The following is a 57671-nucleotide window of genomic DNA, read 5'->3' on the forward strand; positions in this document are numbered from 1 at the left end:
ACGGATTGTCAAGATTTTTTTGTACAGAAAAAGAGCAGGCTATCTTTTCGATAACCTGCTCTTTTGTTGTTTTTTGACTCTGCATCTTAACTTAATGACATTGGTATTTATACACCTCATTCCTGCCCAGAGGCCGCTTTCGGCTGAATCAGGTGTATTTATACACCTCATTCCTGCCCTGCGCTCGCTTTCGGCCCAATCAGGTGTATTTATACACCTCATTCCTGCCCAATGCCAACTTTCGGCCAATTCAGGTGCATTTCTACACCTCATTCCCGCCCTGCGCCCGCTTTTGGTTAGCGGTGCTGGTTAGGCTCCCCGCTTTGTTGCACCTTTTGCAGGATTTCTCTAAATTGGTTACTGGCTGTGGAGGCATTGTTGCAGCTTTTACAGGAATTTCGGCAATCCGGTGCTAGTTAGAGCTGTATTGTTGCCCTTTGTGCATGATTTCCGCCTTGGTTGCTCCTATGAAGCTATATTGTTGCACTTTATGCACAATCTGCCTACGGTCACTGCTACTGAGCTAGAAATGTTACATTTTAAGCACACTCTGCTCAAGCCGCTCCTACTGAGTTAGAATTGTTGCACTTTATTCCCACTCCATTCGAGCCGACCCTATTGAGCCAGCATCCCCCACTACCGCTCCTGATTCCCGCCTTCAGCCAGCTTGCAACTTTATTTATTCCCCTGCCTCCAGACAAAGCCGGAGCAGATCATCCACATGGGCCGTTGCCAGACATTCCACCGTATCCGCTGCACCGTAATAGATCTTGACCTCGCCGTCAGCCTCCAGAATCATTCCGCCGGGGAAAATCACATGATTGCGGAAGCCCCCGCTGATCTCATAATCCGTCTCCGGTGCCAGCAGCGGCTGTCTGCTCATGCCGATCACCTTGCGGGGGTCCTCCAGATCCAGCAGCATAATTCCGGCGGTGTAGCGCTTCTTCCAGGTGTCTTCCCAACCGTGCTTGCCTCTGGCCGGGTCTACATCCACCGCATGGAAGGTGGTCAGCCAGCCCTTGTCCGTCCGGACGGGAGGCGCGGCTGGACCGACCTTGTCATTGGCAAACGGCACCTGCTCGACGGCGAGCAGCAGGCTGGAGTTGCCCCAATGCACAAGGTCCGGCGACTCGGAGATCCAGGCGTCGAAGCGGTCCCGGCCGCCGCGGCTGTACACCGTGAAGGGACGCTCCAGCCGGACATATTTGCCGCCGATGGGCTCGGGAAACAGCACCATATTGCGCAGGTCCGGTGTAGACAGGCTGAGTACCTCGAAGTGTTCCAGATCATCGGTGACGGCAATTCCGCCGCGGATGCCATGGCGTGTATCCACGGCAAAGCACATATAACAGCGGCCGCCGAGCACGGTCAGGCGCGGGTCGTAGGCACGGATAATTTCCTCATCGTGCATTTTGAACACCGGCTTCGGGCCGGCGGTCCAGCTCAGCCCGTCGTCGCTGTAGGCAATGCCGAGATCTGTGGTGTGGTGCGGCTCAAGCGTCTGATCGGCCAGTGAGCCGTAATCATTGCGGAAGATCATCACATATTTGCCGTTAAATTTCGTTACACCGGCATTGAATACCAGTGCGGTGGGGTAAGGAACCTTCGCTGCATCCAGCACCGGATTGCCCGGATACCTCCGGATGAACGGGGCGGATTGCAGAATCGCCGGAATGTGTAGTGTCATGGGGTGTACCTCCTTAAATGTTGAATGTTGAGTGTTTCATGTTGTCTATAGTCTGTGCAGGACCGGACAGCTACCCCTTCAGGGAACCGGCCGTCATCTGCATGAAGGATTTGTTGGCAAACAGATAGGCGACGAGAATCGGCAGAATGGATAAGCAGGCTCCCGCCATCATGTAGTGGGTCTGGGAAGCGGCCGAAATCCCGTATTTCAGGTTCGCCAGCCCGACAGTCAGCGTCTGCAGCTCCGGCTTCGTCATCGTGAACACGAGCGGCAGCAGATATTCATTCCACGCGCCGCGGAAGGTGAACAGGGCACCTACGCCGAGTCCGGGTCCGAGCAGCGGCAGAATAATCCGCCAGAAGGTGCGTCCGGGAGAGCTGCCGTCCATCAGCGCTGCCTCATCCAGCTCACGGGGAATCCCCTTCATGAAGCTGGAGAGAATGAAGAAGATTGAAGCATGGGCGGAGATCAGAATCAGGATAACCCCCCACAGGCTGCTGTGCAGATGAAGCTTGACCATCAGATCGAACTGCGGACGCAGCACGACCGCCCCTACAGCCACGAACATAGTGAAGGACTGAAGTCCGATATACAATTTTTTGCCGGCAAAATCCATCCGGTCCACCACATAAGCCGCCATGGATGATACCAGCAGCGTGCCGACCACCGCCGCCAGGGAGACCAGCAGGCTGTTCAGCGTATATCTGGAGAAATTCGCCTGCGACCAGGCTTCGCCATAGTTCGAGAAGTGCCAGCTCTCCGGCAGGAAGGTCGCTCCCGCGGTCAGCTCAGCATTGGTCTTGAAGGAGCCCAGGATAGTGATCACAACCGGAATCAGGGTGATAAAAGCAAACGCCAGCAAAAAAATCCACAGGATGATATTGCTCAGTATGGTTCTTAGTCTCATAATAGCCTCTCTCCTCAATCGGTCTGATTCATGCGTCTGGATGCGTAGAAATAAATGAGTGATATCATCCCTACAATGACCGCAGACACAAAGGCAACCGCACTGCCGTATCCGAATTCCTGGACCTGAACAGCCGCGCTGCCCCCGCCGACAGGGAAAAATAATTTGTACAAATACAGGAACATGACCTCTGTCTTGCCTACAGGACCGCCTTCAGTCAGTACCATGATGCTCTCGTAGCCCTTCAGGGCTGTAATGATCGCCAGCATAATAACCATCTGCATGACAGGTCCGAGCATTGGCAGAGTGACATAGCGGAACTGCTGAATTTTCCCTGCCCCGTCCAGGGAAGAGGCTTCATACACATCCTCCGGGATATTCTGCAGACCGGCGAGGAAAAGCAGCATGTAATTGCCGACCGCGCCCCAGGCCGCAACCAGAATGACGGTGAGCATGGCATATTTCGGCCCCAGCCAGTCCACGCCGGAATCCGAGAGACCCGAGCGGATCAGGAACTGGTTGAGAATCCCGTTATATGAGTTAAAGATCGTGAAGAACACTACAGCCATTACGGCGGTACTGATGACGGTCGGCATGAAGAAAATCCCCCGCAGCAGCTGTCTGCCCCGCAGTCCCCGGTTCAATATGGCGGCCAGCAGCAGGGCCAGCGGAATGGTGATCAGCAGCTTGCCGCCTGCATAGACAAACGTATTCACCACCGAATCCCAGAACTGGGTGTCCTTCAGGATGCGGCTGAAATTGGCCAAGCCTGTAAACCGGGCCGTTCCGAACCCTTTGTAATCATAGAACATATAGCGGAATGCCCAGGCAATCGGGTAAATTCCGAGGACTAACGTGAGCAAGGCACTTGGAAAAAGAAAGCTATATGAAAATAAAGCATGTTTCGTTTTGTTCATCTGGTTTCTTCCGGCTCCTCTCCCTTGCGGCCAGAGCAGAGGGATGGGGAAGCTGCTTCCCCATCCCCCGCTATCCCGGCCTGTATCTCTATCCCTAACCTTCTATCTACTTGGCGAACTTGCCGCCCAGAGCGGCGGGATCAAAGCCGGCATCCGGCTCGGCCTTCACGCCGTCATTCGCAATCACACTGTCCAGTGCAGCGTTATAGCGTTTGTTCAGATCAGCGATAATTGCCTTCAGGTCGCCGCCGTTCAGCATATATTTGAAGAAGGCGTCATCCGATTTCATTCCTTCCGGTGCTACAGACGGATAGACCGGCCACACCCCATCGTTCTTGTTCGGCAGGAAGCCTTCAATGCCATTCACATCCGGTGTCTTGGCTGCTGCGCTGACGGATGGAACCATGGAGATACCGAAGCCCTTTTCCTGATAATCCGTCAGCACCTGATCGCCGTACATGAACTCCATGAACTTCCAGGCTGCTTCTTTGTGCTCTGATTTCGAGCTCAGCGCCAGCCATTGTCCTCCGAGGAAGCCGGAAGCCCCCTTCACATTACCGTCGATGGTAGGAACCGGAGCTGCCGCCCAGTCGATCTTGGCCGGGAACTGATTCTTATAGACGCCCGGCTCCGAGGAGTAGGACATATACATTCCGATCTTACCTTCCGCAAACTGTGCCCGCAGCGGATCAATATCCAGCGATTCTACACCCGGCAGCATGCTGCCGTCGTCCTTGATCTGCTTAAAGGCATTGATGATCGGCTCGAAGCCGCTGAAGTCGTAGCGGGCCGTCTTGAAATCATACCCGAAGCCGCCATAGCCGCTCATCTCCGCAATCACCCGTGCCGAACGCGCGAACGCACTGCCGGGGCTCTTGAAGTTAAGGGCGAAGCCGTAAGCGCCGTCCGCTTTGCCGGCTTCTGTCAATTTCTTGGCTGTATCCACCAGCTCCTGCAGGGTAGCCGGCGGATGCTCAATGCCCGCTTTGGCGAACAGTTCCTTGTTGTACACCAGACGCATGGTCGTTCCATAGTTCGGCAGACTGTAACGCTTGCCATCGAATTCGTTCAGATCCGGCATAGCCGGGAATTTCGCCTTCAGCTCATCGCTCAGGAACTCGTCAATCGGAGCTAGAAAGCCTTTTTTGTAGAAGGTCTGGACGGTATTCTCCTTCACCCGGATCACATCCGGCGCATCAGAGGTCTGGAAGGACAGATCAAGTGCGGTATCAAAGTCATCTCCCTTGACGACCAGTTCCACTTCAATCCCGCCCTTATTGGATGCATTGAACTCGGCTACCTTCTCCTTCACAAAATCTGCATCATGGCGGTCGCCTGTCCAGTAGCTGATTTTAGTTTTTTCCCCCGAACCAGCTTTCGCCCCGTCTCCCGTGCCTTCAGCTGCATTGCCGCCGCCACTGTTACCGTTGCCGCAGGCTGCTAAGCCAAGTGCCAGAACTAGGCTCAGAGATGTCATTAGCATACGCTTCATCATTGGTTGTGCCCCCTTATATATCCCTTATGTACTCGCTTACAATCTGATTATAGACGGATTGGCGCATCTGGATAAGGCGGGTAAACCCACATTAAGGGCAGATTTCTGCAGGAGTTAGATACAGACAAGGGAGGTCATTTCCGCCCTGCGGAAATCCCTCCCTTGCTGATGCCTATTCTTTTCCAAGATAATGCAATTTGAACTCGGACGGTGTCATGCCGGTATATTTCTTGAACACCTCGCTGAAATAGCGCCTGTGCTCATACCCGAGATCCTGGGCGATCTCCTGAACCTGCCGGCCGCTAATCAGCATCGCCTTCGCCTTCTCCATCTTCTCATGCATCACATACTGCTGGAACGAAATCCCCTGCACCTTCTTGAACAGATTGGAGAAATACCCCTGGCTGAGGTTAATCTGCTTCGCTACCTGCTCCAGCGACAGCCCTGTATCCAGATGACTATGGATATAAGTGACGGCCTGACGGATAATCCGCGTCGATTCCTGAGAACGGGCCTCCACCACCAGAGCACAGGCCTCCCGGCACAGCCAGGACAGCAGGTCCCGGATATCCTGCAGGGAAGGATGCACCTGGTTCTTCATGGCGGCAATTCTGAGTTCCAGCGGCTCCACCTGCCCGTAAGGGAACTGCTCCAGCAGAACGCGGCAGATCCTGAAGCTCAGCTCAAAGCCGACGCTTTCAACATAACGCGGCTCGGGCAAAAGCCCGCTGTCCAGCAGCTCCGCGAACAGCTGGTCCAGCATCTGCAGGCTTTTGGCGGAATTGCCGGAACGCAGGGCGAACAACAGCTCCTGCTCGGCGGCAGCGGAATAGCTGTGGAGCGAGAGTGGTTTATTCTCGATATTACTATAATGATATACACCGTTGCCTCCGGTATAGAAATGATATCCCAGAGCGCTAAGCGCCTGCCTGTAAGCCGTACCCAGCTCCTGAATCGCCGCCGTGCCCAGGCCCACGCCAATAGAAATGGTATGTCGGGAGAAGCGGCTTACATTCATGCAGCAAGCCTCCGTTATCAGCGCGGCGGTGTCCGGGTCCGAGCCGTTCATGATGCAGACGTACCGGTCTGTCGCCTCCCGGATAATAACGCCGCGGGTCAGGGCGGAAATCGTCTCTTCGAGAATATTATGCAGGCTGAACCTTAGCAGCTCGACCTCCTGCACAGGCTGGCCGCTCAGCTTCTCCGCGAAATGATCAATCTCGGCGACAAACACGAAGAAATCATGCTGGTTCAGCGGGATATCGAGATAGGCCCAGCGGGAACGGGCATCCGATTCTGTCGTCTGGTGGTGCAGCAGGAAGGTGAGATATTCCTGGCGGAGAATAGGCAGACTTTCCCTGATTTTGCTCTCCATCACAGCAAGTCTGGCAGTCTCCTGACGCTCCTCCCGGCACAGCTCCCTGGCCTTCAGCACTGCATTCACAATCTCCTCCAGGGAAAAGGGCTTCTTCACGAAATCAAGCGCCCCCAGCCGGATGGCTTCCTGGGCATAAGAGAACTCCGAGTAGGCGCTGAGGATAATAATTTTGCAGTCCGGCAGCACCTCCAGAATTGCCCGGGTCATCTGCAGGCCGTCCATTCTTGGCATCTTGATATCCGTCAGCACAATGTCCGGCCGGGTCTCGCCGATAATCCGTAGCCCCGCTTCCCCGTCAAGCGCCGTACCGGCGACCTCAATACCGTGCTCCTGCCATGGCGGCTTGCGCGAGACCATGTCCACCACACTTTTGATATCGTCAATTACACATAATTTGAACCTTTCCGGCTCCAGCTTCCGGTCCATCCTTCAACTCTCCTCCCTAGGCGGAATCCACAGATCCATCCGTGATCCCTTACATGGTTCGCCGCCAACGTCCATACGGGCTTCAGCCCCGTAATACAAGGCCAGCCGGTGCCTGATGTTGAACAGGGCATAGCCCTTCCTGGACTTCGGTGCCCTGACCATCCCCTGCCTGACCCGTGCAGGATCAAGCCCCCGCCCGTTGTCGGTAATGCTAATATGCAGCAGCCCCTGCTCCCGGCTGACCGCGATGTCTATCCTGCCTCCTATTGTCCGGTCGCTGAATCCATGCTGAATGCTGTTCTCCACCACCGGCTGCAGGATAATCTTCGGCAGCAGGCAGGACAGCAGGGCCTCGTCCTCTACCGTCACCGTGTATTCGAACAGACCTTCATAGCATTTCTGCTGAATAGCGAAATACTGCCGCATGTGGGACAGCTCATCCGCAAGGGTAATCAGATCCTTGCCGCCGCTGAGCCCGATCTGGAACATCTGTGACAACGACAGGATCATCTCGTTCACATCGTCATTCTCGCCCATGACCGATTTGCAATAGATGGTATTGAGTGTATTGTACAGAAAGTGCGGCTCCATCTGCGCCGTAAGGGCACGGATCTCTGCATGCCGCTTGTCCTCCTCCTTGCTCTTCACATCCGCGATCAGCGTCTTAATCTCCGACATCATCCGGTTAAACTGAAAGCCGACCTGGGCAACCTCGTCCTCATAACGGCTCTCATACACCACACTGAGCTGGTTCTCTTCGACTCTGCGCATCAGCCGCCGCAGCTTGAACAGAGGCTTCAGCAGCGCAGATGTCAGCTGATTGGAGATCAGCCAGGTGGCCAGCAGGAAGACAACGATGACATAGAGGGTGATGCGCTGCACCCGCTGCAGCTTGCCCAGCAGCTGGTCCCGCGACTGCATGCCGGAGATGATCCAGTCGGGTGATGAGGCTGAGCTTGTATAATTAACCAGATATTCCTTGCCGCCATAGCTGTAATAGTGATCCTGCGGATCGGCTGCTTTCCCGGCTTCGGCAAGCACCGGCTTCCAGGGGAACCTGCCCCGGAACGGCCAGCGGGACTCCACCACCGCCTCTCCCTCCCTGCTTACCAGATAATAATTCCTCCCTGCTTGTGCTCCGCCAGTGTTCAACAGCTCATCTATCCGGCCCTCCCTGATATTGACTACAATAAATACATTGCTGATCGGCGTGTAAGGGTATTCATAAATTCCCCGGACTACGAAGGAGACCACCCGCTGGCTGCCCGTGAACAACCGGTCATAATGTCCTTTGGCCCAATAGCCGCCCGGCTGCTCCTTGCTCAGATCATATAATTCCGAGCCGTAGAACGAGTTGTCCTGCGCCCGGATCTGCGTAGTGGAATAGAAATCGCCAATCGGGGTAACGATCAGCACATTCTCAATGATCGGCTGATTGAACGTTGCCTGGGAGAGCACATATTGCAGATCCGACAGATGCACATAATAATTCGACACATCATGGCTGAACACATCGAGCATCATCTTGCGGTATGCATCGCTCAGCATCAGGGACTGCACGGACAGCGCCACATCATTCAGGCGGGAATCCAGCAGCTGTGCCGTCTTGCTTACAGTCTCCCGGCTGCCGGCGTAGGCATTATCCTCGATCTCCTGCGCGGCAATCCAATACGAGAAGCTGCCCATTGCACCGATGGACAGCGTGATCAGCACGATGAACGAGAACAGAATCCTCTGTTTGATGGATATCCGGTAATACCTGCCGGCGATCTGCCGCCGGAGCTTGCGGCCATAGTCTGTGAATGTATTCATGGTTCCCCCTTCTTGAGCATGTATCACCCTACGATTGTCGACTCTGGTCCCTTGTACCATACGGCTGCTCCAGCCCGGCGTCAAGACAGGACATGATTATTTAGCGGATTCCGCTGATTATTATGAAAAAGGCAGGGGCCCCCGTATAACGGAAGGTCCCCTGCCTATATAACCGGTCTAATTATCCCTTTGGCTCCAGACAGAGCCGGAGCAGATCATCCACATGGGCCGTGGCCAGGCATTCCACAGTATCGGCTGCACCGTAATAGATCTTGACCTCCCCTGTATCCTCCAGGATCATCCCGCCGGGAAAAATCACATCGTTACGGAAGCCGCCTGCCGTTTCATACACCGCCTCCGGCACCAGCAGCGGAGCTGCCGCCCGGCCAATAATCCGGCTGGGATCTTCAAGATCCAGCAGCATAATTCCGGCGGTGTAGCGCTTCTTCCAGGTATCCTCCCAGCCGTTTTTACCTCGGGCAGGGTCGAGGTCCACCGCATGGAAGGTGGTTAACCAGCCCTTGTCCGTCTTAACCGGAGGCGCGCCGGGACCTACCTTATCGTTGGCATAAGCCACTTGCTCCACGGCCAGCAGCAGCTTATGGTTCCCCCAGTACTTCAGATCGGGAGAATCGCTCATCCACATATCGAAGCGGTCGCGGCCGCCCCGGCTGTAGACCGGAAGCGGGCGCTCCAGCCTTACATACTTGCCTCCGATCATCTCCGGGAACAATACCATGTTGCGGTTATCCGGCAGCGACAGGCTTAGCACTTCAAACGAACTGAAATCGTCAGTAACGGCGATCCCGCCGCGCAGCCCGTGACGCGTATCAACAGCGAAGCACATATAGCAGCGGTCACCGACGACACTCAAGCGCGGGTCATACACCCGGACCACCTCTTCATCATCCCAGGACCAGCAAGGCTCCGGCTGTACCTCCCAATGGACGCCGTCATCGCTGAAGGCAAGGCCCAGATTAGTCGTATGATGGGGAGCCACGATTCCCTTGCTCTCATCCCCGTAATCATTGCGGAACACCATGACATATCTGCCCTTAAATTTCGTCACCCCGGCGTTGAATACCATGGCCGGTCCATAGGGTACATCCGAAGGCTTCAGAATCGGGTTAAGCGGATGCCGGACCATCACCGGACTTGAAGTCAGCTTTCCTGTTGCCAGATCGTTCATTGTGCATGTTCTCCTTTGTAATTTTGATAGATGAAAGCGCAATCAGTGTCTTTGCAACCCTATTATGCATCATCTTGAATAGTTAAGCTATATTATGTTCACATGAAATCTTCCATTGTCAGCTAGCAGAGCATTAGAGAACAAGGACTGAATTTAGTTAATAATTATGGTAACGTTAAAGTTGCATTTGAACCGAGTATTCGGCGATAGTTGTATTCTGTACATCTAAAAACCGTGAAAAGAAAGGTTCGCCTCTTCTAGCCTATTGCTGGTACTTAATCGGGTCATAGCAAACCCTCAGAGTGAGATTGGATGCTCTACTGGTGCAGCATCAGATTTAATATTGTGAATATGGGACCATTACCGGACCTTAACGAGCTAGCGTCTCATTCGCACAGCAGTCATTCGGATGCTTAGGCGCTGGAACGATAGTAACTGCATTTTGTACATTAGAATACTGTAAAAAAGGCATAGAATCTCATTTTACGGTCAGCAATCCATTTTCTATTGCAGGAAATACAATCACCTACTTGAATGTAAGAGCAGAAAGCGGTAACGGGTGCAGGATCAGCCCAACATCTAGCTTGATGTTCATGCTCAGCCTTTAACACCCCTGAGGTCCATTCTTACAGTTCTAAATCTGATGTTCTACTATTGCAGCATCTCGCCCCGAAGAGCAGCCGCCAGCCTGCCGCTGAAGCGGCTGCCCAGCAGCTCGTAGCCTTCGGGACCTGGGTGCAGGCCATCGGTCAGCAGGTTCCCGTCCGCCGGACCGAACCACTCCAGACCATCCAGGTAATGCAGACGGCGGTCTCCCCGCGCCCGCAGCAGCTTCACCGTATCCACGATCTCCCGGCGCATCAGCGGCAGGGTGAACCCGAGCGGATTCTCCTCTGTCTCACGCTTCGTTCCGTATATAGGCGAGATGATAACTATAGGTGTCTCTGTATGCTTCTCCCGGATGGTCTCCAGCAGACCGATCAGCAGCGGCTTGAACATCCGCGGGCTGGAGGACGCTGCGCCATAGATGTTCACGCCAACGCACAAGGTAATCAGGTCGGCTGGCAGATCACGGATAAGCCAGCCCGCCATCGGCTCCATCAGGCAGTTGCCGGAGAAGCCGAGATTGGTCAAGTGATAGCCGATTTCCCCGGCGGCGATCACCGGCCAGGTGCGCGACGGGCCCCGAGCCGCCACACACTGGGTAATCGAGCTTCCATACGTCACCCAGCGGGGCCGCAGGTCCGCCAGCGGTTCGGCAACAGCATCATCATCAATGGCAAGACCGCTTACCGTCATACCGTTATTCTGCGGCAGATAGATTTCCAGCTTCTTCTCACCAGGGGGAAGCCCGGTGAAGCGGGCCTCCCCCGCCCCCGCAGCAAGCCGTAGCGTCTGGACCAGCAGGCCGTCAGCAACGCAATCCAGCGAGGCGTCCTCCGCAAGCGGTTCAAACCAGAGAAGGAGGGTCTCGGAGCCGGTGGACAGCCGCAGCCGGACACCGGCGCAGATCTCCGCCTTGCCGCCGATACCCTCCGGCGGATACAGATCATAGTCCCGGAAGGGAATCCGCCAGGGCTTGATTCCCTGCTGCCGGTGCTCCAGTGAGACCGCCCCGTGAAACCACTCCTCCTGCAAAGGAAGCCTCCTCACGTTTTTCACGCTGTTCTCGTTCTTAACGCTGTTCTCATTCTTCACTGCGACTGCCCCGCTCCCCATCCTGAGCCGTTGCCCCAGGAACGAAATTCTCCCCGAGCCACACATCCTGTTCCAGCAGGCGCTGCTGAAGCTCAGGAACTGAGATGCTACGGGAATCCGTGTTGTCCTGGAGCGCAAGGGTTGCTGCCGTGCCGCAGGCCTGGCCCATCGAGAAGCAGTTCGGCATTACACGCAGTGAGCCTTGCACCGCCCGGTCCGAGGATACTGAACGTCCCGCCACCCATAGATTGCGGATGCCTACCGGAAGCATCACCCGGTAAGGCACACCGTGGGAGACTCCCGGCGGCAGATGATTGAAGGTCATATCACTCTTGCTTGTCGCCAAGTGGATATCAATGTAATAAGCATTGCGGGCGATATCGTCAGGGAAAGAATGCGCTGCCAGGAAGTCGTCCACAGTCAGCGTATAATCCCCCTGGATGCGCCGCGTCTCCCGGATGCCAAGCTGCTCTCCGCTTGCCACCAGATGCGCCTGCTCGAAGCCGGGCACATATCTCTGGAAGAATTCAAGCTGCCGCAGCACCGTCCGGCGGCCTTCAATGGCTCCGCGTGTAAGGTCCTCGGCCTTCGTTCCGTCCACCCCGAAGACATGGCCGAAGTTAACGCCGACCAAATGATCACTCACCCAGGCCAGGCCGGAGATCGATTTGCGGCCTTCCGGCAGCGCACCTTCCAGGATGGCCTGCTCCACGGTCCGGTGCAATTGACCTGTATCTCCAGTCTCCGCCAGGAAGCGGCTGAAGCTTGGCCGGTCCACATTCGCCAGCAGATAACACATGCTGCCCGGCTGAAGCTCCCCGTCATCGTCCCCCTTCTGGAACGGCACGCCCGCCAGGGCAGCAATGTCGCCGTCGCCAGTGCAGTCGATGATATAACGGCAGCGGATGAAGGACCTCCCGGATTTGTTGACAATCATTACACCCTCTATTGTCTGCCCGTCTGAAGACCGCACCACATCGTAGACAAAGGTGTGGAACAGCGGCGTCACACCACTCTCCAGCACAGCGCTGTCATAGACGCGCTTCAACACTTCAGGATCAATCGGCACCCAGTCCAGCTGCTCGCGGTATTCCTCCTGATACTCCGGATCACAAGCCTGCTTCATCCGCTCCATCAGCTTCAGGCCGAGGCCGCGGATAATCGGCTTAACCTTGTCTGTATAGGGACAGAAGGCAGGCACCAGCGCCACGGTGCCCATTCCGCCCAGATACCCGCGCTGCTCCACGATCATGGTGTTTGCTCCGCCTTCGGCAGCCGAGATGGCGGCGGCAATTCCTGCCGCCCCGCCGCCGATGACCAGCACATCCACCTCGCGGGAGACAGGCACCTCTGCCTGCGGCACTGTAATATGTCCGTAATTCATCGTTATCCTCCTATACGCTTTATCTTTAGATTTGATTACCCCTTCACCGAACCCGCCGTCACCTGGATGAAGGTCTTGTTCGCCAGAATATACGCCAGCAGCATCGGCAGAATGGACAGGCAGGCCCCGGCCATCATCAGATGAATCTGCATCGCAGCGGAGGAGCCGTAGCGGAGATTCGCCAGCCCGACTGTCAGCGTCTGCAGCTTCGGATTGGTCATCGTGAACACCAGCGGCAGAATGTATTCGTTCCAGGCATGGCGGAAGGCGAATAATCCAGCCACCCCAAGCCCCGGAGTCAGCAGCGGCAGAATGATGCGGAAGAAGGTGCGGATGAAGCCCGAGCCGTCCACCATCGCCGCTTCATCAAGCTCCCGGGGGATCGCTTTGAAGAAGCCCTGCAGCATGAAGAAAGTGCTGGAATGGGCGCTGACCAGAATCAGAATAACCCCCCACAGCGTAGTATTCAGATTCAGCGCAACCATCAGATCGAACTGCGGGCGCAGGACGATGGCCCCGACCGAAATGAACATCATGGACGCCTGCACCGTTACATAGATCCTTTTCCCCGGAAAATCACGCCGGTCCACCACATAAGCAGCCATTGAGGCCACCAGCAGTGTTCCTACTGTCACCATCACACTCATAAAAGCGCTGTTCCAGGTATAGCGGGCGAAATTGGCCTGCTTCCAGGCTTCGGCATAGTTGCTGAATTGCAGCTTCGCCGGAAGCAGGCTGCCGCCGGTCATCATCTCGGCCCCGGTCTTCAAGGAACCGGTCAGCGTCATCAGCAGCGGAAACAGGGTCAGGACCGCCGTTGCCAGCAGGAAGAGCCACATCACGGTCCGGGTCACTATTCGCCCGGCAGAACCGGGCGTCCGGTCAGCAGTCTGCGGCCGCCCTGCCGGCTGCTTGGATATCACAGATTCGTTCATTTGGATAAGCCTCCTAATACACCTTGTTCATTTTGCGGCTGAAGAAGAAATACAGGCCGGTTACCGCTCCGACAATCACGGCGGTGGCGAAGCCCACGGCGCTGCCGTAGCCGAGCTGCTGCGTTACTGGTGAACCGGTGGATACAGGGAACAGCAGCTTGTAGAGATAGAGATACATGACTTCTGTTCTGCCGATCGGTCCGCCTTCGGTGATGACCATGATGCTCTCATAGCCCTTCAGGGAAGCGATAATCGCCAGCATAATGACCATCTGGGCTACCGGAGCCAGCATCGGAAGCGTAATATTCCAGAAGCGTCTTCCGGCGTTCGCTCCGTCGATGGCCGCGCTCTCGTACAGGTCCTGCGGAATGCTCTGCAGCCCGGCGAGAAAGAGCAGCATATAGTTCCCGACTGCACCCCACACAGCCACAATAATGACCGTCAGCATCGCATGCTTCGGACCGAGCCAGTCAACCGGCTGGGAGACGAGATGCAGCTTCATCAGAACTGTGTTAACCATGCCGTTATAGGAATTGAAGATGTTATAAAAAACAACGGAAATGACCGCAGTGCTAATGACCGTCGGCATGAAATAAATGCCCCGGAGCAAGTTGGACCCGCGCAATCTGCCGTTAAGAATAACAGCCAGCAGCAGCGACAGCGGCAGAGTCAGCAGCAGCTTCCCTCCGGCAAAGATAAAGGTATTGCGCACCGATTCCCAGAACAGGGTATCCCGCAGCAGACGGCTGAAATTGTCCAGCCCGGTAAACAGCGCCTCGCCGTATCCGGCATAATCATAGAACATATAGCGCAGCATCCAGATCAGAGGATAGATGCCGAGCGTGAGTGTCAGAATGACGCTAGGTGCCAAGAACAGGGAGTTCTCCCCAAGTCTTTTCCATTTATAGATCATGATTGGTCTCCTTCAAGGATAGCAAAGGGGCTGATCCGGGAAACCCGTACAAGCCCCTCTGTAACCCGTTATTCTCCCTGCGGCTTCATTGGATCAAACGCCGGGTCCGGCGTAACGGTAACCTCGCCCTTCTCCACTGCTTTGGACAATGCGTCATTGTATCTTGTATTCAGATCAGCAGCTATGGCCTTAGCATCCCCGCCCGAGAGCATATATTTGAAGAAAGCATCCGCATAGGTAGCGCCTTCCGGCGTGACGTTCGGCGCAGCAGGCCAGAGTGAGTCATGCTCACCGACCAGGAAGCCTTCCATACCGCCAATTTCCGGCTTCTTGGCCTGCTCCACAATGCTCGGCACCACCGCAATCCCGAAGCCCTTCTCGTGATACGTCTTCAGAATATCGTCGCCATACATGTACTGCATGAATTTCCAGGCGGCCTCCTGATGTGCCGATTTCGCGCTGATCCCGAGCCAGGTACCGGCGGATACGATCTCCGAGGTTCCCTTAATCTGCCCGTCCAACGTAGGGGCCAGCGTACCTGCCCAGTTGATCTCTGTCGGGAACTGGTCCTGGTATACGCCCGGCTCCGTCGAGAAGCTGAGGTACATGCCGATTTTGCCTGCGGCAAATTGGGCGCGCAGCGGGTCGATATCCAGTGTCTCCGCCCCCGGCAGAATACTTCTGTCTTCGTACATCTGCTTGAAATACTCGATAACCTGAGAGTAAGGCGCGAAGTCGAACTGGCCTGTCTTCAGGTCAAAGCCAAGGCCCTGGTAGCCGCTCAAGGAGAGAATCTCGCGGATCGAACGGTCAAAGGCCGCCTTCGGGCTTTTGAAGTTCAGCGCGAAGCCGTATACGCCCTCCGATTTGCCGGCTTCGGTAATTTTTTTGGCGTCATCAACCATTTCCTGCAGTGATACCGGAGGATTCGCGATGCCCGCTTTGGCAAAGAGATCCTTGTTGTAGATCAGACGCAGGGTGAGGCCCGTATTGGCCAAAGAATACACCTTGCCGTCAAAACGGTTGACATTGTCAATCAGCAGACTGCCGAATTTCGTTTTGATCTCATCGGTCAGGTGACCGTCAATCGGAGCCAGATAGCCTTTTTTGACAAATTCGGGGGTATTGCCGCTCTTCAGACGCAGGATATCCGGTGCCTGGTTGCTGGTGAAGGCAATGTCAACGCTCTGCGCGTAATTCTCAGACATGACTGTCAGTTCCACCTGGATATTCTCGCCGTTCGTCTCATTGAACTTGTTGATCAGTTCCTTGATATATTCCTGGTCATGACGGTCATCCGTCCAGTACTTAAGCTGTACCGGCTCGCCTGTTTCTGCTGCGGCCGAAGCTGCGGGACTTGCTGTTGCCGCTCCGGGTGTTCCCTCTGCTGCACCACCGCTCTTGTTATTGTTCCCGTTCCCGCCGCAGCCGGCGATTCCGGCGGCCAGCATGAGGCTCAGGCTGAGGCCCAACCATTTTTTCTGCATACGTTCTACCCCTTTGATTAACATTTGTATTGTGAGCTCGTTCTCTATTATAGGCCACCCCGCCTGCCAAAGGAGTGCGGCAGACTCACTCTTGAGGGACAGAATTCTATTCTTTGCGGCAGGCGGCAGCGGCGGGCTCTTCCGTTACAGCAGAATGCCGTTCTCATCAAATGTCCGGATATACTCCAATAATTTCGCAAAATGAACCCAGGCGATGCCAACCTTCTGATCCGCAGCGCCATAAGACATGATTAAATCCTCCCCCATAACAATACCACCCGTGGTAAACAGACAAGGCGTAGGGTAATCCTCCGGCATCTCCCAATCCCGCTCGGCATACATCAGACGGTCGGAGCAGCGGTGGACAATGACCGGGAAATCATTCTCCTGCTCCCGGAGGATCATGAAGGACTGTGTATATCCAAACTGCACATTCTTCTTCGCATGATAAGCCACCAGCCACTCCTGATTCCCAAGGGCTATAGGCGGCCAGCTTGCCCCCACACGGTTATCCTCCCAATCAAAGAGAGGACTGGCCAGCAGCCGGTGGACTGCCGCAGGTGAAGCGAAATCCGCAATCGATTCTGCCGCTGCCAGATAGATAGAAGGCTTGCCCGCCCGCTCCCCTCCGGCAAAAGGAAGGACATTCATCGGCCGGTGCAGCATCAGATATTGCCATTTACCGGCAATCCTCATCTGCTCAGGAAACAGGAACACATCACGGTTATCGCTGACATGCCCCTCGGTAAGCGGGCCTACATACACGAAAGCGTCTTCATATTTCCTCTCCTTCAACTTGGCTAAATTCAGCTTGTACAGAACGCTGACCGTATCATTCGCCCGGGCCGATTGAATGAACGGGTCCGTCTTCTCTCCTGCAAAGATCCAATCGGGCACATATTCAAAGCGCGTCTGGACCAGAGGCTGCTGGCTGCTAAGCCAGTAAGGGCCAGGGGGAAAGGCCCGGCAGGCCACCGTGACATACAGCTCGTTCCCGATATAAAAGATACGTGGGTCTTCCACACAGCCGTTGGCATAATTCCACACCCTGTTTCCGTAAATATCCATGATGTACAATTCATCCTCTTCATACCCGAGGGCCGGAGCCAGAGCAGGTTTTGAAAAGTCTGCCTCCCAGGTCTCTCCCCGATCCCTGCTCCGCGCATAGCCCAAAAAAATCGGATAGGGATCATGACAGCCCTCTCTTCTCTTCTGCGGCCACGGGCCGGTTGCCCGAAACAGCATATGAATGTCATCCGAGTCAGGGTCCTGAATGATCGCCGGATTCAGAACCATTTTGTCCGCCCAGTCACAGCCTGGTACAGGTTCAAGCGCCGGTTTGTCCAAATAGCGAAATTGTGGTTTCATAGTTCCTCCTGGTCTGCCTCCTGAAGCAGGGGCATATTCCGTTTTTCAGCAATCAACTTATCATAGGCCATCCGCGAATTCAAAAGACTTTTCCCCTGAAAACGGACTTTCGGACAAAACAGTAAGATCCGTCAACTGAATCAGGAAGATCCATCATTCACGCGGGTCCGGGCAGCGGCTTATAATCATTTTTGCAGGCAAAATCGTTACCAAGGAGGAAGATGAGCCGGATGAAACAGTATGATCTTGTCATATACGGCGGAACGGCTGCAGGCATTACAGCGGCTGTCCAGGCAACTATCATGGGGAAAAGTGCGGTAGTTATCGAGCAGAGCCGGAGGATCGGCGGCATGACCACCGGAGGGCTGGGGGATACGGATGTGGGAATGAAAGAGGCAGTCGGCGGCCTGTCTCTGGAATTCTATCAGCGGATTGCGCAGAAATATGCGCAGGACGGGGCGTGCTGGCTGTTCGAGCCCAAGGTTGCGCTTGAGGTGCTGCAGGACTGGGTGGCGGAGCATCATCTTGAAGTCGTCTGCGGGGAAAGGCTGGAGCTTAAGAATGGGGTAACCCGGCAAGGCGCAAGAATCACCTCCATTACTATGGAATCCGGGAAGGTCTATCACGGTAAAATGTTCATTGACGCCTCTTACGAGGGAGACCTGATGGGCCATTGCGGCGTGTCCTATGTGGTCGGACGGGAGCCGAACGCACAATACGGGGAGACGTTAAACGGCATTCAGCCCGGACCTGAACTGAACGAACTCCCTCCGGGAATTGACCCCTATGTCATTAAAGGAGTGCCTTCGAGCGGACTACTCCCGCGTGTAAATGCAGACCGCGGCGGCAATGCCGGCGAGGGGGACCGTAAGCTGCAAGCCTATAACTTCCGCATGTGTCTGACAGACAATCCCGACAACCGGATGATGATCGGCAAGCCTGAGGGCTATAACGAAGCCGATTATGAGATTCTGTTCCGGGCCATTGAGCAGGGGCAGCGCTCACGCTTCTTCAAATTGAACCGGGTCACTGCGGATAAGACTGATTCCAATAACAACAGCGGCATTTCTACAGATTACAACGGAATGAACCACAGCTATCCGGAGGCGGAATATGCGGCGCGGGAAAAGATATGGGAGGCCCACCGTATCTACCAGCAGGGGTATGTCTGGACGATCCAGAACCATCCGCGGGTGCCGGAGGAGATCCGGGAAGCCTACAAGCCGTGGGGCCTGCCGCTCGATGAGTTCGGGGACAGCGGCCACTGGCCTTCCCAGCTCTACATCAGGGAGTCCCGCAGAATGACCGGAGATTATGTGGTGACAGAGCATGATGTAAGGCGGGACAACCCGGTGCCGGATTCGGCCGGAATGGGCTCCTTCGCCATGGACTCGCATCATACGCAATACTATGTGAACGAGGACGGACATGTGAGCACAGAAGGCGGATTCTATATCCGGTTGGCCGAGCCTTATCCGATCAGCTACCGGGCAATGGTGCCTAAGCGGAGCGAATGCACTAACCTGATCGTACCGGTCTGCGTGTCGGCCACTCATGCGGCCTACGGCTCCATCCGGATGGAGCCGGTCTTCATGATTCTGGGACAATCAGCGGCAACCGCTGCCGTGCTGGCACTTGAAGCGGACGGCATTGTTCAGGATGTTGAGTATGGGAAGCTGCAAGCCTTACTCCTTGCGTCCAATCAGGTGCTGTACACCACCGGACTCACCTGGGATTGAACCGGAAGCCGAAGCTGCGCCGGTACTCTCCCGGGGGAGCGCCATAACGTTCCCGGAACATCCGGCTGAAATGGGCGTAGCTCTGGAAGCCCGCTTTGTCGGCAACCTGCTCCAGTGACAGTGTGCTGTAGAGCACCTGCTGCTCGGCAGACTTCAGCCTGACATCAATGCAGTAGGCGAACGGCGATTGGCCAAAAGCGGCTTTGAACAGGGAGGAAGCGCGGGAGATGCTTAACCCGGCGGAGGCGGAGATCTGCTCCAGGCTGAGCGGTTCATGGGCATGATTGTCAATGAATTGCTTCAGCTTACAGGCGGTCTCCGCCCCTTTGGTGCGCCGCCTGGCCTGAATCACCTGCTGCAGCGTCAGGCAGAACGTTCTAAACAGATAATCCAGCAGCTCCTCCTGATGCTCCATCACTTTCTTCTTCTCGCCGGCAATATGCTTCCATAAGGTAATGACCGTATCGTCGAAGCCGATATTCGTCCGGGCCGGCAGCCCGCGGTCCTGCCACCAGGAGTCCAGCCACTCCCCGCTGCCGATCAGGAAATAATCCGAGGCGGGCTGAACTCCCCCAGAGCCTGGAGCGCTGCGGGGCTGTACAATCAGCTCATACGGCTGATCCGGAGCATAGATCAGCAGATCCCCGGGGATGATGGTCTCGTACTTTCCTTGCACCATAGCGTGGCAGGTCCCTTCCATCTGAAGTCTGAAGAGATAGAAGGATAGCCCCTCTTGATACTGAACGGAGTGTGGCTGCGTGTGTGAGAAATAATTGGCATAAAGAACGCTGCAACGTTGCGGATCAGATGCTGTCAATGGTAGGGCTCCTCCTGGCGGTCCGGGTGGTACCCCGCCCTGAACTCCGACGGTGTCTGGCCGGTAATCTTCTTGAACATCTCGCTGAAGTATCTGCGCTCCTCATACCCCACAGCGAAGGCCACCTCCTGCACCTGCGCCCCTTCCACCAACAGCAGCTTGGCCCGGTGAATGCGCGCTGCGGTGATATACTGGGTAACGGTCACTCCGTTCACCTTCTTGAACAGGCTGGAGAAGTAGCTGGTGCTGAGATGAACATGCGCCGCGCATTCACCGACCGTGATATCCTCGGATAAGCGGCCCTTGATATACTCTACCGCTTCATAAATCACCTTCTGGCCTTCAGACAGGCTATTGCGGCGCACCAGGGCGGCCCCCTCTGTACACAGGTCCAGCAGCAGCCGCTGGAGGGTAGCCAGCGGCAGTCCCGCTGTTCCCTGCACCGCCCGAAACCGCTGGATCAGCGGCTGAATCTCTCCGTACGGAACCAGCTCATAGAAGGTGCGGATCGCTGATGCGGCCAGCTCCTCATACAGAACGAGCAGATAATCGGGATTATGCCCGGAGCTCAGGCTCTGCAGCGTTTCTGAGATCGCTGAGAGGATCGCGCCTGTCCGGCTGACATTGCCGGAGCGCAGCGCCAGCAGCAGCTCGTCCTTGTACTCCAGCGCCAGCGGCTCCTGGCTTCCGTTCTGGTGAACATCATCATACATAATGGCCGCGTTGCCTCCGGTGAACAGATGGTGGGCCAGCGCCCGGTGCGCCTGGCGGTAGGAATCCGGCAGCTCGCTGGTCTCCTCCACCCGGCCTCCTACCCCGGCAGATACCGTGAACTTGGTATACCGTTCAATGTTCTTGCAGCAGCGTTCGGCAATCTCCACTGCACTGGCCGGACCACAGTCATTCATCACCGCAAGATAGCGGTTATGTTTGGCCCGGAACACCACGCATCGCGTATGCTCGGCAATGGTCTCCTGGGTGATATTCAGCAGGGAGAAGCGGATCAGCTCCACCTCGCGGATCGACAGCTCTGCCGCCCGCTCCTGAAAGTGATCGATTTCAAGCAGCATCACCACGAACCCCAGCGGATTCAGATCGATATTCAGGAATTCCCAGCGCGCCTTCGCCTGCTCCCACGGCGTTCTGTGACTGACCAGCAGGGCGAAATATTCCTGCCGGAGCACCGGCAGACTCTCCCGCAGCTTGTTCTCCATCTCCCGGAGGGTATGCTGTCTGGAACGCTCCTCCATAATCTCCGACTTCGCCCGCAGCACCGCCTTCATGATCTCCTCTTCTGTAAAAGGCTTAACCACGAAGTCGAATGCGCCGAGTTGTACCGCCTGCTGCGCATATTCGAAGTCGGCATACCCGCTGACCAGAATAATTTTGCAGTCCCGGTGGTGTTCCAGTACGGCACGCAGCATGGCCAGCCCGTCCATCCTTGGCATACGGATATCCGTAATGACCAGATCCGGATGCAGCTTCGCGATCAGGTCCAGCCCATCCTCACCGTTGGCCGCGGTCCCTGCCACCCGGATGCCGTGCTCCGCCCAGTTCATGCAGGTCAGGCCTTCCACCACGCTTTTAATATCATCAATGATACAGAGGGTTACCTTATGATCGTCCATCCTGATGCTCCTCCCGTTTGGGTAAAGATATACTAACCGCCGTCCCCCGGCCAGGATCGCTGTCCACCCGTAATGCAGCACTGTCCCCATAGTAGAGCTGCAGCCTGCGGATCAGATTGGATACGGCATAGCCCTTCTCCGATTCCCGCCGGAACAATGCACGGACCGCCTCCTCGTCCATACCAGTTCCATTGTCGCTGACCTTGATACACCAGCGTGCTCCCTCATCGAAGACTTCGAGCTCAATTATCCCCCCGCTCTCCCGGTTGCGGAAGCCATGCAGAATACTATTCTCCACCAGCGGCTGCAGCAGAATGCGCGGAATCGGGAGGGTAACCAGCGCTTCATCCTCGACATAAATCTCATAACGGAACAGCCCTTCATAGCAGCTGCATTGCAGTTCCAGATACATGCGGACATGCTCCAGTTCCTTAGACAGCGTAGTGATCTCCTGCCCCTTGTTCAGCCCGAGCTGGAACAGCCGGGACAGCGACATGACCATGCTCTGCGACTGCTTCACTTGCTTCAGATTCAGCTTCCAGTAGATCGTATTCAGCGTATTGTACAGGAAATGAGGGTCCATCTGCGCCGACAAGGCCTTGATCTCTGCCGAGCGCTTATTGGTCTGCGCCTGTGTGACCTCTCCGATCAGCACTACGATCTGCTCCAGCATCTGGTTGAACCGCATCCCGACCTGGGCCAGCTCGTCTCCGCCCCCGCTCTCGAATCTTGCCGTCAGATCATTGCTCTCCACCCGCTTCATCACCTTCATCAGACCTTGCAGCGGACGCAGCAGATAACGGGTAAAAGCTCCTGATACCATCATGGTAACAGTGAAGGCGACGAGGGCGACCACCACGAGCAGCCATTTCACATAGATCATATCCTTCAGCACGCCGGCCTTGGACTGAATCGTGATCATCGTCCAATCGGCGATGCCCAGATGCGCATAGTTCAGCAGATACGATTCCCCGCCCAGCTTAAAAGTATTGCTGAGATCGCGGCTGCTGCTGATCATGCCGGTCAGATCACGGCCCTCCACCGCCTGCAGGACGAGCGGGTCCTTCATAGAATAGACGGGACTGCCTGCCGCGTTCAGCAGGAAGCTGCGCGCCCCGCCGCCGGTGTCCCCGCTCACCAGCTTGCGGAAGCCGTCTTCACGGATGTTGACGATAATATAGACCCCGCGGACCGCTGTATCAAATATAGGTTCCAGAATCAGTGAAATAACCCGTTCCTTCCCGGAGAAGAGCATGTCCTCATGGCCTTCAACCCATGTATTCTTCTTCTCCTGTTCGATCCGCTCATATAGTAAGGTATCCTTGAACTCCGTCAGACGGTTCCGGTTCATCGAGGAAGGGTAGAACTCCCCGATCGGCGTGGACACATAGATCGAATGGATCAACGGCTCGGCAATCCGCGCCTGTGAGAAAACGTTATCAAGATCATTCAGGTGAGTATAATACCGGCCCGTGTCCCCGGTGACGACATCCCTCATCATATCGTGAAAGGGCTGGCTGATCATGAAGGTCATCATAATCAGCATCAGCTTGTTCAGCTTCTCATCAATAATCTGTGCCGATTTGACAACGTTATCCTGGGTAAGCTGCAGCGCATTCTTCTCCAGAACCGCTGCCGAGATGGAATACGACAGCCCCCCGGTCATCAGCACGGAGAGGAGGATCACGGCCAGGAATGCGGTTTTTAATTTACTGCGGAATGATTGCTTCCGGAAATAGCTCAAGTTCTTCACACCTTCCTGTGTGCAGATGCCTGCTCTTCGATTATGTCACCTGAACGTTCAGTCCGACAATACGCAGCGGATGAAAAAGTGAATTCACCGTATGCGCAGCATGGTTCTACCGTATGTACAGGGCAACCCGCCGCCTCCCTCTCCGCCTGCACCAAATAGCCTGTTTGAATTCCGGCAGGCACCGGCTTCAAACAGGCTATATTAAGTATGGCTATGAATATCTCACTGGTTGCAGAACACCAGGAGGAGTATGCGCCATCAGGACTCCGGCTTACTGTGCTTCAGCAAAGCCAATATGTTATTGAGCAGATGCACCTTGCGGATGGGCTTGATAATGATGGAGGCAAACTGTGCTTTGGTCTCCTCGTCCAGATTCGTCCCCAGGGGAGCAAGCAGAATGACGGGAAGCTTCCTGCCCGGAGCAAGCTGGCGCATATGCTTGGCAAGCTCTGTGGCTTCTGTCCCGGCAATATCCTTGTCCATAAGGATTAGATCATAATCGTTATTGGCCGCCAGAAACTCCAGTGCCTCCCCGGCAGTCCGGGCAGAAGACACTGCCACACTCCAGTCCTCAAGTACCGAAGAGATGACCTGCAGACTGGTCTGATTATCATCCACAACCAGAATCTTAATGGACTCAAGCACATCCTTCTCGAAGGGAATCGAGGGCAGGCTTGTATACTTCTCAAGGTACAGCGTGACTTCCAGCTTCGTCCCTGTCCCTTCCTGGCTCTCCGCAGAGATCTCTCCCCCCATCAGCTCCACCAGTTGTCTGCAGATGGCCAGCCCCAGTCCGGTACCTCCGTAATGATGCAGCTCGCTGCTCTGGTGAACCTGGGTATATTTGTTGAACAGCAGCTTCAGCTTGTCCTGCGCTATACCTATACCGGAATCCGTAACCGTGATCCTAATCCCTATTTCTTCACGGTGAACAGGCAAGGATTTCAGCTCGATCAGGATTTCCCCGGCGTGGGTGAACTTCAGGGCGTTGCTTACGATATTCATGATAATCTGGCGAATCTTGGGAGCATCCCCCAGAACATACAGGGGAATCTCCGAATCCACATTCAGAATAACCTCCAGATTTTTCTCAAAAGCCTTGGTGGAGAACAGATAGACGCTCTCTTCCAGTGCGGTGATAATGTCGAACGGTTCTTTTTCAATCAACAGCTTGCCTGCTTCCATCTTGCTGAAATCCAGAACATCGTTCAGGAATTGCAGCAGCTTGGAATTACTCGATTCAATGATCTCCATGTAATACTGCTGCTGCTCGTTCATATCAGTCGTCATCATCAGATCCGTCATGCCGATAATGCCGTTCATAGGGGTGCGGATTTCATGGCTGAGCATGGCGAACAGTTCCATTTTCGATTGGCTCCGCTGTTCCACATCTTCAAGCTTATTTTCCAAATTCATAATATAGGTGAAAAAATAAGCCATAGCGCTTAAAATGTCCAGTTCTTCCTTCGTATACCGCCCGGCAGCAGGGTCCATCAGGCAGATCGTCCCAAGCGATTCGCCATCCTCAGTGTGCAGAGGAACGCCAATGAATGAATGCACTCCCTGTGTGTGTATGAAGTCAAGTGCAGGAGACGCGGGCTGTTTATGCGTATCAGAGACCAGTAACGGCTTATTGTCATTCAGAATAATCAGACTGCAAATAGGATCAAGAAACGCAGATCGATCCGTATCCGGCCCCGTCAGTTCTTCCCGGTTGAATATCCGCAGCAGGGGATCTGAGCTTACACCATGCACCGAAATCAGAATCGTGTTTGACTTGAAAAGTTGGCTTAGCAGCTCTATCATCCGGTCTGCGGCATCCTCTATATTGCGAATCGCCGAACTGCCGGTATCGTTCATCTCCATCGTCGTTCCAGAACCCCATTTCCAAAACCTAAATATGTTACCATAAACTTGACTGGTCCTTATCATAACAGAAAAAACACAGTAACAACCTGCAAAATTCACAAAAATAGGCTGAGGAAGGAATTGGATGGGATGAAAAAGATACTTCGTTACTCCCGCAGGGATTCTGTGGTCCGCTTCGCTCCGGTGTGGGCCAGCTGGACTTTATTGATCAGACGCTTATACCACTCCTGGTCCTCCGCTGAAACGTTCGGCCGGAACTGCTCGAATAATCTTACACAGCGGATCACACAGGCTATGCTGCCAAGTGCGGCGGAAGCCTCCAGGCTCCCGAAGATATAATGTATTCCCTGCTCTATCTTCTCAGCCTTGAAAGAATACACCGCCAGCTCATGGAGCAGTACCGGATATTGATCCGGCGTCTCCCAGCCGGAAGCCCCTTCGGCTTGCCCGAAGGCCACTCCCTCCGGCGTAAGCAGCGGCTGGAAGCGGCTGATAAGCTCATCCACCTCCCAGCCATACCGGTTAGCTGCTTGAACCGCCTTAAGCAACCCGTCCAGCCGCTCCAGCTCGGGGGTGCCGATAGCTTCCATAACCTCAGGAAGGACTTCAAGTTCACCGCACATGAGCCGGTACAGACACGCATAGACTATACCAAGTCTGCTGAACTGCTCTTTGATCTGCTGAACCTCTTCGGATTCCTCGACAATCCAGCTCATTTCAGAGTACAAGCCCACAAATTCCAGCGCCCGCTCATATTCACCGGATTCCTCGCATACCTTGGACTGCAGCCAGTAAGCATACATTATATAGAAGCAAAGAGGTCTGGGCGCCTGCCTCAGCTCCTTCTTCTTTCTGGTTTTGTAATATCTGATTTCGTACTGGATAGATGTCTTATGATACAGCCTCTCTGCAAGTAATCTGGCCTTCTCCCAGTGCTGTAAAGTAATATAGATATCCGCCAGCTGCCGCAGCGCCTCTAGCTGCTCTATTTCCTCCAGACGCTCCACGAAATACTCAAACCGTGTCGCCGCGCGGAAATCCGCCTCCGGGCTCTGGCCGATCCGGATCGTGAACAGCCGGTACTGGCACAGGGCCAGCCGCTCCGAATGCTGATATTTCTCACTGTCGGCTACCCCTTCATACAGCAGAGCCGCTGCCTGAAGCTTGCCTTGCCCGTAGAATTCCTCCGCCGTATCGAACAGCAGCGGGGCATAAGTAATATTGTCCATAATAATTTGAACCACCTGCCGGATACACTCCAGCTTGTCCAGCTCCGCACAGCGGTGCAGGAAGGGTCCCAGCCGCCGCCAGTCGGGCGCGGAATGAACGACACATTCATCTATATATAGCTCATAAAATGCTCCGTCAGGAAGCCCCATTCCGGCGGTAATCCGGTCCAGCTGCTGCATGGCAATAGGACGGTTGCCATTAATAATGCTGCTGAGCGTTCCCGAATTGACACCGGATATTCCTGCGAACTGATTGATCGTCTGGCCCTCTTTTCTAAGAAAAGCAGCCAGTTCTGTTTGAATTGTAGTATGTTGTTGCAAACCAATACCGCCCCTCAAGAACCAGATATTCTAGTAAAAATCCAGATATTCCTATATCATAAATCCCTTAATTAGGCAGGTCAATCCGGTTTGAACGGTTCAAAAGAGGTTGACAAAGACGGAATATTTGTTATATATACCCAGTTAAAAAATCTTTTGCAACATTTCTGCTGAACCAACGTTTATTAGGGTATAAACAAGTTTGAGAATATGCCGGCAGGGTAAATAAGTAGTGTAGACTCAAGCCGTGTAAGATTACGCCAAGGGGGAAATTCATAATGTTAAAAAACAAAAACGTCTACCTGCTTCCTGTACTGGTCCTGTTGTTTCTTTCCCTCGTGACTACGGCAAGCACAACTATAAAAACTGCAGATGCCAAAAGCGATAGTCCAACCCAGCATCTGACGGTGTATATACATTCCATAGAGACCCGGAACGGTAAGACGACCCTCACCGGAGATGAGATCGAATGGTATCAAGGCGCAGCAGCCGATGCTGTCTTCGCCCAGCGGGAGCCGGAATCCGCAGCCGAAATCGGCGGTGCCCCGGACGGTTACTATATCGTGAATGACAGCGACTCGCTGAACACTTATACGGTAGCTCCGGATGCCAAGGTCACCATGCAGATTTATGACCGCACCGGCAAGCTTGAAGAATTAGATATTAACTGGAACGAATCGCTCACTTTGGAGAAGTTCATTCATGAATTCGCCAAGACGGATGTATTCGATCTAAGCGGTTCGCCTTATCACCTCACGATCAAGGATGGCCAGATTGTATCGATCGTGCAGCAGTACACTCCATAAGAAGCTCCTGCCTTAATCCCTTCCCTACCAAGCCACAGCCTGTTGCCCAGCAGCGGTTGTGGCTTTTTTGCATCTCCCCCCACCAATCTAACCTTTTCACACATATTCGATCCTATCACTATTTACCCCCAAGACCTTTATCTATAAGCTTAAATATAGGATATTCACCACCCTTCACCCTACAGAATTCATAGAAATGAGGATACAAAAATGACAATTACACCCCCACAGCCCCTTACGATCCCGATTCAGGGTAAGCCCTTGTACGAGGAATACCGCATGGACCAGGTCCGTGTGTCCGATCCGTATATCGCAAACGCCTTTGCCAAGGAGATCGATTATCTGACCAGCTATGATCCAGACCGCCTGCTGGCGGGCTTCCGCGAGAACCGGGGACTGCCGAAGCGTGCCGACAAATATCCCGGCTGGGAGAGCACGGAGATCCGCGGGCACACACTGGGCCACTATCTGTCGGCGCTGTCCCAAGCCTATGCCTGTACACGGGATGACGGGCTGGCGCTCAGGCTGAACTATCTTCTGGAAGAGCTGGCCCTGTGCCAGCATGAGAGCGGTTACCTCTCCGCGTTCGGGGAACGCCTTTTCGATAATGTGGAGAACAAGCAGCCAGCCTGGGTCCCCTGGTATACGATGCACAAAATCATCGCCGGACTCACCGCGTCCTATTCTGCCACCGGCAGCACAACGGCCTATGCCCTGGTGGATAAGCTCGGTGACTGGGTATACCGCCGCACGGCCTCCTGGTCTGAAGAGGTCCATCAGCGTGTATTATCGGTTGAATACGGCGGGATGAATGACTGCCTGTACGAGCTGTATAGAGTCACCGGGAAAGAAGGCCACTTAAGCGCCGCACATAGCTTTGACGAGCTGACGCTGTTCACTCCAGTCCATGAGGGCAAGGATATTCTCAAGGGCAAGCACGCCAATACTACGATTCCGAAATTCCTCGGTGCGCTGAACCGTTACCGGACGCTCGGGGAGAACGAAGTCTTTTATCTGGAAGCGGCGGTGCAGTTCTGGGAGATGGTTGTCCATCATCACAGCTACATCACCGGAGGGAACAGCGAATGGGAGCACTTCGGTGATCCGGATATGCTGGACCGGGAACGCTCCAACTTCACAGCGGAGACCTGCAACACCTACAATATGCTCAAGCTGACCCGCGAGCTGTTCAAAATCACGGGGGATACCCGTTACGCCGACTTTTACGAGAACACCTATCTGAATGCCATCGTGTCGTCACAGCACCCGCATACCGGGATGACGATGTATTTCCAGCCTATGGCGACCGGGTATTTCAAGGTGTACAGCTCGCCGTTCGAGCATTTCTGGTGCTGTACGGGAACCGGCATGGAGAGCTTCACCAAGCTGAATGACAGCCTGTATTTCCATGATGCGGCCAGCATTGTGGTCAACCAGTACTTCAGCTCTACTCTGGACTCTGCCGCGCACGGCCTGATGCTGATCCAGTCGGCCAACTTGCCTTATAGCGATACTGTAGAGTTCAAAATTTCAGTGATGCAGCCCCAGGCTCAGTCCACCACGCTGAAGCTTCGTCTGCCGGATTGGCTGGCCGGAGAACCTGAGCTTCTATTGAACGGGCAGCCTGTGAACTCAGCGGTCAGCGGAGGTTACCTCTTGACGGACAGAGTATGGGAAGACGGCGACATGCTTCAACTCAAGCTTCCGATGAAGCTGACGCACTTCAGCCTGCCGGATGCCCGCCAGGTGGTCGCGTTCAAGTATGGACCGGTGGTGCTGAGTGCCGCGCTGGGCCAGAGCGATCTGTCTGTATCGGCTACAGGGGTTGCTGTCAGTGTGCCGACCCGTAATATGTTGGTGAAGGACTTCATCACGACGGTGAATGAGAGCCCGCAGGAGTGGCTGGAGCAGCTTGCGGACCGTACAGTCCGGCTGGAGCAAGACGAACTGGCTTTTGCACTGCGGGGAACGGATGAGGATCAGCGGCTGGTCTTCACTCCGCATTATAAGCAGCATAATGAGCGTTACGGCATCTACTGGCGTCTGGTGGAGGCCGATTCGGCTGAACTGCAGAAGCATATTTTACAAGGAAAAATCCGGCAGCGTGTGCAGGACGCTACCCTGGACAGCCTGCCTGTCGGCAATGACCAGTACGAGCTGGAGCATAGCATTGAGGGAGAGAATACCTCTGTTGCTACTTGGGACGGGTATAACATCCGCAAAGCGGAGAATGGCGGCTGGTTCAGCTACCGGATGAAGGTGGCACCGCGCACAGATAACTACCTCTCGGTCACTTATTTCTCAGGAAATAATGGTAAGAAAATAGCGATTTATGTAGACGGGGAACAGATTGCGAGCGAAGTGCTGCATACGGATGAAGCCCGCAGCTTCTACGAGCGGAGTTATCTGATTCCTGCTGAAGCGGTTGGCGGGAAGACTGAGGTGGAGGTCAAATTCGTGGTTCCAGAGAAGGACAACGGCATCTTCGACCTGCTGCGCATGATGACCGGTTATGATCACAATGCCGGACTGCGCCAGCTCGCCTTCAGTGAAGGAACGCTGTCTACCTCCTTCAGCAGCGGCATAACCACGTATAGCCTGAGCGTTCCGCAAGCCGCATCCCAGGTACAACTGAATGTTACACCACACCATCACAATGCCCTGGTCTATGCAGACGGAATTCTGATTGAGGATTCACTCCCGCGCGAGATCAAGCTGCCGCACAGCCGCACTGAGGTGAATCTCACGGTTAAGGCGGAGGATCATGTTACGGTGCAGGAATATAAGCTTCAGATTGTGAAAGAATAACAATTGGCATAATGCAAATCACTGTTCCACACAAGGGTTATCTCGGATGCAGCTTCTGCTGTATTCAAGATAGCCCTTATTTGATATTGTAATAGGATAAGACTATTTTCACACCGAGGGAGATTATAACATGACTGCATTCAAGCTGCTGGTAGATAAGCCGGTACATCTGGAGATGACCGGTAAATTCGTGGCCCCCTCGGCAGAGTGGATTCACTTAAGCCGGATTTTGCAGGATTATGAGCTGATTGTTATGACCGAAGGTGTGCTCTACCTGGCGGGTGACAACCAGCAGTTCGTCGTCTCCAAGGGCGAGTTCCTGCTCCTGCCTCCGCTTACCAGACAATACGGGTACAAGTCTTCAGACTGTAGCTTCTATTGGCTGCATTTTCACGCCGCGAACAGCAGTCAGACTGCGGGCTCCCCTCCGTTAACCGGCGGCAAGGAAGAATATGTAATTCACTTGCCTCAATATGGAAGCCTGCGGAATGTGGAGAAAATCATCGTGATGATGAAGCAGCTCCAGGATTCGGTGCGGAGCTATGATCAGACGGCGCTCAATAACTATATGTCTACCGTTATTCTGTGCGAGCTGTACAGCCAGACCCTTCCAACCGATGCTGATCCGTTCAAAAGAACCAAGCAGGAGCAGCTCTATAACGATATTGTGGACTACATCAAATGGAGCCGCAGCGAGCATATTAAGGTATCCCAGATCGCCGCCTATTTCGGCTATAACGAGAAGTATCTCTCCCATCTGTTCACCGTCATCTCCGGGATCTCCCTGAAGCAATATATTCTGCAGCAGAAGATGGAGCTGGCGAAATTCCTGCTGACCGACACCAACCAGAACGTCAGTGAAGTCTCATTGCAGCTAGGGTATAAGGATTGCCATAACTTCATGAAATCGTTCAAAAAAATTGTCGGCCTCACCCCCACCGAGTTCCGCAACGCTTATGCCAAGCGTCTGCTGTTCTACGAATGAGCGTGAGAGCATGCGTCAGGTCCTGCCTCTTCTTCGCTCCCTCCACAGCCCTTCCAGAGACTAACGATTTCTCTGGAATAGGCTGTGGATATTTTTTTGAGAGCATAATGAACTTTCCGGGCTGCTACGCACTCTTATCTGTGAAAGGGGTGAGCACATGAATATAAGCCGTCTTGTCAGAGCCGCACAGCGTGGCAACAAAGAAGCATTATTAGAACTAATCCTAGCCGAACAGGACGCTTATTATCGTCTTGCCTATAGCTACATGAGGAATGAGCATGACGCGATGGATGTGATGGAGGATATGATCGTCACGCTCTATGAGAAGCTTGCGCAACTGAAGAAGAGCGAGGCCTTCTACAGCTGGAGCAAAACCATTCTGGTCAACCGCTGCAAAACCGTCCTCCGCAACCAGAACCGGTTCGTTCCCCTGGAGGAGGACGAGGCGCCGGAGCCTGCAATGGAGGCATGGACTGCAGATAACCCGTACCGCTATACCGAGTCCGAAATGGATCTGTCCGTCCTGCTCGCGCATCTGAATCCCCGGCAGAGGGAAGCGATTGAGCTGCGTTATGTCCACGATCTGCCGTATCAGACCATTGCCGATATTACCGAAGCACCGGTCGGCACGATCAAATCCAGAATTTCGCAGGGGATACAGAAACTAAAAGCTATGATTGGAGGTGACCGTTATGAGAACGATCGAGGAGAGATTGCAGGAGCATCAGCAGACCATGACGCCGTCAGAACTTGAAGGCAGATTGCGGAAGGCGCTGGAGCAGGCTCCGGTTAGACGGCCGAGATCCCGGATTAGAAGAGCAAGAACATGGGTCGCCGCTTCGGCTGCGGCACTCCTGCTGACTGTAGGCGTGTATCAATATCCTGCCTTAGCTTATTACGGCGGGAAGCTGTTCAGTCAGACTGAGCTGAATACGATGGCCTTTTCTGAATTGGCGGACCACGGATACGGACAAAGCGTCAACAAAAGCAAAACTTTAGGTGACGGAACGGTGATTACCATTAACGGGGTAATTGCAGACGACAACGCCCTGACGATGTATTACAGCATTGATCCGGCTTCGGGCAGTATATATACCGGCGACTTCCCTGACGGCAACTATTCACTCCGTTACGGAGTAGATAAACTGGAAGGGTTCATGACGGATTCAGATCCCCTGGGGGGGAGCGGCGGCAGCAAGGACAGTAGCCGCTTCGAGGGAGTATACAAATTCGAGCCGGCCAGCCCCTTCTCCAGAACATTGACCGTTACCTTCAGCGAGCTGCTGGAGAACGGGAAAGTGGCACACTATCCTGTCTCCTTCAAATATGACCCGAACCTTGCCATGAAAAGCCTGCTCGTCGCAGATATTGACCAGGCTGTACCGGTGGATCAGGGAACCGTCTACTATGACACGATTACGGCTTCTCCTACGTCAACCATCGTAAAGGGACATTATAAGATGGATAATGGCGAAAATCCAAGATTCTCTGCTGTAACCAAACTGTATGTGAATGGGATAGAAATGAATTTCAGGTCTATGCGGGGTACGAATTCCAGCAAAAAGGGAGCCCCGGAATTTATAATTGAATACGATGTGTTGCCGACAGACAAGCTGCAGAGTGTTGAACTTGTACTGGATAATTTCAGCGGATATCAGAACGTAGAAGAGCCGATCTCGATGGCCTCACCCTCAGACCACTCCGTTACGGTCGGCCTGGAGAAACTATGGATTCGCAGTGTCACCAGGACTGCTGACGGTTATGATATCGTGATCGCCGGGAGACAATTCACTATGCTGGATAAGGATACTTTGGCTGTTCAAGCCGGAGGTGCCGCCGTTCCCGTCACTTCGATATCCGATTCCCGCCCGTGGGATCTCAAGAACGGCAATATCCTGTGGGAACGCACATATTCCTTCCAGACCACAGAGAAGCCGGAATTCCTGGAGATGGACGGCTTCCACTATATTAAGTTCTATAGACAGACTGTTCCGGTTCCTGTAGGGGGCAAATAAGGGCGTTTGCGCAGAATAAAGTACTGGCGACCAGCCAGCATGGCAATCCTGCACGGAATACAACAATGCGGCTCATTAGACGTGATCAATGCCAGCATCCTGCACAAATTGCAACAATGCGGTTCAATAGAAGCGGCCTATGTGAAAATCCTGCACTAATTGCAACAATGTAGCCCAAACTAGCACCGAATCGATGAAATTCCTGCAATAAGTGCAACAATGTGCCTCAGCCAGTAACAAGTGTAGAAAATTCCTGCAATAAGTGCAACAATGCGGCTCAATAGGAGCTGCCAGCGCGGAAATCCTGTAACTGCAACCGCAAGGTCCAGTTACAGCCCCTCTGTTCCTATATCCTATTGCCGCAGCTCAGCACCAAAAAGTCCCGCTCCCCCAGAGGGTTGCGGGACTTTTTGCATTTCACTCTATGCAGCCGTTAACCAACCCTCGGAGCGGCCTTCAACGGAACTCCGCAGTGCTGCGTGCTATCCTACTCTCTTCCCGACTGAACTCTGCCCTACTTCACGCCATCCCTCACCGGCACCCCGAAATCCGGCGTACCATCCGCGTTCCAGCGCAGGCGCTGGGCACGGGTGTGGCGGTTCGGGTCGTAGAGCGGGTCTCCGGTAATCTCCTTATAGTTGCGGGCATGGTAGATCAGCACATCTTCGCCGTTCTCGTCCACTGTGAAGCTGTTATGACCCGGGCCGTACTGCCCGTTCTCCTCACTGGTCTGGAACATCGGCTCTGGATGCTTAGTCCAGGATGCAGCGTCCAGTAGATCGCTGTCCTCGTCTGCGGTAAGCAGTCCCAGGCAATAGTTGTGATCGGTGGCGCTGGCCGAGAAGCTCATGAAGATCCGGCCGCCCCGCTTTAGCACCGCAGCGCCTTCGTTTACCTTGAAGCCGATGACCTCCCAAGGATACTCCGGTGTTGAGATCATCGTCTGCGGACCCTTAAGTGTCCAGCCGTTCTCCATGGCTGAGATATACAGGTTGGAATTTCCGTCAATCTCAGGGTCCTTTTGCGCCCATACATAGTAGTGCACGCCCCTATGCTCGAAGGTTGTAGCGTCCAGGGCGAAGGATTCCCAGGCGGTTCTCACCTGCCCCTTCTCCGTCCACTCTCCTTCCAGCGGGTTCGCTGAAGTATTCTCCAGAGCGTACATCCGGTGGTCGAATAGCCCTTCCTTTGTCTCCGTAGTCCGGGCCGCCGCGAAGTATATGTACCATTTACCATCGATGTAATGAATTTCGGGTGCCCAGATATTGGCGCTGAGCGGGCCGCTCTCATATTTGCGCCAGGCGACTACCGGCTGTGCTTCCCGAAGCCCCTCAATCGTTAACGCTCTGCGTACTTCAATCCGGTCATATTCCGGCACAGAAGCAGTGAAATAGTAATAGCTGTCGGTATGCTTGTATACCCAGGGATCTGCGCGCTGTTCGACAAGCGGGTTAGTGTACTCTCTATTTGTATTCATTATGGTTTCTCCTTTGGTCTTGTCTCTGTTAGCCCTTCACTCCGGAGATGGCAACAGATTCAATAATTTGCTTTTGGAAAACAAGGAAGATAATCAGCATCGGCAGCAGGGCAATAATCGAAGCCGCCATAATCAGCGGATAGTCCGTTTGGATCGCATAGGTCGCATTGAAGTTGGCGATAACCAGCTGGAGGGTCTGCTTCTCCGGTGAATTCAGATAGATAATCGGAGACAGGTAGTCGTTCCAGATGCCCATGAACCACAGGATCAGCTGAGCAGCCACCGCCGGCTTGATCAGCGGGAAGGTGATCGAGCTGTACAGGCGGAAATACGAGCTTCCGTCTATTTTGGCCGCTTCGATAATGGCATTCGGCACACTGCTCAGGTATTGCCGCAGGAAGAAGATCATCACGATATTGCCGAACAGGCCAGGAACGATCAGCGGCAGCAGCGTGTCAATCCAGCCCAGCTTCGAGAACATGAAGAACTGCGGAATCATGACTGCCGGATACGGAATCATCAGGGATGAGAGCATCAGCAGGAATATTTTATTTTTACCCGGAAACCGTAATTTGGAGAAGGAAAACGCCGCCAGACTGGAGGTGAACGTACCTACGACCGTTACCGTGACGGCGATAATCAAGCTGTTCTTGATCCCGCTCAGCAGCGGCCCCGCCTCCCAGATCTCACTGTATTTATCGAAATGGAACGGCCGGGGAATCCACACCGGAGGCAGGGCGAACACATCCTGCTTATCCTTGAATGAGGTGGACAGCATCCAGAGCAGCGGGCCGATCATGAACACCGCGCCGATTAAAAGTAGAACAAAGATAATGCTATGGGTAACTCTTCTTCTGCTCGTCATATTTATGGTCTCCTCCCTCTTCAGTTAATCGACATCGAACGATTGCTTCTCGTTCATTCGGAATTGGATAAGAGTCACAACAAATATGAACACGCCGAGGAATACCGCCATAGCAGAGGCATAACCCATCTGGAAGTTGCCGAAGGCTTTTTGCCAAATGTAGAATACCACGGAGGCCGAAGCATATTCGGGTCCGCCTGTAGGGGTCATAATGTTCATCTCGGTAAAAATTTGCGATCCTCCAATAATGTTGGTCACGATGATGAAAAACGTTACCGGGCGCACCATCGGCCAGGTGATATGCCAGAAGGACTGGAAGCCATTCGCTCCATCCAGCTCCGCCGCTTCATAATAAGATCTGGAGACACTCTGCAGCGCCGCCAGATAGAGCAGCATCGTATAACCGAGGCCCTTCCATACCGCCATAATGATCAGCGCCGGCTTGACCGTATATTTATTCGCCATCCAGTTCGGCCCGCTGATTCCGAACAGATCGAGGAACTGGTTGACGAGACCATAATCACCGTTATAGGCCCAGTTCCACATGATCGATACTGCGGCCAGAGAAGAAATGACCGGAACATAATAGATGACCCGGAACGCGGTAGTCCCGGGCACCCCCCGGTTAAGTCCAAGCGCCAGCAGCAGCGCCAGCGTAATGCCGATCGGAATGCCAAGCATCATGAACAAGGTATTGAATAAGGCCTTATGGAACAGCTCATCCGACCACAGATCCGTGAAGTTGCCGAGGCCGATGAAGTTCATCTGGCCGAGTCCATCCCAGTCCGTGAATGATCCATAGATCGAATAAATCATCGGGTACAGCGTAAAGATCAGCAGTCCCAGCAGCGGAGGCAGGATAAACAGAAATCCGTAAATTTTCTCCTTGCGATACAGACCCAACTTAGCGTTCATTAGAATCACCTCAAATTCGGATAGTCTATAACTTTCCCCACAAAGTGATGCATCAGCTCCGATGAGTATTCAGATACTTTGCGGGGTCCCCAAAATATATACAAGTTCATCTCAGAATAAAGTGATGCCGGCCCGCTGTTACAGGAGACCGAGCATCACTTTGTATGCTAGATAAGAACGATGTTACAGCTTATTTCTTGGATTTCGCCTCTTGCTCGACCGCTTTATCCAGCAGCTTCTGCATCTTCGGCTGTTCCGCCTTCACATACTCCTCCGGGGTAACCTTGCCGTCAAGCACCGGCTGGATGTCCGTGTAGAACAGGTTATACCATTCAGCATTGTACGTGTAATGGCCAGGCAGCACCCGTCCGTATTCATTCACGACCTGGAGGAATTCTTCTTTATTCGCCGGTTTGGTCGTAGTATCAGCGGCCCATTCCTTAGCCATATCCATCAGGTTCGGGATTTGCACCTTAGCCTTCACCAGCGCTTCCATTCCCTCCTTGGAGGCCGTCAGATAGTTGATCAGATCCACGGCTTCATCGGGATGCTTGGTTTTGGCGGAAGCACCGATACCGAGTGAGCCGGTCCATGTAGCGGATTTGCCGGTGGAGCCGGCAGGATAAGGAATCAGGTCATAATCGAAAGGCAGCTTTTCGTAAGTGCTCATATCCCACGGACCTACAGGGAAGAAGGCCATTTCACCTTTCATCCAGCGCTGGTAGGTATCTAGCGTCTGAGCTTGTTCCGTGGACGGCGTAATGCCGTATTTAAGCTGCATATCAGTGAAAAATTGCAGGGCTTCGATAAACTTCGGATCATCAATCGTAACCTTGGTCTTGGTCGCATCCAGCCAGTCCGCCCCGTTGCTCCAGACGAAGGAAGGCAAGGCCCACTGCACGTTGAAGCCTGCGCCGAATTGATCCAGCTTACCGTCTCCGTCCTTGTCAATGGTCAGCTGCTGAGCGACTTTGATGAATTCATCCCAGGTGTAAGGTTTGTCTTTGTCCGGCAGCGGGATACCCGCAGCTTCGAACATGGCCTTGTTATAACCGAGCGCAAAAGGGCCTACATCCTTAGGCATCCCGTACAAATTACCTTGCCCGGCCATCGTGCCGTCGTAACGGTACAGATCCACGCCGTATTTCCAGATGTTATTCAAATCAATATTAGGATTCTTCTCTACATAGCTGGTCAGGTCCAGCAGCACGCCGCTGTTCACATAAGCCTTCAGGTCACCGGATTCAAAATAGAATACGTCCGGAACGCTGTTCCCCGTAATAGAGGCCTTCAGCTTAGTGGCATATTGATCTGCCGCAGTTACAACCATCTTAACCTTGACGTTCGGATGATCGGCTTCATATTTTTTTACAACACCTTCATAGGCCTTCTGCTCATCGGTTCCCCCGCGGAACATGAACGTGAGATTCTTGGTTTCCTTGGAATCCTTGCTGCCGGCATTCGCCGTAGCTTTGCTTCCGCTATTGCCTCCGGACGATGCATTGTTCTTCCCGCCGCAGCCTGTAAGTACAACCGATACCATCAGAACCAACGACAGCAGTGTGAACCAGCCCTTTTTCTTTAACACTGTAACCCCTCCTAGGATTTGCTGAGCAATTCGCTTGATACAATCTATATAGAAGAACTAGGGAACCTCACCGGCTCTGTTAGTTCAAGCTACCGCATGATGTACTATGTTTCACACTTTAATCAAATAATTGAGAAACAATTGAATGTATTCGCTTACAGGTATAAAATATCATATATAAAGTTCAGTGTAAATATAAAAGTATAAACCTTTTTATATTTGTTCAAACTAAATGATGTTTATTGTCTTTTTACTGAAAAAAATCATTTATTATTGACTTAATGGCGCATTAAGTATTCATACTTATATAAAATAAACAGCCTTCAACTTTAACTTTTAGCTTAAATTTAATTGTTTTCCACGAATAAAGGCAGAATACTTTCCTTTTAGGGTTGATTAGTTTATAATTTTATAAAATAGTTTTGATTCTCATGACCTCAGTGGAAGAAGGTACCCTAAATATGATTTATATCAAAGATCTGATGAGCGGGATTGATATCTTCAAGGCGCTCAGCTCGGAAATCCGCATCCAGATTCTTGAGCTGCTGGCGACCAATCAGGCCCTGAATCTCAATGAAATTGCCAAGAAGCTCAATCTCAGCAACGGGGCTATTACGATGCATATCAAGAAGCTGGAGGAGAGCGGCTTAATTGAGATTAATACTGCCGTAGGCAAGCACGGAATTCAGAAGGTCTGCTATCTGAATAAAGATAAGCTGATGGTGGATCTGCGCAGCAAAGATGTGGATAATCTGTACGAGGTCGAGATTCAGGTGGGCCATTACAGTAATTATCAGGCTGTTCCGACCTGCGGTCTGGCTACCAAGGACAGCATCATCGGCGATTTTGACGAGCCGCGTTACTTCGCCGATCCCCAGCGGATCGATTCCGAAATCATCTGGATGGCCGAAGGCTTCCTGGAGTACCGCATCCCTAACTATCTCAAAGCCAACCAGACCTTCCGGGAAATCCAGTTCTCCATGGAGATTGGCTCCGAGGCTCCCGGGTTCAGCGACAATTACCCGTCGGATCTGTACTTCTATGTGAACGGAATTGAGATCGGCTTCTGGACCAGCCCCGGAGATTTCGGCGATGTGCGCGGCACCTTCAACCCCGACTGGTGGCCTCCCCACCTCAACCAGTACGGCATGCTGAAGCTGATCCGCATCAATCAGGAGGGCAGCTTCATTGATGGCTGCCGCATCTCCGATATCACCTTGAACGACATTAAGCTGGATTACCGAAGCGAGCTGACTTTCCGTATTGCCGTCACGGACAAGCCGGTCAACAAGCGCGGCTTGACCATTTACGGCAAGCACTTCGGCAATTACAGCCAGGATCTGCTGGCGCGTGTACTCTACAATGTGCATGAGGTCGAAGACCCTACCGGCCGGGCAACCACCGCGGGAGTGGCAGATTGACCGTTTAGGACGTGCAGCCGCTTCCCTGCCGCCGCTGACATAAACTCGAAGTATAATTGTCCCTTCTGTAACCCACACTAACGAATGTCTTTCAAACTACCGTGAGGGAGTGTTTCGAATGCGTGAAGGGTTAATACCAGCCGTACTAGGGACCGTAGTTACTGCTTCGAGTGCAGCTTTTCTGGGGAGCAGATATAAGATCGCGGCAACCGGCATTCTTGGATTTGGTCTGGCGCATATTGTACTCGGCACCATCGATTTGTTCGAACACCGGTAAGCATACTTGGAAGATGGCCGGACCGTATCCTTCGGATAGGGTCCGGTTTGCTATGTCATGCAAGCCGAAGCGGTTACTCACCTCGCGCCTGCCGATTGTATGCTGTTTTCCACATACATTTGGTCCATGTACCTCAGCAGTGCCGATTGTATTCGGTTTTTCACATACATTTGGTCCACGCGCCTCAGTTGCGCCGATTGTATGCTGTTTTCCGCATACATTTCAGGCTGGTCGTGCACAGTTCAAAGAACGAATAAGGTCCTTACCCCATCCGGGTAAGGACCTCCATATAACCCAAATTCACATAAGAAGCCTAAAGAATTTAACGAAAAGCTAAAAGGAACGAAGGGAAAATTCGGAACTTCTGCTGTCGTCAACAGATTTCAACTGCTATAAGCGGTTGTATAAGAAGCACTTGATAAATAAACGAAAAGCAAAAAGGAACGGAGGGGAAATTTGGAACTGCAGGAGCGGTAGCGACCGCCTTTGTCGCCGGATTTCTACCACGAACAGTGGTTTAAATCAAGAAATCTGGTGACAACAGCGGCCGAAAGTCCAAATGTTCACCGCAGTGACGATTACGCTTCAAGTTCAAGTTCTCTGTAGCAGCTTCATTTCACAGCCACATAGAACAGCCGCTGCGCCGAATCATCCGCCGCCACCCACTTGAAGTCCGCATACACCGACACCTCGCTGAATCCGGCGGCAAGCAGCTCCTGCTTCATCCACTCCGGGTCATAGGCACGCTGGGTATGAGTCTCCTCGAACCGCCGGTACGTGTCTGAGCGGCCCTCCTCGCGGGCAAAGATGGACAGGTGATGCTCAATCTCCCGGCGCGGCTCATCCAGCTCACAGGTCCAGATATAGGAGATGTCCGTCTCATCCAGCACAAAAGGCTGCTCTTCCTCATAGCGGATCAGCGTGTTCGGATGATGCACATCGAACAGGAAGGTCCCGCCTGGCTTCAGTCCGTCATACGTACTGGAGAACACAGACCGGATGTCCTGCTCCTCCAGCACATAATTCAGGCAGTCGCAGAAGGAGATGACGGCATCTACCGGCTCCGGCAGCTCCCATTCCTTCATGTTCTGCTGAACCCACTGCACACTGCCCTCCCGCAAAAAGCGCCGTCCCTGCGGCTGCTGCTCCAGCTTACGCTGGGCAACGGACAGCATGTCCGAAGAAAGATCAATCCCCGTCATGTGATACCCTGCCCCCGCCAGCGGAATCGTCAGGCTGCCGGTACCGCAGCCGAGTTCGGCTACCGTGCGCGGCTTGCCGTATTTGCCCCATGCCGTCTCGGCAAAGGCCAGCCAATCCGGATACGGCATATCCGCCATAAGCGCATCGTATACATAAGCAAATTTGCCATAGGAAGACACTGCGTACACCGCTTTCTCTATACTATTGGTTGTCAGAATCGCTGTCCGGTCCGGCCTGCTCCTCTTCGCGGGCAGCCAGATAGGTCCAGTTCTCCTTCTGGACAATCAGCCCTTCCTTCATCAGCTTGCCGAGCGCACGCTTGAACGCTGATTTGCTGATGCCGAAGCGCTGCTTGATAACATCGGGAGGCGTAGCATCCGAATACGGCATTCCGCCGCCCGGACGGGAAGCCAGGAAATCAAGCAGAGCCGCCGAATCCACATCACGGCCCACTTCCTTGCGGTGGCCCATGCTGAGGTTGACGCGGCCATCCTCACGGATATGCGCCACGCGCGCTTCAATCACTTCGCCCAGACGCAACAAGCGGGCGCGTTCAGAGGAGTGGACCATACCGATGATGCCGAAGCCGAGCACACCGGCGTCTACAAGCACGAAGGTGCCCATCTGCAGCGGCTTGTACACCCGGGCGGTGACACTCTGCCCCTGCCAGGACTCCGGTGCAGGCAAGGCCAGCGGCGCGAGCTCCTGCTCTCCGGCCAGTTTGGCACGGAGACGTCCTTGCTTGTCATGCTCCATGATTGCGAAGACCTTGTCTCCAATCTGCGGACGCAGCTCCACTAGCTCAGGAAGCTCACTGAGCGGCAGCAACAGCTGCCGTCCAAGCCCCATCTCCAGGAAGCAGCCCAGCCGCGGATGGATATCCGCCACCTCAAGCAGCGCCATCTCGCCAAGCGTCAGATACGGCTTTTTCATCGTAGCCGCAGGACGGTCCTCGGTATCGAAGAACAGGAATACCTCCACCTTGTCGCCGATCTTCGGCTTGCTGCCCACAAGCTCGGTGTAATGAAGCATGATATCCTGGTCGCCTGCGCTCAGGAAGTACCCGTAAGGGGATACCTCCCGCATCACTTCAAGCGTAACCGTAGTTCCTGCAATCAGACTCATACCGTCTCCACGACCTTGGCATCCGACCACAGACGCTCAATATTGTAATATTCGCGTTCATCGCGGTGGAAGACATGGACAATCACATCGCCAAGGTCCATCAGTACCCAGCGTGCCGCATCCATCCCCTCAATGCCTTTGATCATTCCGCCAGCTTCATGAACTACCTTGCGCACCTCAGTGGCAATCGCCTGAACCTGAGTATCGGAATTACCGTGGCAGATGATGAAATAATCGCTGATCGGCGACACACTGCGCAGATCAAGGGCCACCACGTTCATTGCTTTTTTATCCTGAACGGCGTTCAACGCCAGCTCAAACAGCTTGTTTGATTGTACACTCATATTTTATCCTCCAATGTTCTTACTAAATCGTTGCGCGCCAGTACCGTAAGCGGAAATACGATCCGGCGCTTCTCCAGCAGCAGGCCGATGGTGGAATCCAGTCCTGCAATCAGCCCTTCCTCCAGGCTGACCTTCGATAGCCTGCGGATCTCCTCCACACCAGGGAAGTCCCGTCCAGGCTCAATATAATCAGCCAGACAGACGATCCGCTCCAGCAGGCTCATGTTCTCCCGGCCCGAGGTATGATAACGGATCGCGTCCAGCACCTCAGTATCCTGAATGCCATAATCATGCTCGGCGGTATAAGCACCAACTTCGGCATGCCATAGCTGCTTGTCATATTTCAAAAGCTCGGCGGATAATCCATTCTGTTCAATGATCTCCCGCATCCGTTCTACCGGCCAATATTTGGCCACATCATGCAGGATGGCTGCGGTCTCTGCCCGCTGCGGGTCAGCGCCATAACGCTGCGCCAGCTTCACAGCGGACTCCATCACACCGAGTGTATGCTTCCAGCGTTTGTCCGGCATCTGGCCGGATACCGCCTCAATCAGCGCTTCACGGCTGTACTCCATACAATCCACTCCTTTGAACATATTCATACACAGCATCAGGCACCATATAGCGGATCGACTTTCCTTCGGCGGCCCGGGCTCTGAGCATGGTAGAGGAGAGATCGACCAGCGGCATATCCGCCAGCAGCACTCTATCGGCAATGAACTCCGGCAGCAGTCCCAGATCCAGCGGAGTGCCCGGACGTCCGACACCGATGAAGGTCAACCGCTTCACCAGCTCTTCGATCCCCTGCCACTTGGGCAGATACTGAACCATATCCGCACCCACGATGAAAAAGAACTCATGCTGCGGATATTCCTCCTGCAGACTGATTACCGTCTCCAGCGTATAGGATACTCCGCCCCGCACGATTTCCCAGTCGAGAATGCCAAAGGAAGGGTGATTCTTCACCGCTCCCTCCACCATTGCCAGCCGCTCTTCACCGGTTGCCCCGGCCTCATGCTTATGAGGCGGGATATGCGAAGGCATGAACCAGACCTCCTGCAGACCGTAGCTCTCGCGCGCCGTCTCTGCGGCCATCATATGACCGATATGCAGAGGATCGAAGGTACCTCCCATTATGCCTACTCTCAAGAGGTCAACCTCCTATCTGGGAAGCTCAATCGTTTTGTTGTCGCGTGATTCCTTGTACAGAACGATAGTCTTGCCGATAACCTGAACAAGCTCCGAACCGGACTGCTCGGCAAGCGCGGCACCAATTTCCTTGGGATCATCAGCGTTGTTATTCAGTACACTGATCTTCATCAGCTCGCGTTTCTCAATAGCTTCTTCAATGTGACGGATCAGATGATCGTTTACGCCGCCTTTGCCAACCTGAAATACAGCATCCAGATGATGGGCCAAAGAGCGCAGATAACGTTTTTGTTTGCCTGTTAACATAAATGTGAAAACTCCTTAATTAACATATATTATTACCCTTTTCAGTGAAAATCATTTGCCCGGCACCTGGCCGAGACAATCTGCAATAGTCTGCCGCATAATCGCTGTGGGAGCTTCAAGTCCCGTCCAGTACTCCAGGGCGTAAGCGCCCTGGTATACGAACATGCCCAGCCCGCCGTGAACGGTGCAGCCGCGCTTCAGGCTCTCTGTAAGCAGCCGGGTATGCAGCGGATTATAGATCAGATCGCTGACAATCATCCCTTCATGCAGCCCGGCCGGATCGATCGGCATGTCCTCCATATGCGGATACATACCTACCGATGTCGTATTGATTACGATATCCATGCTGCCAAGCACGCCGGGAACGACATCCATCCCTGCCCCTGCTATGCTGCCCCGGCTGCTGAAGCTATCTGCCAGCTGACAGGCCCGTTCCTCATTACGGTTCGCAATCAGGACCAATGCCGGCTGCTCCTTCAGCAGCGCCGAGACAATCCCTCTGGCCGCACCGCCGGCTCCAATCACCAGAATACGGGTGCCGGTGAGATCCGGCGCAGCCTCAGCTTTGAGCGAGCGGACATATCCGATGCCGTCCGTATTGAAGCCGGTCAGGATACCCTTGTCATTGACGATGGTATTGACTGCGCCGACATCCACCGCACTTGAATCGAGCCGGTCCAGATACTCCATCACGGCAACCTTATGCGGAATCGTTACATTCACGCCCCGGAAGCCAAGGGTCCGTATTGCCTGCACCGCATCGCCCAGCTTGTCCGGCGTGATGTGCAGCGGCACATACGCGCCGGAGAGACCGAGCGCCTGGAGCGCCGCCCCTTGCATCAGCGGGGATTTGGACTGGGCAATCGGGTCACCCATCACGCCCAGCAGAAGCTCCCCGTGACTCTGCGTGTTCCTGCCTGTCTCAGTCATGTCGCCCTCCTCCTGTACAATTAGATCAGCGAAGGACGGGTAAGTACCTTGACGCCGCGCGGTACATGGACAGCGATGACCGCCCCGGCTGTACCATTCACCTTGATCCAGCCCAGGCCGGAGATGAACAGGTCCGTCTCACTATTCCTGGCAATGCGGAATTCATGGCGCTGCCACTTCGGCAGCTTGTCCATGTCGGCAGTTGCCGGCGGAGACAACATTTCGCCCCGGTGGTCCTGATACAGGGAATCTGCACGCTCCAGCTTCGTGCGGTGAATCTTCAGGGTCCCGCTGATGAAGCAGGTGAAGGACTGGCGTTCTCCCTGGACGAAGTCGAAGCGTCCCAATCCGCCGAAGAACAGCGACTGGCCTTCATTCAGCTGGTAGACCGCAGGTTTGAGCGGATTCTCGGGCATCACTGCAGCCAGATCCTTACGCTCGACCAGCTCGCTATACCGCCACGGGTACACGATTCCCGGCGTATCAATGATGGAATGGCCGTCATCCAGCGGAATTTTGACCATATCGAGGGTCGTACCCGGATAACGGGAGGTCGTCAGCTCCTCTTCCAGGTCACTGTAATCGGAGATCAGCCGGTTAATCAAGGTGGACTTGCCTACGTTGGTAGCCCCAACGACATAGACATCACGTTGTCCGCGCAGCTCCGTAACCACTTCCAGCAGACGGTCGAAGCCCTGATTGCGCTTCGCGCTGACCAGAACTATCTCCGCCGTGCGCAGTCCCTCTTCCTTGCAGCGCTGCTGCATCCAGTTACGCAGCCGGTTCCAATTGGTCACCTTCGGCAGCAGATCGATCTTGTTCACCGCCAGAATGACCTGATTATTGCCGACAAACCGCTGCAGACCGGAAATCAGACTGCCTTCGAAATCGAACAGATCCACAATATGGATCACCAGTGCATTTTTCTCCCCTACTCCGCTGAGCAGCTTCAGGAATTCATCCTGATTCACCGATACGGAAGAGGCTTCATTGTAATTCTTGATCCGGAAGCAGCGCTGGCAGATCACCGGCTCCCGTTCAAAGGCAACCTCCGGGATATAGCCGGGAAGCTCCTTGTCCACGCTCTGGAGCTTAATGCCGCAGCCGCTGCATTTCTCAGGCCGCCCTGTTTCATCGTTCATTGCATTCATTAAGATTTATCCTCCTCTTGCCACAATCCTTGCTTCCGCAGACGGGTCAAGGCAATCTGCTCCACTCTGCGGTTAATTCTTGTACCTATGCCTTCATCCTTGACGGAGATCGGCAGGACGAGTACCGTGAACAATCCCAGCCGGTTGCCGCCGTATACATCAGTGAGCATCTGGTCGCCGACAACAATCGTCTGCTCCGGCCCCAGCTCCATCAGCTTCATAGCCCGCAGGAACGGTGAATTGCTGGGCTTCTTGGCCTGATGTACGAATTCAATATTCAACGGGGTCGCAAAACGCGATACCCGGTCCATATTGTTGTTGGACACGATCACTAGCTTGAAGCCCAGCTCCTTCACCTTCGCGAACCAGAGCAGCAGCTCAGGAGTAGCCAGCGGCGCCTTGGCGCCGACCAGCGTATTATCCAGATCCGTAATGATTCCGCGGTACCCCCGGCGATACAGCTCTTCCAGACCGATATCAAACACCGTGTTTACCCGGAGCTTGGGGACTAATCTTTCAAACAATACCTTCACCTCATTTTCATACAGGAAACTTGTAACCCGGCTCTATAGGACTGCCAAAATCCAGGGTCCGGCAGCATTACATCACCCAGGAGCATTACTTGCCGGACTTCATGCTTTTTCGCAGCCGCAAAGCTTCAGTATACACGCTGTGCCAGTCTTTGTCTTCAATAACCTCAGGGCTGTAATTGGCCCGCTCGAACATCTTCAGCAGTGCAGCAAGGCTGCCCGCTGATTCCGGGCGTTCCACGCTCCACCGTGCTACGGATTCGCGCAAGGTTTCATGCTCTTTCTTCAGCATACCCTTCCTGCGCATATACCTTACCCAGCGCTCCGTTTCTATGACAACTTTTTGCGCCGGAGTGGGCTGGCCGCCGAGGCTCATACGGGTGAACAGGAAGCGCAGGCTCAGCCGGCGCTGCCAGATGAGGAATAGGGTCCAGAGCAGGAGTACAGCCGCTGCTCCAGCCACTGCCCAGGTGCCGGGATGGAATCCGGAAGAGTTGTCCGTCTGGCCCGATGCCGCCGGTTCAAGCTCCTCCGGCTCCTCTTCCTGAACTTCAGGCTGGTCCGGATTATCCTGCTCACTCTGCGTCAGCACCGGAACATCGAAGCCGGGCGTTGCCTCTACAGGTACCCATCCGTAATCGCCGAAATAGATTTCGGCCCAGGAGTGGGCGTCCGCATTGGTAATCGTGTAGTTGTTATTCACATAACCGGCAGCGCCCTGCTGAAGCATTACGCTATCCGGAATCTCGGCCTGCTCCCCGGGAGCATACCCCTTCACCCAACGGGCCGGTATATCCAGTGACCTCGCCATAGTGACAAGCGCCGTGGAATAGTAATCGCAGTATCCCTCCTTAATCTCAAACAGGAAGCTCTCGACCATGTCCTTGCTTCTGGCCCGTGAGGTATCCGGCTGATTCGTATAAGGGAACGATGCTTGCAGATATTGCTGCAGCAGGATCGTCTTCTCGTAAGGAGTCTGCGCTCTCGCCGTAATCTCCTTGGCCAGCGCGCTCACCCGCTCAGGATAGTTATCCGGGAGCTGAAGATACTGCGGGTCGATATTCTTGTTGCTGTAGAGCTGCTCGAAGGTCTGCATGCTCAGTTCCTTAAGGGGAACCACCGGCACCTCCGAGGTTACCACATAGGTCTGCGGGTAAGCTCTTGTTTTGCCTCCGGGATTCCACAGCAGTTCACTGTCTTCACTCCGCCAGGACAAGCCGCTGCTCTTTTCCTGCCCGTCCACCGAGTCTACCCCCGAGATCGAATAGCCGCCGAACAGAACCGGATAGCTGTTCCCTCCGAGCAGCTTGACGGTCTGCTTGAGCGTACGGGTCTCCGTCTTGGAGGCGGCAGCACGTTCCAGCGGCTCGCCCACCTCCACCTCGTTATGCCTTCCCCGGCCGGAGGTATCATCATCTGTCCAGCCTTTGCCCGAATACACGCTGCGGATCTCGCCGCGCATATAGGTGCGCAGATCGGAGGTCACTTGCATGACCGGCGAATAATCGAAGTTGAAGCCCCCGCCCAGATTGTCATCGTTCAGGCTGTAGCCCGAGGTCGTCCCGTTCGCCGCTGACCCGCCGCTTGCGCTGTCCCCGTTACCGGAGGAGGGTCTGGACGAGACGGAGTTACCGTTCCACTTTTGCCAGGCGGTATACGGGTCGGTTAAGGTTGGACGCACGCCCGGCATATTCACCCCGGCAAGGATGACCAATGAGAAAATGATCGCTATATTCAAGGCAACCTTCATCGGATACCTCAGCATATAGGTCCAGCCCCGCGGATAATGCAGCTGGAAATTCCTCAGATGCTGTGTGACCAGCCAGCCCATACCGGCAAAGACCGTCCAGGCTACCTCCTGCCACATTACCGCTGTCGTGAACGAATCCAGCGCGGCGAAGGCCGTGATATTCATCGCGATGAACATCAGAATCCGCACCTTGCCGTTCACCCACCAGGCGGACACAAGCAGCAGCGCCCAGGCCCCCAGCGCAAACCAGATGTACGGAATCATCGAGACCGCAATCCCGGGCAAACGGTCAAGAAATGACGGCAGCAGCGGATCAGGAATGTAGATTCCGTAACTGATAATAACGTTGTAGATAATAAATAGGACTGCCGCGCCTTCCAGCAAAATGCGGTACACTCTTTTGAACGGAAAAATGATTTCAATAGTTGTTACGGCCAGCAGGGTAAGCGCCACAGCTAAGGTTGTCTCTTGCAGCCAGAAGGGCACCGTATAGGACACCCACTGCATAGCGATAATGCTCACCCATAGCAGCGTCAGCCCGTGATGCCATGAGGATCGGATTGCCTGAAACCAGTGCTTCATCGGACAGAATCACCTCCTAGTACCGCAGGAAGCTCCTGAAGTGTGCTGATGCTATGTCCGGTAACTCCATGCGAGTGCAGAATATTCTGCCACTCTCCGGCCCGGTACTTCCCGGAAGGATGAAGAACATGAATGTGGGAAGGGGTCATCCCCCGGTTCTCCGCCCAGTGCAGCGTATCCAGCACCACTCTGCCGCTCTGCGGACTAATCAGTACGAAATACGATCCCTTGGGGAACATCCGCTGGACACTCTCCAGTCTGTTAATCAGCGGCCCCTTGCCTTCTGCGTTGATGTCAATCAAATACTGAATCATCTTCTGCCGCTCGGCATTGCCTTCCGCCGGACTGAACACCTTATTATGCTTATCCAGACAGCACATTCCAATGCCGATCCGCTCCCGGATGCCAAAGCCGAGTAGGGAAGCGGTAATCGAGACCGCCAGCTCGAATTGTGCGGAGTTATAATAGCCGCTGGAGGTACCGTCCAGCACCAGAATGGTTCTGGGAACGGATTCATGCTCGAATTCCTTTGACTTCCATTCGCCGGTCTTCGCCGTAGCATTCCAGTGAATGCGCGTCAGCCGGTCGCCATAGACATAATCACGGACACCGTTGATCTGCGTGGTCTCGCGCCGGGATTGAAGCAGCGATACCTGCGGCCCGGACAGGCGCGCCTTGCGCTCATACAGCTGCCAGCGCGGCACCACGACCGCCCTGGGCATAACCCGGAACTGGCCTTCTGCCTTGAAGGTTCCTTTGTGCTCCATCAGACCGAAGATATCCTCGCTGAGAATATCCGTATTCTCAAAAGAATAACGGCCCCGCTCCAGCAGCGGCGTCTGGAACAGCAGCTCGCCCCGTCCGCCCATGTTCGGAATCAGGCTCTCCTCGAACACCCAGGACTCTCCGTTATGGCGCTTCAGAATTTCCCTTACGATCACGTAGGGCAAAGGCAGAAATCCCGGAATCGTCACGTCCAGCTTCACTTTTAGATAACCCCCGGCGTAAAGGAGATCCGGCTTGTCCTGTTCCGAGTAGAAGCTGCGTGAGCCTCTGGCCCGCCGGACCCCTTCAAGACCGCCAATGAACAGATACAGAATAAGCACAGAGACCATGATGAACAGCATGAACGAGGTTTTGCCGCCCTGAAACAGCACGTAGAAGAGTGTGATGACCCAAATCGCCAGAACCCCCATGAACTTCCTCAGCTGAACCGCAGCGGCAGCCCGCGTAAGTAAGGCCCTCATCTTATTGCCTCATGGTTACAGGCACGTTAATGCTCTGAAGCAGCTTCTGGAGCAGGGAGTCCATGCTGACATTGTCCAGGCGTGATTCCGGCCGCAGCAGAATACGGTGTCCCAGCGCATACGGGGTCAGGGTCTTCACATCATCAGGCAGCACATAATCCCGTTCCTGTAGAAAAGCGTAGGCCTTGCAGGCCATCATGAATGATAACGATGCCCGGGGGCTTGCGCCCAGCAGCACCAGCGGATGCACCCGCGTCTGGCGGACCACATCCAGCAGGTAGTTCAGCACCGGTTCGCTGATGAACACATCGCGAATCTCCTCCTGAATGGCAGCAATCGTCTCCATGCTGGTTACAGGAGACAGCCTGTCCACCGGCTGGCCCTGCTGATGGGTTAGCAGCAGGTTCTTCTCGGTATCGGCATCCGGGTAGCCCAGGCTGATCCGCAGCATGAAGCGGTCCAGCTGCGCTTCGGGAAGGGTATAGGTTCCCTCGAAATCTATCGGATTCTGGGTCGCGCAGAGCATGAACGGATGCGGAAGGGGATAGGTCTCTCCATCGACCGTAACATTGCGTTCTTCCATTACCTCAAGGAGCGCGGACTGGGTCTTGGTGGTCGCCCGGTTGATCTCATCGGCCAGCAGAATATTGGTCATCACCGGCCCCGGACGGAAGTGGAACATCTCATCACGCGGATGATAGACGGATACGCCGGTAATATCACTCGGAAGAATATCCGGGTTACACTGGATGCGCCGGTATTCACCGGACATCGAGCGGGAGAGCGCGCGGATCAGCTGGGTTTTGCCAGTCCCCGGAACATCCTCAATCAGGACATGTCCGCCTGCTAACAGAGCCGTCAGCAGCAGTTCTATTTCAAAGCTTTTACCGAGAATACAGGATTCCAGATTAGTGCGGACAGCGTTCATAATTTGCGTGGATTCTTGACGTACGGGCATGTATGTTAAACCCTCCTATATCAGAATAAGCAGTAATATATACATTTTACATGATAGGAGTACCGAAAGTACATGTTAGGCCAAGTGAATTTGTAGAGCCGCATGCCAGATTTGTTCAAAAGAAACCCGCATCAGGCGGCGTAACCCTTCTTCATATAAAAAGGGACCGCCATAGGCGATCCCTGAATTAACATATCTATTGACGATCCTTCCACCGTCACTTATCCCTTCGGCCGGACCACCAGCGCCGCCAGGAAGGAGAAGACAATCGCCGAGGAAATGCCGGCGCTGGTCACATCGAAGATCCCGGTGACGACGCCGACCCAGCCATCGCGCTCCAGCTCAGTCAGCGCGCCATGGACCAGGGAATTGCCGAAGCTGGTAATGGGCACGCTGGCCCCGGCTCCGGCGAATTTCACCAGCGGGTCGTAGATGCCAAAAGCGTCGGCAACCGCTCCCAGCACAACCAGCGTACTCATGGTATGGGCCGGAGTCAGCGCAAGCACATCGAACATCAGCTGGCCGATTACGCATATTGCTCCCCCGACCAGAAAAGCCCATAAATAAATCATGCTCTCTCACCTCCGCTCTCCAAGGCTACCGCATGGGCTACGCACGGAATACTCTCCCCTTGTTGATAAGACAACGGGGAGAGCAGCGCCCCGGTCGCCACGATCAGTACGCGCTTCAATTCCCCCTTCTTTAGTCGGCCCATAATATGCCCATAGGTTACTGTGGCTGAGCAGCCGCAGCCGCTTCCCCCGGCAATAACATACTTCTGCTTGTCCAGGTCATAGATCATCAGCCCGCAGTCATTGAAGACCGTCTCCTCCATCGGGATGCCTTCCTTGGCCAGCAGCTCCTTGGCAATCGGCAAGCCGACCGAAGCCAGATCACCTGTAACTATCAGATCATAGTGGCCCGGTGACAGCCCTGTATCCCGGAAATGCGCCGTAATAGTGTCGGCAGCCGCCGGAGCCATGGCGGTTCCCATATTGAACGGATCTTTCAGCCCCAGATCCATGATCCGACCAAGCGTAGCGTACACCACATGCGGCCCCTGCACCGTCCCGTCGTTCATACCTACCACCGCGCAGCCGGAGCCTGTAACGGTATACTGAGCAGTGGGCGGCTTCTGCGAGCCATACTCTGTAGGGTAGCGGAACTGCTTCTCGACCGTACAGTTGTGGCTGGATGTTCCGGCCAGTACATACTTGCCGCCACCGGAATCCACAATCATCGAGGCAATAGCGAGGCTCTCCATTGAGGTGGAGCAGGCGCCGAACACACCCAGATACGGCACGCCGAGCTTGCGCGCGGCGAAGGAGCTGCTGATGATCTGATTCATCAGATCCCCGCCGACGAAGAACTCCAGCTTCTCCTGCTCCAGATTCGCATTTATCAAGGCGAGCTTGGCGGCTTTTTCAAATAGGGCACGTTCTGCCTTCTCCCATGTCTTCTCGCCCATCTCAAGCGAATCATAAATGAAGTCGAAGCTTGAGGCCAGCGGCCCTTCTCCCTCTTCGGGTCCCACCACAGCGGAGGTCCCGAGGATCACCGGACGGTTTGTAAATTCCCAGGTCTGACTGCCGAGCTGCTTCATCGTTTAATGTGCACCTCCCCAGCCCATAACGGCATACACTACGCCAACGATAAAAGCGGCAACGACCCCGAATACAATAACCGATCCGGCCAGCTTGAACATGTTCCCGCCCACACCCAGCACCAGACCTTCAGCCCGGTGCTCCAATGCGGCAGAGCACATGCTGTTGGCGAACCCTGTAACAGGCACAGCTGAGCCTGCGCCGCACCACTGGGCGAGCTTGTCATACACCCCGAAGCTGGTCAGTATGACGGAGAGCAGAATCAGAATCGCCACGGTCGGGCTTGCCGCCTCTCTTGAGGTCATATCGAATATCGCCATAAATGCTTCCTGGATGCCTTGTCCCAGCACACAGATGAGGCCCCCGGAGAGAAAGGCACGCATACAATTCTTAAATACAGGACGAGAAGGCACGAAAGGCTTGGCCAATTCCTGATAAGCCTTCGGGGTCAGACCGTCAAGGTTTAGCTTGACGCCTGACTTTTTTGTTTTTGCCGGCAATGCAGACACCCCCTGAACTGTTAGATACGAAAGGGAACGGGCAGCGGGTAAGCTGTAGTCCCGTCCCTTCGTGCAATACGGAATTAAGTTTTCCTTATTATTCACTTCAGACGGCTTCGTTATGTCCCTCCTGCTCAGGAAAAATAAAACAGCACAACAATCAGCAGCATAAACAGCACCAGGATCAGCACCGCCTCATTCTCCCGCCCGTACCGGCGGCGGTACCGCCTGGGCAAGCTCTGCCTGCGGACCGGCACTTTCCGGAATCCGCTCCGGCTGCCTGCCTGGGCTACGCTCCCCGAGAGCCACATTCTCCTCGCTTCCTTTCCCCGGCTCCTGCCTGCAGAGCCCTTACCGTATAGTATTCGCACAGGGAGCCTCTGTGTTCATCTGCCCTTCCGGCATGGACAAGCGGCGTAAGAATGTTCATACTAGATGACATAAAGGAGCGATATATGTATGAATACAGACACACTTGAATTGTTCAAAACCTTAACAGAATTCCCCTCAGCCTCCGGCTTCGAGCGCGAACTGCGCGCTTATGTCAAAGAGGCTATGACGCCTTATACGGATGAATTCGTACAGGACCGCCTCGGCAGCCTGTTCGGCGTAATGCGCGGTGAAGCTAACGGACCCAAGATTATGGTGGCCGGCCATTTCGATGAGGTAGGCTTCATGGTGACCGGCATTACAGACAACGGTATGATCCGCTTCACACCGCTGGGCGGATGGCTGGCATCGGCCGTGGCCTCACAGCGTCTGCAGATCATTACGCCGAAGGGAACGCTGAACGGCGTGGTCGGCAGTACGCCCATTCACCTGCTGAGCGCGGATGAACGCGGCAAAGCCGGGGAAATCAGCAAGATGTATATCGATATCGGTGCGGACAGCCGTGAGGAGGCGCAGAGCTTCGGAGTGGCTCCGGGACAGCAGGTCGTGCCGGTCTGCCCGTTCACGCCGCTGGCCAATCCGAAGAAGATTATGGCCAAGGCCTGGGACAACCGCTACGGCGTTGGACTGGCGATTGAATTAATGAAGGAACTGCACGGCCAAGCCTTGCCGAATACGCTCTACTGCGGGGCTACCGTTCAGGAAGAAGTCGGGCTGCGCGGTGCCCGGACGGCTGCCAATATGCTGGCACCGGATATTTTCTTCGGACTGGACGCCAGTGCCGCTGCCGATATGACCGGTGACCGCCAGGCCTTCGGCCATCTGGGCCAAGGCGCGCTGCTGCGTATTTTTGACCCGACGATGATTACCCACCGGGGGCTGATTGAATATGTGCAGGATACGGCCGACACCCATAAGATCAAATACCAGTATTTCGTCTCCCAGGGAGGAACGGATGCGGGTCAGGTGCATCTCAGCGGAATCGGCATTCCTTCAGCGGTGATTGGGATCTGCTCCCGTTACATCCACACGGCAACCTCGATCATCCACAGTGATGATTATGCTGCAGCCAAAGAGCTGCTGATTAAGCTCGTGCAAGGACTAGACCGCACGACACTGCAGACGATTCTGGAGAACAGCTAGAGAATCTCCCCACAAAGTGGGGCTTTAGCTCCGAAGCCTATTCAGGTACTTTGCGGGGACCCCGGAACATATAAAGTCTTTTCTTTCAAGCGAAAAACGGTATTGCCACTCTTTTAAGAGTCACAGACTAACGCAAACAGCCGCAGGGATAAGCTTAGAGGCTTTCCCTGCGGCTGTACTTTTATGTTGTTAGCTCATATGTTGTTAGCTCAGCTTCGCATACTGCTCCATCGCAGCCTGATGAATCGGGTGATCCGCAGCAAGACCCGTGTACTTCGTCAGCGCCGCTTCCGCGCCGAGTTCGGCGATTACAGCTTGCAGCTCCACCGCTTCCGGGTCATCGCCCGCCTTGAACAGCAGCGCACCGGCCATGGAACGCGTCAGCGCCGTGTAGCTCAGCCCTCTGTCATACGCCTGCGTTGCCGGGGACACCAGACGGTCACTTGGCGACAGCTTGCGCAGCGGCGAACGGCCTACACGGGACACCTCATCGGTCAGTGCCGGATTGCGGAAGCGCTCCAGGATTTTATCGATATACTTACTATGCTCCGCTTCATCGAAGCCATGCTTCTGGATCAGCACCGCGCCCGTCTCCTCCAGCACCTCACGAACCTTCGCCGTTAACGCCTCATCCTCCATCGCCTGCTGAATGGTCTCGTAGCCCTGCAGGAAGCCAAGGTACGCAGCAGAGCAGTGGCCCGTGTTCACAGTGAAGAGCTTGCGTTCAATATACGGCTCCAGATTATCTACGTAATGCACCCCTTCAACCGGCGTATAGCCTGGGATCATCTGCGAGGCGTCCACCACCCATTCATAGAACGGCTCAACAACCACCTTCAGAATATCCTCATGCTGCTGGAGCGGAACGATCCGGTCCACTGCCGCGTTAGGAAAAGCAACCGAAGATTCAGCCTTCGCACGGGCAGCTTCATCCAGCTTCACGTACACCAGCTCCTTGAGCTGCGCACTGCCGCCAATCGCATTCTCGCAGGCGATCACATGCAGCGGTGCGGAGGATACGGCTACCCGTCTGCTAATGCCATCTGCCAGAACACCGGCAATATGCTTCAGAATCGACACGCCGACCGCTGTAGTAACCAGATCCGCCCCGGCAATCGCCGCAGCCACTTCATCCGCATGCGTGACACTGCTAAGAGCCGTTACATTCTTCACGATGACCGTTTCCTGACCGTCGCTGGCCAGCGTGACCGGATACTCACCGCGTTCCTTGAGCTGGGTAACAAAGGCCTCATTCACATCCACAAAAGTAACTTCATAGCCCGCCTGTGACAGCAACAGCCCGATAAAGCCTCTGCCGATATTGCCCGCGCCGAAATGGACCGCCTTCATTACTCCAGTCCCCCTTCGAAGATCGCAATAACATCAGCAGCCGTTGGGGCGTTCATGACACGCTCAATGGCATCATCCTCGGTGAAAATCATCGCCACATTCGTCAGAACCTCCATATGCCCGTCGCCTGCGGCTGCAATGCCGATGACTACAAACGCCGGCTCATCGCCGCCGAAATCCACCCCGTCCGGGAAGCGGATGATAGACAAGCCTGTTGACTTAATAAAAGGCCGCGCTTCCTTGGTACCATGCGGAATAGCCAATCCGCCGCCCATATAAGTGGACACCACTTCCTCGCGCTCCAGCATCTTGGGAACATATTCTTCCGTAACATGCCCTGCATCAACCAGCAGCTTACCCGCCATCTGGATGGCTTCGTATTTATCGTTTGCGGCACCGTGCATAATCACTTTATTTTCTGACAGTATACTCATATGGTTTCTCCCGCTTTCAACATTTATTTTGGAAAAAATGAAGCAACTCCGAGGACAAATACGCCCGGATCTCTGTCTCTGAACGTTCTTCCAGCAATTGAACCAGCTCCGAGTTCAGCAGCAGTGCGCTGATCTCGCTGAGCACCTCCAGGCTCTCCTTGGACAGTCTGCGCGGAGCCAGCATGAGCAGAATGACTCTGACCTCTGTATCCCCCTCCAGAATTACGGGCTGATCGAGCCGGTAAAGGGTCAGCGAGGACAGGTGAATATGGCTGCTTCTGGTATGGAACAGCGCCAATGCGGTATCCGGGATCACTTGGCTGGTCATCCGCTCCCGTTCGAGCAGACGCTCCAGCACAATACCGGCATCCCCGACCACGCCGTTTCCATTCAGTGTCTCCAGCATCTCCACTATCGTCGCTGACAGATCCATCCCCTTGTTGTCAATCGGGTGGAAGCGGAACCGCTCCAGCAAGCTGACGATCTCATCCAGAATGCCCTTGTAGCTCCTGAGCCGTTCAAGCGAGGCTTCCTCCCGCGCCGCATGGCCAGGTTCACCGGAGCTCCCCTTCTCCCGTTCCCGCAGCGTGATGTTCTGGATATAGCTCAGCAGCTTTTCTATCTCTTCCGCTGTGAGCAGGGGGCTGATCTTGATGTAACGCTCCTTATCAATCGGCAGATCAATGGTAGAGATAATCAGATCGTAATCTTCATCCGGCAGGCGTGCCGCTTCATACCAGGAGATGTTGCCGAGAATCTCAATCTGCGGCATTTCTTTGGTCAGCCGGGTGGCGAGCAGACGGGAGGAGCTGAGGCCGCTGGCACAGACCAGAATGGCTCTTACGTTACGCCTCAGCTGGTTCAGC

51 protein-coding genes (1 of these 51 running past the window's edge) are annotated in these 57671 nt (G+C 54.4%); 10 read left to right on the top strand and 41 right to left on the bottom strand.

Going from position 1 to position 57671, the window contains the following annotated elements; all coding sequences use genetic code 11:
- Positions 1 to 313, top strand: a 313-nt coding sequence (locus ACFSX3_RS06155) for a hypothetical protein (RefSeq protein WP_379312722.1), incomplete at its 5' end; no start/stop codon positions are given.
- A gap of 366 nt (positions 314 to 679) precedes the next feature.
- Here ACFSX3_RS06155 and ACFSX3_RS06160 read toward each other — a convergent pair.
- From ACFSX3_RS06160 to ACFSX3_RS06220, 13 genes are all read right to left on the bottom strand, one after another.
- Complete coding sequence (locus ACFSX3_RS06160) at positions 680 to 1687, bottom strand: glycoside hydrolase family 130 protein (protein ID WP_209993775.1); 1008 nt, start codon at positions 1685 to 1687, stop codon at positions 680 to 682.
- 70 nt (positions 1688 to 1757) lie between these two features.
- On the bottom strand, positions 1758 to 2594 hold the full coding sequence (locus ACFSX3_RS06165) for a carbohydrate ABC transporter permease (RefSeq protein WP_209993776.1): 837 nt from the start codon (positions 2592 to 2594) through the stop codon (positions 1758 to 1760).
- Positions 2595 to 2608: 14 nt separating this feature from the next.
- Positions 2609 to 3511 (bottom strand): carbohydrate ABC transporter permease, encoded by a 903-nt coding sequence (locus tag ACFSX3_RS06170; RefSeq protein ID WP_209993777.1) that lies wholly within the window; start codon positions 3509 to 3511, stop codon positions 2609 to 2611.
- A 106-nt stretch (positions 3512 to 3617) separates the two neighbouring features.
- Positions 3618 to 5006, bottom strand: coding sequence for an ABC transporter substrate-binding protein (locus tag ACFSX3_RS06175; RefSeq protein ID WP_209993778.1), 1389 nt, complete (start codon positions 5004 to 5006; stop codon positions 3618 to 3620).
- A 172-nt stretch (positions 5007 to 5178) separates the two neighbouring features.
- Positions 5179 to 6810 carry a response regulator gene (locus tag ACFSX3_RS06180; protein WP_209993779.1) on the bottom strand — a complete coding sequence of 544 codons (1632 nt, stop codon included), beginning with the start codon at positions 6808 to 6810 and terminating at the stop codon, positions 5179 to 5181.
- Positions 6811 to 6813: 3 nt separating this feature from the next.
- On the bottom strand, positions 6814 to 8622 hold the full coding sequence (locus ACFSX3_RS06185; RefSeq protein ID WP_209993780.1) for a cache domain-containing sensor histidine kinase: 1809 nt from the start codon (positions 8620 to 8622) through the stop codon (positions 6814 to 6816).
- 181 nt (positions 8623 to 8803) lie between these two features.
- Positions 8804 to 9811: a glycoside hydrolase family 130 protein gene (locus tag ACFSX3_RS06190; RefSeq protein ID WP_209993781.1), complete on the bottom strand. Its 1008-nt coding sequence runs from the start codon at positions 9809 to 9811 to the stop codon at positions 8804 to 8806.
- A 651-nt stretch (positions 9812 to 10462) separates the two neighbouring features.
- Positions 10463 to 11449 carry an SGNH/GDSL hydrolase family protein gene (locus ACFSX3_RS06195; protein ID WP_379312725.1) on the bottom strand — a complete coding sequence of 329 codons (987 nt, stop codon included), beginning with the start codon at positions 11447 to 11449 and terminating at the stop codon, positions 10463 to 10465.
- Positions 11450 to 11498: 49 nt separating this feature from the next.
- Entirely contained in the window at positions 11499 to 12893 is a 1395-nt protein-coding gene (locus tag ACFSX3_RS06200) for an FAD-dependent oxidoreductase (RefSeq protein ID WP_209993782.1), read from the bottom strand.
- Positions 12894 to 12928: 35 nt separating this feature from the next.
- Entirely contained in the window at positions 12929 to 13828 is a 900-nt protein-coding gene (locus ACFSX3_RS06205) for a carbohydrate ABC transporter permease (protein ID WP_209993783.1), read from the bottom strand.
- A 13-nt stretch (positions 13829 to 13841) separates the two neighbouring features.
- Positions 13842 to 14741 (bottom strand): carbohydrate ABC transporter permease, encoded by a 900-nt coding sequence (locus ACFSX3_RS06210; protein WP_209993784.1) that lies wholly within the window; start codon positions 14739 to 14741, stop codon positions 13842 to 13844.
- Positions 14742 to 14809: 68 nt separating this feature from the next.
- Positions 14810 to 16228, bottom strand: coding sequence for an ABC transporter substrate-binding protein (locus ACFSX3_RS06215; RefSeq protein WP_209993785.1), 1419 nt, complete (start codon positions 16226 to 16228; stop codon positions 14810 to 14812).
- Positions 16229 to 16372: 144 nt separating this feature from the next.
- The gene (locus tag ACFSX3_RS06220) at positions 16373 to 17596 is read right to left on the bottom strand and encodes a glycoside hydrolase family 130 protein (RefSeq protein WP_209993786.1); all 1224 of its coding nucleotides are present in this window, start codon (positions 17594 to 17596) and stop codon (positions 16373 to 16375) included.
- 230 nt (positions 17597 to 17826) lie between these two features.
- Between ACFSX3_RS06220 and ACFSX3_RS06225 the strand changes: the two genes are divergently transcribed.
- A complete protein-coding gene (locus ACFSX3_RS06225; protein WP_379312728.1) occupies positions 17827 to 19335 on the top strand; it encodes an FAD-dependent oxidoreductase in 1509 nt (502 codons plus the stop codon).
- On the opposite strand, the gene ACFSX3_RS06230 is transcribed toward ACFSX3_RS06225, so the two are convergent.
- From ACFSX3_RS06230 to ACFSX3_RS06250, 5 genes are all read right to left on the bottom strand, one after another.
- A complete protein-coding gene (locus ACFSX3_RS06230; protein ID WP_209993788.1) occupies positions 19322 to 20152 on the bottom strand; it encodes a helix-turn-helix domain-containing protein in 831 nt (276 codons plus the stop codon). The genes ACFSX3_RS06225 and ACFSX3_RS06230 overlap by 14 nt on opposite strands.
- The gene (locus ACFSX3_RS06235) at positions 20149 to 21780 is read right to left on the bottom strand and encodes a response regulator (RefSeq protein WP_209993789.1); all 1632 of its coding nucleotides are present in this window, start codon (positions 21778 to 21780) and stop codon (positions 20149 to 20151) included. Before ACFSX3_RS06235 ends, ACFSX3_RS06230 begins: the two co-directional genes overlap by 4 nt.
- A complete protein-coding gene (locus ACFSX3_RS06240; RefSeq protein ID WP_209993790.1) occupies positions 21767 to 23524 on the bottom strand; it encodes a cache domain-containing sensor histidine kinase in 1758 nt (585 codons plus the stop codon). Before ACFSX3_RS06240 ends, ACFSX3_RS06235 begins: the two co-directional genes overlap by 14 nt.
- Positions 23525 to 23791: 267 nt before the next feature.
- Positions 23792 to 25399 (bottom strand): ATP-binding protein, encoded by a 1608-nt coding sequence (locus ACFSX3_RS06245; RefSeq protein WP_209993791.1) that lies wholly within the window; start codon positions 25397 to 25399, stop codon positions 23792 to 23794.
- A 149-nt stretch (positions 25400 to 25548) separates the two neighbouring features.
- The gene (locus tag ACFSX3_RS06250; RefSeq protein ID WP_209993792.1) at positions 25549 to 26952 is read right to left on the bottom strand and encodes a helix-turn-helix domain-containing protein; all 1404 of its coding nucleotides are present in this window, start codon (positions 26950 to 26952) and stop codon (positions 25549 to 25551) included.
- A gap of 278 nt (positions 26953 to 27230) precedes the next feature.
- On the opposite strand from ACFSX3_RS06250, the gene ACFSX3_RS06255 reads away from it, so the two are divergent.
- From ACFSX3_RS06255 to ACFSX3_RS06275, 5 genes are all read left to right on the top strand, one after another.
- The gene (locus ACFSX3_RS06255) at positions 27231 to 27758 is read left to right on the top strand and encodes a hypothetical protein (RefSeq protein WP_209993793.1); all 528 of its coding nucleotides are present in this window, start codon (positions 27231 to 27233) and stop codon (positions 27756 to 27758) included.
- A gap of 210 nt (positions 27759 to 27968) precedes the next feature.
- Positions 27969 to 30566 carry a beta-L-arabinofuranosidase domain-containing protein gene (locus ACFSX3_RS06260; protein ID WP_209993794.1) on the top strand — a complete coding sequence of 866 codons (2598 nt, stop codon included), beginning with the start codon at positions 27969 to 27971 and terminating at the stop codon, positions 30564 to 30566.
- Positions 30567 to 30696: 130 nt separating this feature from the next.
- Positions 30697 to 31551, top strand: coding sequence for a helix-turn-helix domain-containing protein (locus ACFSX3_RS06265; RefSeq protein WP_209993795.1), 855 nt, complete (start codon positions 30697 to 30699; stop codon positions 31549 to 31551).
- A 157-nt stretch (positions 31552 to 31708) separates the two neighbouring features.
- On the top strand, positions 31709 to 32305 hold the full coding sequence (locus ACFSX3_RS06270; protein WP_209993796.1) for a sigma-70 family RNA polymerase sigma factor: 597 nt from the start codon (positions 31709 to 31711) through the stop codon (positions 32303 to 32305).
- Positions 32244 to 33566, top strand: a complete 1323-nt coding sequence (locus ACFSX3_RS06275; RefSeq protein WP_209993797.1) for a DUF4179 domain-containing protein — start codon at positions 32244 to 32246, stop codon at positions 33564 to 33566. The genes ACFSX3_RS06270 and ACFSX3_RS06275 overlap by 62 nt, the downstream gene beginning before the upstream one ends.
- Before the next feature lie 514 nt (positions 33567 to 34080).
- On the opposite strand, the gene ACFSX3_RS06280 is transcribed toward ACFSX3_RS06275, so the two are convergent.
- The 4 genes from ACFSX3_RS06280 to ACFSX3_RS06295 all read right to left on the bottom strand — a co-directional run bounded on the left by ACFSX3_RS06280 (position 34081) and on the right by ACFSX3_RS06295 (position 38411).
- Complete coding sequence (locus tag ACFSX3_RS06280; RefSeq protein ID WP_209993798.1) at positions 34081 to 35043, bottom strand: glycoside hydrolase family 43 protein; 963 nt, start codon at positions 35041 to 35043, stop codon at positions 34081 to 34083.
- A 28-nt stretch (positions 35044 to 35071) separates the two neighbouring features.
- A complete protein-coding gene (locus ACFSX3_RS06285; protein WP_379257276.1) occupies positions 35072 to 35908 on the bottom strand; it encodes a carbohydrate ABC transporter permease in 837 nt (278 codons plus the stop codon).
- Positions 35909 to 35932: 24 nt separating this feature from the next.
- Positions 35933 to 36823, bottom strand: a complete 891-nt coding sequence (locus ACFSX3_RS06290) for a carbohydrate ABC transporter permease (protein WP_209993799.1) — start codon at positions 36821 to 36823, stop codon at positions 35933 to 35935.
- Positions 36824 to 37013: 190 nt separating this feature from the next.
- Positions 37014 to 38411, bottom strand: coding sequence for an ABC transporter substrate-binding protein (locus ACFSX3_RS06295; protein ID WP_339223177.1), 1398 nt, complete (start codon positions 38409 to 38411; stop codon positions 37014 to 37016).
- Positions 38412 to 38872: 461 nt separating this feature from the next.
- On the opposite strand from ACFSX3_RS06295, the gene ACFSX3_RS06300 reads away from it, so the two are divergent.
- Both ACFSX3_RS06300 and ACFSX3_RS06305 read left to right on the top strand, forming a co-directional pair.
- Positions 38873 to 39832, top strand: a complete 960-nt coding sequence (locus ACFSX3_RS06300; protein ID WP_209993800.1) for an ArsR/SmtB family transcription factor — start codon at positions 38873 to 38875, stop codon at positions 39830 to 39832.
- A 118-nt stretch (positions 39833 to 39950) separates the two neighbouring features.
- Positions 39951 to 40109: a hypothetical protein gene (locus ACFSX3_RS06305; RefSeq protein WP_036697952.1), complete on the top strand. Its 159-nt coding sequence runs from the start codon at positions 39951 to 39953 to the stop codon at positions 40107 to 40109.
- Positions 40110 to 40720: 611 nt separating this feature from the next.
- Here the strand turns inward: ACFSX3_RS06305 and ACFSX3_RS06310 are convergent.
- From ACFSX3_RS06310 to ACFSX3_RS06385, 16 genes are all read right to left on the bottom strand, one after another.
- Positions 40721 to 41491, bottom strand: coding sequence for a class I SAM-dependent DNA methyltransferase (locus tag ACFSX3_RS06310; RefSeq protein WP_209993864.1), 771 nt, complete (start codon positions 41489 to 41491; stop codon positions 40721 to 40723).
- Positions 41492 to 41513: 22 nt separating this feature from the next.
- Positions 41514 to 42437, bottom strand: a complete 924-nt coding sequence (locus ACFSX3_RS06315) for a CvfB family protein (protein WP_209993801.1) — start codon at positions 42435 to 42437, stop codon at positions 41514 to 41516.
- Positions 42434 to 42781 carry a ribosome silencing factor gene (rsfS, locus tag ACFSX3_RS06320; protein ID WP_209993802.1) on the bottom strand — a complete coding sequence of 116 codons (348 nt, stop codon included), beginning with the start codon at positions 42779 to 42781 and terminating at the stop codon, positions 42434 to 42436. The genes ACFSX3_RS06315 and rsfS overlap by 4 nt, the downstream gene beginning before the upstream one ends.
- Entirely contained in the window at positions 42778 to 43356 is a 579-nt protein-coding gene (gene yqeK, locus ACFSX3_RS06325) for a bis(5'-nucleosyl)-tetraphosphatase (symmetrical) YqeK (RefSeq protein WP_209993803.1), read from the bottom strand. Before yqeK ends, rsfS begins: the two co-directional genes overlap by 4 nt.
- Positions 43340 to 43930 (bottom strand): nicotinate-nucleotide adenylyltransferase, encoded by a 591-nt coding sequence (locus ACFSX3_RS06330; protein ID WP_209993804.1) that lies wholly within the window; start codon positions 43928 to 43930, stop codon positions 43340 to 43342. The genes yqeK and ACFSX3_RS06330 overlap by 17 nt, the downstream gene beginning before the upstream one ends.
- 12 nt (positions 43931 to 43942) lie before the next feature.
- Positions 43943 to 44236, bottom strand: a complete 294-nt coding sequence (gene yhbY, locus ACFSX3_RS06335) for a ribosome assembly RNA-binding protein YhbY (protein WP_036697934.1) — start codon at positions 44234 to 44236, stop codon at positions 43943 to 43945.
- 51 nt (positions 44237 to 44287) lie between these two features.
- A complete protein-coding gene (aroE, locus tag ACFSX3_RS06340; RefSeq protein ID WP_209993805.1) occupies positions 44288 to 45166 on the bottom strand; it encodes a shikimate dehydrogenase in 879 nt (292 codons plus the stop codon).
- A 20-nt stretch (positions 45167 to 45186) separates the two neighbouring features.
- Complete coding sequence (gene yqeH, locus ACFSX3_RS06345) at positions 45187 to 46308, bottom strand: ribosome biogenesis GTPase YqeH (RefSeq protein ID WP_209993865.1); 1122 nt, start codon at positions 46306 to 46308, stop codon at positions 45187 to 45189.
- Positions 46309 to 46316: 8 nt separating this feature from the next.
- Entirely contained in the window at positions 46317 to 46841 is a 525-nt protein-coding gene (locus ACFSX3_RS06350; protein WP_209993806.1) for a YqeG family HAD IIIA-type phosphatase, read from the bottom strand.
- A gap of 94 nt (positions 46842 to 46935) precedes the next feature.
- Positions 46936 to 49179 (bottom strand): transglutaminase TgpA family protein, encoded by a 2244-nt coding sequence (locus ACFSX3_RS06355; protein ID WP_209993807.1) that lies wholly within the window; start codon positions 49177 to 49179, stop codon positions 46936 to 46938.
- Positions 49176 to 50426, bottom strand: coding sequence for a DUF58 domain-containing protein (locus ACFSX3_RS06360; protein ID WP_209993808.1), 1251 nt, complete (start codon positions 50424 to 50426; stop codon positions 49176 to 49178). The genes ACFSX3_RS06355 and ACFSX3_RS06360 overlap by 4 nt, the downstream gene beginning before the upstream one ends.
- A 1-nt stretch (position 50427) precedes the next feature.
- Complete coding sequence (locus ACFSX3_RS06365) at positions 50428 to 51384, bottom strand: AAA family ATPase (protein ID WP_209993809.1); 957 nt, start codon at positions 51382 to 51384, stop codon at positions 50428 to 50430.
- Positions 51385 to 51605: 221 nt separating this feature from the next.
- Complete coding sequence (gene spoVAE, locus ACFSX3_RS06370; RefSeq protein ID WP_209993810.1) at positions 51606 to 51956, bottom strand: stage V sporulation protein AE; 351 nt, start codon at positions 51954 to 51956, stop codon at positions 51606 to 51608.
- Positions 51953 to 52987 carry a stage V sporulation protein AD gene (gene spoVAD / locus ACFSX3_RS06375; protein ID WP_209993811.1) on the bottom strand — a complete coding sequence of 345 codons (1035 nt, stop codon included), beginning with the start codon at positions 52985 to 52987 and terminating at the stop codon, positions 51953 to 51955. Before spoVAD ends, spoVAE begins: the two co-directional genes overlap by 4 nt.
- 3 nt (positions 52988 to 52990) lie before the next feature.
- Positions 52991 to 53488 (bottom strand): stage V sporulation protein AC, encoded by a 498-nt coding sequence (gene spoVAC, locus ACFSX3_RS06380; RefSeq protein WP_209993812.1) that lies wholly within the window; start codon positions 53486 to 53488, stop codon positions 52991 to 52993.
- Positions 53489 to 53622: 134 nt separating this feature from the next.
- Positions 53623 to 53799 (bottom strand): hypothetical protein, encoded by a 177-nt coding sequence (locus ACFSX3_RS06385; protein WP_209993813.1) that lies wholly within the window; start codon positions 53797 to 53799, stop codon positions 53623 to 53625.
- Between the two features lie 148 nt (positions 53800 to 53947).
- Between ACFSX3_RS06385 and ACFSX3_RS06390 the strand changes: the two genes are divergently transcribed.
- Complete coding sequence (locus tag ACFSX3_RS06390; protein WP_209993814.1) at positions 53948 to 55021, top strand: M42 family metallopeptidase; 1074 nt, start codon at positions 53948 to 53950, stop codon at positions 55019 to 55021.
- 204 nt (positions 55022 to 55225) lie between these two features.
- Here ACFSX3_RS06390 and ACFSX3_RS06395 read toward each other — a convergent pair whose 3' ends face one another.
- The 3 genes in view from ACFSX3_RS06395 to ACFSX3_RS06405 are tightly spaced (at most 16 nt apart) and all read right to left on the bottom strand, a layout consistent with a single transcriptional unit that may run on beyond the window.
- On the bottom strand, positions 55226 to 56371 hold the full coding sequence (locus ACFSX3_RS06395) for a mannitol-1-phosphate 5-dehydrogenase (protein ID WP_209993815.1): 1146 nt from the start codon (positions 56369 to 56371) through the stop codon (positions 55226 to 55228).
- On the bottom strand, positions 56371 to 56805 hold the full coding sequence (locus tag ACFSX3_RS06400) for a PTS sugar transporter subunit IIA (protein ID WP_209993816.1): 435 nt from the start codon (positions 56803 to 56805) through the stop codon (positions 56371 to 56373). Before ACFSX3_RS06400 ends, ACFSX3_RS06395 begins: the two co-directional genes overlap by 1 nt.
- 16 nt (positions 56806 to 56821) lie before the next feature.
- On the bottom strand, positions 56822 to 57671 hold the end of the coding sequence (locus ACFSX3_RS06405) for a BglG family transcription antiterminator (protein ID WP_209993817.1). 1217 nt of this gene lie beyond the right edge of the window; 850 of the gene's 2067 nt are visible here — the last part of the coding sequence; its start codon lies beyond the right edge, outside the window; it ends in the stop codon at positions 56822 to 56824.

Source organism: Paenibacillus rhizoplanae (assembly GCF_042684125.1).
GTDB classification, from domain to species: domain Bacteria; phylum Bacillota; class Bacilli; order Paenibacillales; family Paenibacillaceae; genus Paenibacillus_AQ; species Paenibacillus_AQ rhizoplanae.

Coding starts and splice junctions, on each gene's coding strand:
- ACFSX3_RS06290 (WP_209993799.1), bottom strand. CDS start 36,823: ATGAACGCTAAGTTGGGTCTGTATCGCAAGGAGAAAATTTACGGATTT.
- spoVAD (WP_209993811.1), bottom strand. CDS start 52,987: ATGAAGCAGCTCGGCAGTCAGACCTGGGAATTTACAAACCGTCCGGTG.
- ACFSX3_RS06265 (WP_209993795.1), top strand. CDS start 30,697: ATGACTGCATTCAAGCTGCTGGTAGATAAGCCGGTACATCTGGAGATG.
- ACFSX3_RS06205 (WP_209993783.1), bottom strand. CDS start 13,828: ATGAACGAATCTGTGATATCCAAGCAGCCGGCAGGGCGGCCGCAGACT.
- ACFSX3_RS06385 (WP_209993813.1), bottom strand. CDS start 53,799: ATGTGGCTCTCGGGGAGCGTAGCCCAGGCAGGCAGCCGGAGCGGATTC.
- ACFSX3_RS06175 (WP_209993778.1), bottom strand. CDS start 5,006: ATGATGAAGCGTATGCTAATGACATCTCTGAGCCTAGTTCTGGCACTT.
- ACFSX3_RS06170 (WP_209993777.1), bottom strand. CDS start 3,511: ATGAACAAAACGAAACATGCTTTATTTTCATATAGCTTTCTTTTTCCA.
- ACFSX3_RS06165 (WP_209993776.1), bottom strand. CDS start 2,594: ATGAGACTAAGAACCATACTGAGCAATATCATCCTGTGGATTTTTTTG.
- ACFSX3_RS06220 (WP_209993786.1), bottom strand. CDS start 17,596: ATGAAACCACAATTTCGCTATTTGGACAAACCGGCGCTTGAACCTGTA.
- ACFSX3_RS06190 (WP_209993781.1), bottom strand. CDS start 9,811: ATGAACGATCTGGCAACAGGAAAGCTGACTTCAAGTCCGGTGATGGTC.
- ACFSX3_RS06210 (WP_209993784.1), bottom strand. CDS start 14,741: ATGATCTATAAATGGAAAAGACTTGGGGAGAACTCCCTGTTCTTGGCA.
- ACFSX3_RS06300 (WP_209993800.1), top strand. CDS start 38,873: ATGATTTATATCAAAGATCTGATGAGCGGGATTGATATCTTCAAGGCG.
- ACFSX3_RS06225 (WP_379312728.1), top strand. CDS start 17,827: ATGAAACAGTATGATCTTGTCATATACGGCGGAACGGCTGCAGGCATT.
- yqeH (WP_209993865.1), bottom strand. CDS start 46,308: ATGAACGATGAAACAGGGCGGCCTGAGAAATGCAGCGGCTGCGGCATT.
- ACFSX3_RS06280 (WP_209993798.1), bottom strand. CDS start 35,043: ATGAATACAAATAGAGAGTACACTAACCCGCTTGTCGAACAGCGCGCA.
- ACFSX3_RS06400 (WP_209993816.1), bottom strand. CDS start 56,805: ATGAGTATACTGTCAGAAAATAAAGTGATTATGCACGGTGCCGCAAAC.
- ACFSX3_RS06245 (WP_209993791.1), bottom strand. CDS start 25,399: ATGGAGATGAACGATACCGGCAGTTCGGCGATTCGCAATATAGAGGAT.
- ACFSX3_RS06255 (WP_209993793.1), top strand. CDS start 27,231: ATGTTAAAAAACAAAAACGTCTACCTGCTTCCTGTACTGGTCCTGTTG.
- ACFSX3_RS06260 (WP_209993794.1), top strand. CDS start 27,969: ATGACAATTACACCCCCACAGCCCCTTACGATCCCGATTCAGGGTAAG.
- spoVAE (WP_209993810.1), bottom strand. CDS start 51,956: ATGATTTATTTATGGGCTTTTCTGGTCGGGGGAGCAATATGCGTAATC.
- ACFSX3_RS06365 (WP_209993809.1), bottom strand. CDS start 51,384: ATGCCCGTACGTCAAGAATCCACGCAAATTATGAACGCTGTCCGCACT.
- ACFSX3_RS06200 (WP_209993782.1), bottom strand. CDS start 12,893: ATGAATTACGGACATATTACAGTGCCGCAGGCAGAGGTGCCTGTCTCC.
- ACFSX3_RS06395 (WP_209993815.1), bottom strand. CDS start 56,371: ATGAAGGCGGTCCATTTCGGCGCGGGCAATATCGGCAGAGGCTTTATC.
- ACFSX3_RS06390 (WP_209993814.1), top strand. CDS start 53,948: ATGAATACAGACACACTTGAATTGTTCAAAACCTTAACAGAATTCCCC.
- yqeK (WP_209993803.1), bottom strand. CDS start 43,356: ATGGAGTACAGCCGTGAAGCGCTGATTGAGGCGGTATCCGGCCAGATG.
- ACFSX3_RS06185 (WP_209993780.1), bottom strand. CDS start 8,622: ATGAATACATTCACAGACTATGGCCGCAAGCTCCGGCGGCAGATCGCC.
- ACFSX3_RS06180 (WP_209993779.1), bottom strand. CDS start 6,810: ATGGACCGGAAGCTGGAGCCGGAAAGGTTCAAATTATGTGTAATTGAC.
- ACFSX3_RS06315 (WP_209993801.1), bottom strand. CDS start 42,437: ATGAGTCTGATTGCAGGAACTACGGTTACGCTTGAAGTGATGCGGGAG.
- ACFSX3_RS06285 (WP_379257276.1), bottom strand. CDS start 35,908: ATGACGAGCAGAAGAAGAGTTACCCATAGCATTATCTTTGTTCTACTT.
- aroE (WP_209993805.1), bottom strand. CDS start 45,166: ATGACTGAGACAGGCAGGAACACGCAGAGTCACGGGGAGCTTCTGCTG.
- ACFSX3_RS06270 (WP_209993796.1), top strand. CDS start 31,709: ATGAATATAAGCCGTCTTGTCAGAGCCGCACAGCGTGGCAACAAAGAA.
- rsfS (WP_209993802.1), bottom strand. CDS start 42,781: ATGAGTGTACAATCAAACAAGCTGTTTGAGCTGGCGTTGAACGCCGTT.
- ACFSX3_RS06360 (WP_209993808.1), bottom strand. CDS start 50,426: ATGAGGGCCTTACTTACGCGGGCTGCCGCTGCGGTTCAGCTGAGGAAG.
- ACFSX3_RS06160 (WP_209993775.1), bottom strand. CDS start 1,687: ATGACACTACACATTCCGGCGATTCTGCAATCCGCCCCGTTCATCCGG.
- yhbY (WP_036697934.1), bottom strand. CDS start 44,236: ATGTTAACAGGCAAACAAAAACGTTATCTGCGCTCTTTGGCCCATCAT.
- ACFSX3_RS06215 (WP_209993785.1), bottom strand. CDS start 16,228: ATGCAGAAAAAATGGTTGGGCCTCAGCCTGAGCCTCATGCTGGCCGCC.
- ACFSX3_RS06355 (WP_209993807.1), bottom strand. CDS start 49,179: ATGAAGCACTGGTTTCAGGCAATCCGATCCTCATGGCATCACGGGCTG.
- ACFSX3_RS06235 (WP_209993789.1), bottom strand. CDS start 21,780: ATGGACGATCATAAGGTAACCCTCTGTATCATTGATGATATTAAAAGC.
- ACFSX3_RS06275 (WP_209993797.1), top strand. CDS start 32,244: ATGAGAACGATCGAGGAGAGATTGCAGGAGCATCAGCAGACCATGACG.
- ACFSX3_RS06305 (WP_036697952.1), top strand. CDS start 39,951: ATGCGTGAAGGGTTAATACCAGCCGTACTAGGGACCGTAGTTACTGCT.